At 62.6% G+C, this 54,252-nt stretch carries 61 protein-coding genes and 1 pseudogene (1 of these 62 only partly in view); 35 read left to right on the top strand and 27 right to left on the bottom strand.

From position 1 onward, the window contains the following. Positions 1-53 precede the first annotated feature (53 nt). The 6 genes from ptsN to lptC form a co-directional block, all read right to left on the bottom strand. Positions 54-518, bottom strand: a complete 465-nt coding sequence (gene ptsN / locus X728_RS152205) for a PTS IIA-like nitrogen regulatory protein PtsN (RefSeq protein ID WP_023669743.1) — start codon at positions 516-518, stop codon at positions 54-56. Positions 519-626: 108 nt separating this feature from the next. Continuing rightward, positions 627-1,211 (bottom strand): ribosome-associated translation inhibitor RaiA, encoded by a 585-nt coding sequence (gene raiA / locus X728_RS152210; RefSeq protein ID WP_023751408.1) that lies wholly within the window; start codon positions 1,209-1,211, stop codon positions 627-629. A gap of 397 nt (positions 1,212-1,608) precedes the next feature. Then, a complete protein-coding gene (rpoN, locus tag X728_RS152215) occupies positions 1,609-3,135 on the bottom strand; it encodes an RNA polymerase factor sigma-54 (protein ID WP_023683070.1) in 1,527 nt (508 codons plus the stop codon). 213 nt (positions 3,136-3,348) lie between these two features. Beyond that, positions 3,349-4,167, bottom strand: a complete 819-nt coding sequence (gene lptB, locus X728_RS152220) for an LPS export ABC transporter ATP-binding protein (RefSeq protein WP_023831686.1) — start codon at positions 4,165-4,167, stop codon at positions 3,349-3,351. Next, the gene (locus X728_RS152225) at positions 4,164-4,748 is read right to left on the bottom strand and encodes an LptA/OstA family protein (protein ID WP_023683069.1); all 585 of its coding nucleotides are present in this window, start codon (positions 4,746-4,748) and stop codon (positions 4,164-4,166) included. Before X728_RS152225 ends, lptB begins: the two co-directional genes overlap by 4 nt. Further along, entirely contained in the window at positions 4,735-5,448 is a 714-nt protein-coding gene (gene lptC, locus X728_RS152230) for an LPS export ABC transporter periplasmic protein LptC (protein WP_023669748.1), read from the bottom strand. Before lptC ends, X728_RS152225 begins: the two co-directional genes overlap by 14 nt. A 295-nt stretch (positions 5,449-5,743) precedes the next feature. Here lptC and sppA point away from each other — a divergent pair, with 295 nt between their 5' ends. The 4 genes from sppA to X728_RS152250 all read left to right on the top strand — a co-directional run bounded on the left by sppA (position 5,744) and on the right by X728_RS152250 (position 8,459). Next, on the top strand, positions 5,744-6,700 hold the full coding sequence (sppA, locus tag X728_RS152235) for a signal peptide peptidase SppA (RefSeq protein WP_023820573.1): 957 nt from the start codon (positions 5,744-5,746) through the stop codon (positions 6,698-6,700). 80 nt (positions 6,701-6,780) lie between these two features. Then, entirely contained in the window at positions 6,781-7,065 is a 285-nt protein-coding gene (locus X728_RS152240) for an integration host factor subunit beta (RefSeq protein ID WP_006200394.1), read from the top strand. Between the two features lie 52 nt (positions 7,066-7,117). Beyond that, the gene (locus X728_RS152245) at positions 7,118-7,462 is read left to right on the top strand and encodes a lipopolysaccharide assembly protein LapA domain-containing protein (protein WP_023698203.1); all 345 of its coding nucleotides are present in this window, start codon (positions 7,118-7,120) and stop codon (positions 7,460-7,462) included. A 31-nt stretch (positions 7,463-7,493) separates the two neighbouring features. Further along, positions 7,494-8,459 carry an ornithine cyclodeaminase family protein gene (locus X728_RS152250; RefSeq protein WP_023831685.1) on the top strand — a complete coding sequence of 322 codons (966 nt, stop codon included), beginning with the start codon at positions 7,494-7,496 and terminating at the stop codon, positions 8,457-8,459. A 188-nt stretch (positions 8,460-8,647) separates the two neighbouring features. Here the strand turns inward: X728_RS152250 and X728_RS152255 are convergent, their stop codons facing one another. From X728_RS152255 to X728_RS152270, 4 genes are all read right to left on the bottom strand, one after another. Next, positions 8,648-9,223 carry an MFS transporter gene (locus tag X728_RS152255; RefSeq protein WP_023824626.1) on the bottom strand — a complete coding sequence of 192 codons (576 nt, stop codon included), beginning with the start codon at positions 9,221-9,223 and terminating at the stop codon, positions 8,648-8,650. Positions 9,224-9,319: 96 nt separating this feature from the next. After that, positions 9,320-9,751 carry an EVE domain-containing protein gene (locus tag X728_RS152260; protein WP_023831684.1) on the bottom strand — a complete coding sequence of 144 codons (432 nt, stop codon included), beginning with the start codon at positions 9,749-9,751 and terminating at the stop codon, positions 9,320-9,322. Continuing rightward, positions 9,748-10,158 (bottom strand): VOC family protein, encoded by a 411-nt coding sequence (locus X728_RS152265; protein WP_023698200.1) that lies wholly within the window; start codon positions 10,156-10,158, stop codon positions 9,748-9,750. Before X728_RS152265 ends, X728_RS152260 begins: the two co-directional genes overlap by 4 nt. A 91-nt stretch (positions 10,159-10,249) precedes the next feature. Beyond that, positions 10,250-10,948 carry a YafY family protein gene (locus X728_RS152270; protein WP_023698199.1) on the bottom strand — a complete coding sequence of 233 codons (699 nt, stop codon included), beginning with the start codon at positions 10,946-10,948 and terminating at the stop codon, positions 10,250-10,252. Between the two features lie 127 nt (positions 10,949-11,075). Between X728_RS152270 and X728_RS152275 the strand changes: the two genes are divergently transcribed. From X728_RS152275 to X728_RS152300, 6 genes are all read left to right on the top strand, one after another. Further along, positions 11,076-12,158, top strand: coding sequence for a class I SAM-dependent rRNA methyltransferase (locus X728_RS152275; protein ID WP_023831683.1), 1,083 nt, complete (start codon positions 11,076-11,078; stop codon positions 12,156-12,158). Between the two features lie 34 nt (positions 12,159-12,192). Continuing rightward, positions 12,193-13,050: an RNA methyltransferase gene (locus tag X728_RS152280; RefSeq protein ID WP_023831682.1), complete on the top strand. Its 858-nt coding sequence runs from the start codon at positions 12,193-12,195 to the stop codon at positions 13,048-13,050. Further along, positions 13,047-13,535, top strand: coding sequence for a signal peptidase II (lspA, locus tag X728_RS152285; RefSeq protein ID WP_023669760.1), 489 nt, complete (start codon positions 13,047-13,049; stop codon positions 13,533-13,535). Before X728_RS152280 ends, lspA begins: the two co-directional genes overlap by 4 nt. A gap of 105 nt (positions 13,536-13,640) precedes the next feature. Then, entirely contained in the window at positions 13,641-14,630 is a 990-nt protein-coding gene (locus tag X728_RS152290) for an MDR family oxidoreductase (protein ID WP_023831681.1), read from the top strand. Between the two features lie 142 nt (positions 14,631-14,772). Further along, the gene (locus X728_RS152295; protein WP_023698195.1) at positions 14,773-17,061 is read left to right on the top strand and encodes a response regulator; all 2,289 of its coding nucleotides are present in this window, start codon (positions 14,773-14,775) and stop codon (positions 17,059-17,061) included. A gap of 264 nt (positions 17,062-17,325) precedes the next feature. Further along, entirely contained in the window at positions 17,326-18,213 is an 888-nt protein-coding gene (locus X728_RS152300) for a GNAT family N-acetyltransferase (protein ID WP_027049733.1), read from the top strand. Between the two features lie 93 nt (positions 18,214-18,306). Here the strand turns inward: X728_RS152300 and X728_RS01000000166770 are convergent. Both X728_RS01000000166770 and grpE read right to left on the bottom strand, forming a co-directional pair. Beyond that, positions 18,307-18,937 (bottom strand): annotated as a pseudogene (locus X728_RS01000000166770) (trimeric intracellular cation channel family protein). A gap of 124 nt (positions 18,938-19,061) precedes the next feature. Further along, positions 19,062-19,691 (bottom strand): nucleotide exchange factor GrpE, encoded by a 630-nt coding sequence (gene grpE / locus X728_RS152305; RefSeq protein WP_023691975.1) that lies wholly within the window; start codon positions 19,689-19,691, stop codon positions 19,062-19,064. 259 nt (positions 19,692-19,950) lie between these two features. Between grpE and X728_RS152310 the strand changes: the two genes are divergently transcribed. Beyond that, positions 19,951-20,151: a hypothetical protein gene (locus X728_RS152310; protein WP_023726458.1), complete on the top strand. Its 201-nt coding sequence runs from the start codon at positions 19,951-19,953 to the stop codon at positions 20,149-20,151. Between the two features lie 84 nt (positions 20,152-20,235). Continuing rightward, positions 20,236-21,258, top strand: a complete 1,023-nt coding sequence (locus tag X728_RS152315; RefSeq protein WP_023691976.1) for a fatty acid desaturase — start codon at positions 20,236-20,238, stop codon at positions 21,256-21,258. 152 nt (positions 21,259-21,410) lie between these two features. Here X728_RS152315 and X728_RS1000000172080 read toward each other — a convergent pair whose 3' ends face one another. From X728_RS1000000172080 to cysG, 6 genes are all read right to left on the bottom strand, one after another. After that, on the bottom strand, positions 21,411-21,533 hold the full coding sequence (locus X728_RS1000000172080) for a hypothetical protein (protein WP_023726457.1): 123 nt from the start codon (positions 21,531-21,533) through the stop codon (positions 21,411-21,413). A 42-nt stretch (positions 21,534-21,575) separates the two neighbouring features. After that, the gene (locus tag X728_RS152320; RefSeq protein ID WP_023726456.1) at positions 21,576-22,109 is read right to left on the bottom strand and encodes a DUF934 domain-containing protein; all 534 of its coding nucleotides are present in this window, start codon (positions 22,107-22,109) and stop codon (positions 21,576-21,578) included. 121 nt (positions 22,110-22,230) lie between these two features. Next, the gene (locus X728_RS152325; RefSeq protein WP_023831680.1) at positions 22,231-22,995 is read right to left on the bottom strand and encodes a phosphoadenylyl-sulfate reductase; all 765 of its coding nucleotides are present in this window, start codon (positions 22,993-22,995) and stop codon (positions 22,231-22,233) included. Next, positions 22,970-24,640: a nitrite/sulfite reductase gene (locus tag X728_RS152330; protein ID WP_023683051.1), complete on the bottom strand. Its 1,671-nt coding sequence runs from the start codon at positions 24,638-24,640 to the stop codon at positions 22,970-22,972. The genes X728_RS152325 and X728_RS152330 overlap by 26 nt, the downstream gene beginning before the upstream one ends. Positions 24,641-24,675: 35 nt before the next feature. Beyond that, a complete protein-coding gene (locus tag X728_RS152335; RefSeq protein WP_023669771.1) occupies positions 24,676-24,969 on the bottom strand; it encodes a DUF2849 domain-containing protein in 294 nt (97 codons plus the stop codon). Beyond that, on the bottom strand, positions 24,966-26,417 hold the full coding sequence (cysG, locus tag X728_RS152340) for a siroheme synthase CysG (protein WP_023704213.1): 1,452 nt from the start codon (positions 26,415-26,417) through the stop codon (positions 24,966-24,968). Before cysG ends, X728_RS152335 begins: the two co-directional genes overlap by 4 nt. On the opposite strand from cysG, the gene X728_RS1000000170350 reads away from it, so the two are divergent. The 3 genes from X728_RS1000000170350 (at position 26,416) to ybaL (ending at position 29,262) form a co-directional block, all read left to right on the top strand. After that, on the top strand, positions 26,416-26,670 hold the full coding sequence (locus X728_RS1000000170350; protein WP_155923978.1) for a hypothetical protein: 255 nt from the start codon (positions 26,416-26,418) through the stop codon (positions 26,668-26,670). The two genes, cysG and X728_RS1000000170350, sit on opposite strands and share 2 nt — an antisense overlap. 166 nt (positions 26,671-26,836) lie before the next feature. Beyond that, positions 26,837-27,286, top strand: a complete 450-nt coding sequence (locus tag X728_RS152345; RefSeq protein ID WP_023831679.1) for a host attachment family protein — start codon at positions 26,837-26,839, stop codon at positions 27,284-27,286. A gap of 185 nt (positions 27,287-27,471) precedes the next feature. Then, entirely contained in the window at positions 27,472-29,262 is a 1,791-nt protein-coding gene (gene ybaL / locus X728_RS152350; protein ID WP_023686587.1) for a YbaL family putative K(+) efflux transporter, read from the top strand. Between the two features lie 21 nt (positions 29,263-29,283). Here the strand turns inward: ybaL and X728_RS152355 are convergent, their stop codons facing one another. Continuing rightward, entirely contained in the window at positions 29,284-30,093 is an 810-nt protein-coding gene (locus tag X728_RS152355; RefSeq protein WP_023686588.1) for a helix-turn-helix transcriptional regulator, read from the bottom strand. Positions 30,094-30,204: 111 nt separating this feature from the next. On the opposite strand from X728_RS152355, the gene X728_RS152360 reads away from it, so the two are divergent. Next, positions 30,205-31,125, top strand: coding sequence for a zinc-binding dehydrogenase (locus tag X728_RS152360; protein WP_023831678.1), 921 nt, complete (start codon positions 30,205-30,207; stop codon positions 31,123-31,125). 15 nt (positions 31,126-31,140) lie between these two features. On the opposite strand, the gene X728_RS152365 is transcribed toward X728_RS152360, so the two are convergent. The 5 genes from X728_RS152365 to X728_RS152385 all read right to left on the bottom strand — a co-directional run bounded on the left by X728_RS152365 (position 31,141) and on the right by X728_RS152385 (position 36,900). After that, positions 31,141-31,893: an SDR family oxidoreductase gene (locus tag X728_RS152365; protein WP_023826330.1), complete on the bottom strand. Its 753-nt coding sequence runs from the start codon at positions 31,891-31,893 to the stop codon at positions 31,141-31,143. Positions 31,894-32,023: 130 nt separating this feature from the next. Then, positions 32,024-34,300: a transglycosylase domain-containing protein gene (locus X728_RS152370; protein WP_023831677.1), complete on the bottom strand. Its 2,277-nt coding sequence runs from the start codon at positions 34,298-34,300 to the stop codon at positions 32,024-32,026. A gap of 122 nt (positions 34,301-34,422) precedes the next feature. After that, positions 34,423-35,658, bottom strand: a complete 1,236-nt coding sequence (locus X728_RS152375; protein ID WP_023807216.1) for an integrase — start codon at positions 35,656-35,658, stop codon at positions 34,423-34,425. After that, positions 35,622-35,885 carry a hypothetical protein gene (locus X728_RS152380; RefSeq protein ID WP_023807215.1) on the bottom strand — a complete coding sequence of 88 codons (264 nt, stop codon included), beginning with the start codon at positions 35,883-35,885 and terminating at the stop codon, positions 35,622-35,624. The genes X728_RS152375 and X728_RS152380 overlap by 37 nt, the downstream gene beginning before the upstream one ends. A gap of 196 nt (positions 35,886-36,081) precedes the next feature. Then, complete coding sequence (locus tag X728_RS152385; RefSeq protein WP_023831675.1) at positions 36,082-36,900, bottom strand: LexA family transcriptional regulator; 819 nt, start codon at positions 36,898-36,900, stop codon at positions 36,082-36,084. Between the two features lie 127 nt (positions 36,901-37,027). Between X728_RS152385 and X728_RS152390 the strand changes: the two genes are divergently transcribed. From X728_RS152390 to X728_RS152425, 8 genes are all read left to right on the top strand, one after another. Continuing rightward, positions 37,028-37,273 carry a transcriptional regulator gene (locus tag X728_RS152390; RefSeq protein ID WP_023833685.1) on the top strand — a complete coding sequence of 82 codons (246 nt, stop codon included), beginning with the start codon at positions 37,028-37,030 and terminating at the stop codon, positions 37,271-37,273. A 97-nt stretch (positions 37,274-37,370) separates the two neighbouring features. Then, entirely contained in the window at positions 37,371-38,231 is an 861-nt protein-coding gene (locus tag X728_RS152395) for a hypothetical protein (RefSeq protein WP_023831673.1), read from the top strand. Then, positions 38,224-38,577 carry a hypothetical protein gene (locus X728_RS152400; RefSeq protein WP_023831672.1) on the top strand — a complete coding sequence of 118 codons (354 nt, stop codon included), beginning with the start codon at positions 38,224-38,226 and terminating at the stop codon, positions 38,575-38,577. The genes X728_RS152395 and X728_RS152400 overlap by 8 nt, the downstream gene beginning before the upstream one ends. Next, positions 38,574-40,160 carry a DEAD/DEAH box helicase family protein gene (locus tag X728_RS152405; protein WP_081732408.1) on the top strand — a complete coding sequence of 529 codons (1,587 nt, stop codon included), beginning with the start codon at positions 38,574-38,576 and terminating at the stop codon, positions 40,158-40,160. The genes X728_RS152400 and X728_RS152405 overlap by 4 nt, the downstream gene beginning before the upstream one ends. Further along, complete coding sequence (locus X728_RS152410; RefSeq protein ID WP_023807208.1) at positions 40,157-41,086, top strand: hypothetical protein; 930 nt, start codon at positions 40,157-40,159, stop codon at positions 41,084-41,086. Before X728_RS152405 ends, X728_RS152410 begins: the two co-directional genes overlap by 4 nt. Next, complete coding sequence (locus X728_RS152415) at positions 41,083-41,676, top strand: hypothetical protein (RefSeq protein ID WP_023807207.1); 594 nt, start codon at positions 41,083-41,085, stop codon at positions 41,674-41,676. Before X728_RS152410 ends, X728_RS152415 begins: the two co-directional genes overlap by 4 nt. Next, positions 41,673-41,960: a hypothetical protein gene (locus tag X728_RS152420; RefSeq protein ID WP_023831670.1), complete on the top strand. Its 288-nt coding sequence runs from the start codon at positions 41,673-41,675 to the stop codon at positions 41,958-41,960. The genes X728_RS152415 and X728_RS152420 overlap by 4 nt, the downstream gene beginning before the upstream one ends. Continuing rightward, positions 41,927-42,559: a DUF6456 domain-containing protein gene (locus X728_RS152425; RefSeq protein WP_245266145.1), complete on the top strand. Its 633-nt coding sequence runs from the start codon at positions 41,927-41,929 to the stop codon at positions 42,557-42,559. The genes X728_RS152420 and X728_RS152425 overlap by 34 nt, the downstream gene beginning before the upstream one ends. 97 nt (positions 42,560-42,656) lie before the next feature. On the opposite strand, the gene X728_RS152430 is transcribed toward X728_RS152425, so the two are convergent. Continuing rightward, complete coding sequence (locus X728_RS152430) at positions 42,657-42,941, bottom strand: helix-turn-helix transcriptional regulator (protein ID WP_031195517.1); 285 nt, start codon at positions 42,939-42,941, stop codon at positions 42,657-42,659. A 292-nt stretch (positions 42,942-43,233) separates the two neighbouring features. After that, positions 43,234-43,434, bottom strand: a complete 201-nt coding sequence (locus X728_RS152435) for a hypothetical protein (protein ID WP_245266144.1) — start codon at positions 43,432-43,434, stop codon at positions 43,234-43,236. Between the two features lie 145 nt (positions 43,435-43,579). Here X728_RS152435 and X728_RS152440 point away from each other — a divergent pair, with 145 nt between their 5' ends. The 5 genes from X728_RS152440 to X728_RS152460 are packed head-to-tail and all read left to right on the top strand — an operon-like array spanning position 43,580 to position 48,412. Then, positions 43,580-44,086, top strand: coding sequence for a terminase small subunit (locus X728_RS152440; RefSeq protein ID WP_245266143.1), 507 nt, complete (start codon positions 43,580-43,582; stop codon positions 44,084-44,086). Beyond that, the gene (locus X728_RS152445) at positions 44,061-45,593 is read left to right on the top strand and encodes a terminase family protein (protein WP_031195513.1); all 1,533 of its coding nucleotides are present in this window, start codon (positions 44,061-44,063) and stop codon (positions 45,591-45,593) included. Before X728_RS152440 ends, X728_RS152445 begins: the two co-directional genes overlap by 26 nt. Further along, positions 45,590-47,821 carry a hypothetical protein gene (locus X728_RS152450; RefSeq protein WP_023831666.1) on the top strand — a complete coding sequence of 744 codons (2,232 nt, stop codon included), beginning with the start codon at positions 45,590-45,592 and terminating at the stop codon, positions 47,819-47,821. The genes X728_RS152445 and X728_RS152450 overlap by 4 nt, the downstream gene beginning before the upstream one ends. Before the next feature lie 13 nt (positions 47,822-47,834). Then, on the top strand, positions 47,835-48,086 hold the full coding sequence (locus X728_RS152455) for a hypothetical protein (RefSeq protein WP_023833692.1): 252 nt from the start codon (positions 47,835-47,837) through the stop codon (positions 48,084-48,086). Further along, complete coding sequence (locus X728_RS152460) at positions 48,086-48,412, top strand: hypothetical protein (protein WP_023831664.1); 327 nt, start codon at positions 48,086-48,088, stop codon at positions 48,410-48,412. The genes X728_RS152455 and X728_RS152460 overlap by 1 nt, the downstream gene beginning before the upstream one ends. A gap of 32 nt (positions 48,413-48,444) precedes the next feature. Here the strand turns inward: X728_RS152460 and X728_RS1000000170345 are convergent, their stop codons facing one another. Beyond that, the gene (locus X728_RS1000000170345; protein ID WP_155923977.1) at positions 48,445-48,624 is read right to left on the bottom strand and encodes a hypothetical protein; all 180 of its coding nucleotides are present in this window, start codon (positions 48,622-48,624) and stop codon (positions 48,445-48,447) included. Between the two features lie 34 nt (positions 48,625-48,658). Between X728_RS1000000170345 and X728_RS152470 the strand changes: the two genes are divergently transcribed. The 6 genes from X728_RS152470 to X728_RS152490 form a co-directional block, all read left to right on the top strand. Further along, on the top strand, positions 48,659-49,822 hold the full coding sequence (locus X728_RS152470) for a hypothetical protein (RefSeq protein ID WP_023831662.1): 1,164 nt from the start codon (positions 48,659-48,661) through the stop codon (positions 49,820-49,822). Between the two features lie 24 nt (positions 49,823-49,846). Next, positions 49,847-50,863 (top strand): phage major capsid protein, encoded by a 1,017-nt coding sequence (locus X728_RS152475; RefSeq protein WP_023831661.1) that lies wholly within the window; start codon positions 49,847-49,849, stop codon positions 50,861-50,863. Between the two features lie 16 nt (positions 50,864-50,879). Further along, on the top strand, positions 50,880-51,395 hold the full coding sequence (locus tag X728_RS152480) for a hypothetical protein (RefSeq protein ID WP_023831660.1): 516 nt from the start codon (positions 50,880-50,882) through the stop codon (positions 51,393-51,395). Between the two features lie 81 nt (positions 51,396-51,476). Beyond that, positions 51,477-52,298, top strand: coding sequence for a hypothetical protein (locus tag X728_RS1000000167840; RefSeq protein ID WP_023831659.1), 822 nt, complete (start codon positions 51,477-51,479; stop codon positions 52,296-52,298). Between the two features lie 5 nt (positions 52,299-52,303). Then, a complete protein-coding gene (locus X728_RS152485) occupies positions 52,304-53,005 on the top strand; it encodes a hypothetical protein (RefSeq protein WP_023807195.1) in 702 nt (233 codons plus the stop codon). Then, positions 53,002-54,252 carry the 5' portion of a hypothetical protein gene (locus tag X728_RS152490; protein WP_023831658.1) on the top strand. The gene runs 333 nt beyond the window's last position, so 1,251 of the gene's 1,584 nt are visible here — the first part of the coding sequence; it begins with the start codon at positions 53,002-53,004; its stop codon lies off the right edge, out of view. Before X728_RS152485 ends, X728_RS152490 begins: the two co-directional genes overlap by 4 nt.

The following is a 54,252-nucleotide window of genomic DNA, read 5'->3' as shown; positions in this document are numbered from 1 at the left end:
AAATGGAGAGGGCCGCCTTCGGCGGCCCCTGGAAGACTTAAATCCGAAGAACTTCAGGCGGCGTGCGAGGCCTGCGTGTCCGAAAGCAGTGCGTGGATGGCGACCGCGTCGCGCGTGCCTCTGATCTTGGCCACCGTGTCGGCGTCGCGCAAAACCCTGGCGATGCGCGACAGTGCCTTGAGGTGATCGGCGCCGGCGCCTTCCGGGGCCAGCAGCAAAAACACCAGATCGACCGGCTGGTCATCCAAGGCCTCGAAATCGACCGGCGTCTCCAGCCGGGCAAAGACGCCGGCGATGCGCTTCACCCCGGCGAGCTTGCCGTGCGGAATGGCGATGCCGTTGCCGACGCCGGTGGAGCCCAGCCGTTCGCGCTGCAGGATGGTGTCGAACACTTCGCGCTCCGGAATGCCGGAAATCGCCGCCGCTCTCTCGGACAGCAACTGCAGAAGCTGCTTTTTGGAGTTCGCCTTCAACGCCGGCAAGATCGCCGGAACGTTGAGAAGATCGCTCAGATCCATATTTGAAATCCCTTATTCGCCTGCCGTCGCCAGTCCTCGCCCCTCGCGCGGCTGGCTATTATCCCTGTGCGACCATTGCCGTCACCTGTGCGACCATTGTCGTTGTCGTCACGCCTGTGCGACTTTGGTCGTCGACGGGTCGATCCAGCCGATATTTCCGTCCGGCCGCCGATAGACGATGTTGAGGTGGTCGTTTCCGGCGTTGCGGAATACGAAAACCGGGCTGTCCTTGGTGTCGAGTTCGATAACCGCCGACGCCACCGACATGGTCTGCAGCGTCATGGTTGATTCGGCGACGATGGCCGGGGCGTAGTCCTCCGGAATGTCCTCATCGTCATCGGTCAGCGGCGCCATTACCGTATAGGCGATGTCGGTGATTTCGCCATTTCCATTGCCTGAATTGTGCGATTTCAGACGGCGTTTGTAGCGCCGCAGCCTGGTTTCGAGGCGGTCCGCGGCCGCCTCGAAGGCAAGTGTCGGATCCTGGGAATCGCCGGTTGCCTGCAGCGAAGCGCCGGAATCCAGCCTGATCATGCAATCGGCCGAGTAACGCGACCCCGATTTGATGACCGTGACGTGCCCTGAAAAACCGCGATCGAAATATTTTCCAATCGCCTCGCCGACACGATCGGTAATGCGCGTACGCAACGCATCGCCGATATCCATGTGTTTACCCGATATGCGCAATTTCATCTGAAAACTGACCTTCCTTGCTCAGGCTTCAAACTGGCCAGAGTTTATACTCGTGATCCGTGCGCACAAGCTTTGCGGCGTCAACTCGCGCCGATTTTAGATCCGAACTTTCCGGTTGATCACAATCCGCCTTCTTGGCCGTCCCGTGGCCTTCATCGTGACGGACCATCCGCATGCGGGCCGCGAGCCCGTCTCATGCGGGCGGGCTTCTAGACACTTCATTGCAGCTTGTCAATTAATGCATGTCGCCCAGAAGTGCGCTGCGGTTCTGGGACAACGACATGCATCAAAACAAAGACTTAAAGCGCGTCGTATGAATCCGTTTCAGCGCGATGCGCTTTAAGGTCGGAAAGTTGTGGAATCCAGCCATAGCAAAAGCCTTGCCGGGCAAGCAGACCTAGCGCCCCGCGCTCGCCAGAGCGCGCTTTTCACGCCGCCGCTGCACCGACGAGGGAATATTCATACCCTCCCGGTACTTGGCCACCGTGCGCCGGGCAATATCGACGCCGCTTTCCTTCAACATATCGACGATTGCGTCATCGGACAGCACATCGGCGGGCTTTTCCTCGTCGATCAGCTGCTTGATGCGGTCGCGCACCGCTTCCGAGGAATGCGCATCACCGCCGCCCGACGCCGCGATCGAAGCCGTGAAGAAATAACGCAGCTCGAACACGCCACGCGGCGTCAGCATGTATTTGTTAGCCGTCACCCGGCTGACGGTCGATTCATGCATGCCGATGGCATCGGCCACCGTGCGCAGGTTGAGCGGCCTGAGCTGGCGCACGCCATGGACGAGAAAGGCGTCCTGCTGGCGCACGATTTCCGACGCCACTTTCAGGATCGTCTTTGCCCGCTGGTCGAGACTGCGCGTCAGCCAGTTGGCATTCTGCAGGCATTCGGCCAGGAAATCCTTCTCCGCCTGATTCTTCGCATGCGGCGAGACCTGGGCGAAATAGATGTGATCGACAAGCACGCGCGGCAGCGTCTCGGCATTGAGCTCGACCGTCCAGCTACCGTCATTGGCGGCGCGGACTTCGACATCGGCGACGATGGCGTCGCTGGCGCCGCCCGAAAACGCCATGCCCGGGCGCGGGTCGAGCGCGCGGATTTCAGCCAGCATGTCGAGGAGATCCTCCTCGTCGACCCCGCAAAGCCGCTTCAGCGTCTGGAAATCGCGCCGCGCCAGGAGTTCTAGGTTGCCGATCAGCGTCTTCATCGCCGGATCGAGACGATCGCGCATGGCAAGCTGCAGCGACAGGCATTCGGCAAGGTCGCGCGCAAACAGGCCGACCGGCTCGAATGTGTGGCAGGCTGCCAGCACATTGGCCACCATCGCCTGATCGGCGCCGAGCCGTTTGGCGATCTCGGCGGGATCGGCGCGCAGATAGCCGGCCTCGTCCAGGCCGTCGGCCAGTTCGGCTGCGATCAGCCTTGCGGCCGGATCGGCAAAGGCAAGCGCGATCTGCTCGCCAACATGCTGGCGCAGCGTGATCGCCGCGGCTGCCATGTCGCCGACATCGAAGCCTTCGGAAGAACCGGACGAACTATTGCCGGTGGCCGACTTCCACTGCGCCGTCAGGTCCGGGCCGAGCCGCTCGCTGGTGCCGGGATCGTCGGGGAACAGATTTTCCAGCGAGCTGTCGAGCTTGTCGGAGATCGCTTCGGCGCTCCACGCCGTCTCGTTTTCGAACCAGTCGCCATCGGCGGCAGGCTCAGGAGCGGCATCGCCCTTCTGCACCTGGTCGCTTGCGGCGTCATCCTGGGGCTCGGCGCGCTCCAGCAGCGGATTGCGCTCGATCTCGTCGTCGATGAAGTGGTCGAGCTCGACATGGGTGAGCTGCAACAGCCTGATCGACTGCATCAGCTGCGGCGTCATCACCAGCGACTGGGATTGTCGTAGCTGTAGTTTCGCCGCCAACGCCATGGTTCGGTTTCAAACGCCCTTCTGCACCCGGAAGCCTACACATCAGAAGCTGCCGGAAAATGAATTTTTCCGACCTTCCATAGAAACTGGCCCGGCTTTTGCTTGTCAAGGCGAACGATGGCAAAAGGCCCTACCGAAGCATTATCTCACGCAAAATCGGAGAAAAAAGCCCGGCGGGGCGGCAAAAATCACGTCAGGAAACAAATTTCACGCTCAGAGCGTGAAACCTTCGCCGAGGTAGAGCCGGCGCACATCGGAGTTCGCCACCACCTCGTCGGCACGGCCATGAGTCAGCACCTGGCCGGCATGGATGATGTAGGCGCGGTCGATGAGGCCGAGCGTTTCGCGCACATTGTGGTCGGTAATCAGCACGCCGATGCCGCGCGCCGTTAGATGACGAACCAGCTGCTGGATGTCGGCGACGGCAATCGGGTCGATGCCGGCGAACGGCTCGTCGAGCAGCATGTAGGCCGGGCGCGTCGCCAAAGCGCGGGCGATCTCAAGACGCCGCCGCTCGCCACCCGACAGCGACATGGACGGCGACTTGCGCAGATGGCTGATGTGAAATTCCTCGAGCAGTTCGTCGAGATTGCGCTCGCGCACCTTGCGGTCCTTCTCAACCACTTCGAGCACGGCGCGGATGTTCTGCTCGACATTCAGGCCGCGGAAGATCGAGGCTTCCTGCGGCAAATAGCCGATGCCGAGGCGGGCGCGGCGGTACATCGGCATCGAGGTGACGTCGAAACCGTCGATCTCGATCGTGCCCTCATCGACCGGCACCAAGCCGGTGACCATGTAGAAACAGGTGGTCTTGCCGGCGCCGTTCGGCCCGAGCAGCCCGACAGCCTCGCCGGCGCGCACGCCGATGGTGACACCGCTGACCACCTTGCGGCCCTTGTAGCTCTTGGTCAGACCCTTGGCGATCAGGGTCCCCTTGAACTTCGCGGAATCGACGGTGACTGTGGCCGGTGCAGCAAGTTTACTGGCCGCCCGTCCCGGAAGGCGGGTCAGCAGCGAAGATACGCCAGTCATTCGGGCTTCGGGGCCTCGGATTTCGGCGGCGGCGTCATCGACATGATGACGCGCCCGCCGCAGCCATCGACCTGAGCCAGGCCGCTTTTCATCTGCACGGTGAGCTTGCAGCCCTTGAGGACGTTGGGTCCTTGGGACAAGACGACCTCCTTGCCCGACAGAACAAGCACCTGCGTCTTCATGTCGAACGTGGCGTTGTCGCCGGTGGCGATCTGGTCATTCGACTTGATGTAGACTTTGTTCTTGACCACCAGATGGTCGATATTGGCCGAACCGGTCATCGCCGAAGCGCCGGCGGCAGCACCTTTGGCGGCGTTGGGGTCCTTGACGTAGTAGACCTCCATGCTGCCGGCCTTGAGCAGCGTTGGCCCTTGCGTGACGGTGACGTTGCCGCTGAACAGCGCCATGCTGTCGGCTTGGCGGACCTCAAGTTTGTCGCTCTCGATCTGGATCGGCTGGTCGCCCGACAGTTTGAGCCCGGACTGGCTGCTGGCGCTGGACTGAGCCCAGGACGGCGCCATACCCAGCAACAGCAAGGCCGAAGCTGCGGCGACAAGCCGTGCCGAATTACTGGGACGCATTCGTTTCTCCGCTCTTTGCCTCTGCCGCCTTCATAGTGGCCGGATCGATGTGAACGCTTACCTTGTTCTCGAAAACGATGACCTTGCCATTGTCTTCGACCGACATTGAACCCGCGGTGATCCGCGAGCCGTTACGGCTGACATCGACCGCATCACCTGTCTTCATAGAGCCTTTGCCCATATCGAGGAAGACCGATTTGAAGATGGCAGCGACGCCGTCGGTGGTGGTGACGGTAACGTCGCTGGTCATGTCCATCGTGTTGGCGTTTCTGTTGTAGATCCCGCGCTTGGCGTCGACGGTCGCCACATTGTCGGCCGTCAGCGGCAATTTGGCATGGATGCCTTCGAGTTCGATGATGTCCTGCTTGCCGACATCCTGGATGGCGCGCAAGGCCGTCAGCGAATAGGGCAGCTTGTCCTTGGTGAAGCCGTTGAGCTTCGGATTGGCCATCACCAGCTTGCCATCCGCGAAAGCGGTGCCGTCTGCCTGTATCGAAATGTTGATCGGCGCCGCCAGATAGGAATAGACCGGAAACGCAACCGCGATCCCGGCGGCAAGCACCGGCACGGCAAACTTAAGCACGCGCACGCGGCGCGAGTGGCGCTGGGCGCGGTCGAAGGCGTCGCCGCGCGTGCCCGCTGGCGCCGTGGGCGCCAAGGCCGCATCGGCATTGGTCGGTTCGTTCGATCGCGCAAGCATGACTGACTTCTAATAAACCCTTGTCCGCCAAAACACCTGCTATAGGTGGGTTGCCGGCCCCCGCAAGCAAGCACAAGCGGAGGAAAACCGCAAAAATGTGACGGCCGCTGTTTTACAGACGGAACTCAGGCGACACAATTTCGTCACTTCATAGCAGAAACGAACGCGCCGCGTCATTTTTTCCTGAAATGCCTCCGTCGTGAAGGTCGCTTCGTCGCAGGCCCTTGAGGAAGAGGTAGCCGGGCGCGGACGCTTGCTTTAAAAGCATCGCTTCCCACCGACTGTGAGGCAGACCATGGCACTGAGAGCCGACGACCTGATCGACCGCCGCCGCTTGCGGCGCAAGCTGACCTTCTGGCGCGGCGCCGCCATTGCCGTCGTGGCCCTTGGGGTGATTGCGCTTGCAAGCTGGTTCTATGGCGGCGACCTCGGCGGTTCTTCCGTCGACCACATCGCCAAGGTCAGGATCGAAGGCACAATCACCGAGGACGAGGAACTGATCAAGCGGCTGGAAACCATCCGCACGTCCTCGCAGGTCAAGGGCGTCATCCTGGCGATCGATTCGCCCGGCGGCACCACGGTCGGCGGCGAATCGATCTACGAGGAGGTGCGCAAGCTTGCCGCCGACAAGCCGGTGGTGGCCGAGGTCGGCACGCTGGCCGCATCGGCCGGCTACATGATCGCCAGTGCCAGCGACCATATCGTTGCCCGCAAGACGTCGATCGTCGGCTCGATCGGTGTGCTCATCCAGTATCCCGATGTCAGCGGTCTGATGGACAAGGTCGGCATCAAGCTCGAGGAAGTGAAATCTTCGCCGCTGAAGGCATCGCCCTCGCCCTTCAAGCCGACCAATGAAGACGAGCGAGCCATGGTCCGCAAGCTCATCCTCGACAGCTATGACTGGTTCGTCGGCATCGTCGCCGAGCGCCGCAAAATGACCCGCGATCAGGCACTGGCCCTTGCCGACGGCTCGATCTTCACCGGCCGCCAAGGCCTTGCCAACGGTCTGATCGACGCTGTCGGCGGCGAGAGCGTGGCGATCGACTGGCTGGCGACCAAGGGTGTCGACGCCAAGCTCAAGGTGGTGGAATGGAAGGACACCGAGCGGCGTGGCGGCTTCCTGTTCTCGAAAGCAATAGCGCGCAGCGTCGGCAGCGCGCTCGGCCTGTCGGAGGCCGGCAGCGACGTGCTTCACGAAATTGGCGCGGATCGCTTGTTTCTTGACGGTCTCGTTTCCGTCTGGCACCCTTGATCTGCCGGTTGGGGCGAGTAAAAAAGCAAATAAAATCATCCTGATAATTTGACCGCAGCGCTTTCACGGGGACCTTTCTGATGATCAAATCCGAGCTTGTGCAGATCATTGCCACGCGCAACCCGCATCTTTTCCTGCGCGACGTCGAAAACATCGTGGGAGCGATCTTCGACGAGATCACCGATGCCCTGGCGGAAGGCAATCGGGTCGAGTTGCGTGGCTTCGGCGCTTTTTCGGTGAAGAATCGCCCTGCCCGCACCGGCCGCAACCCGCGCACCGGCGAATCCGTCGAGGTCGAGGAGAAGTGGGTGCCGTTCTTCAAGACCGGAAAGGAATTGCGTGAAAGGCTGAATGGCGGCAAGTAGGCGCGGACCACGCGCCGACCTTATCAAGGCCTGCCTTCTCCAGGGAATCTCTATGTTGAACCGCTTCATACTTATCGTGGTCTTCGTGCCGCTCGCCGTCATCCTGATTGCGCTGGCCGTCGCCAACCGCGAGCTGGTCGCCTTCACGCTCGACCCGTTCAACCCCGGCAATCCGAAACTGACGCTGACCTTGCCGCTGTTCATCTTCCTGTTCGTGGCGCTCGCCATCGGCATGGTCGTCGGCAGCCTGGCGACCTGGGTCAAGCAGGGCCGCTACCGCAAGCTGGCGCGCCAGCGCGGGGTCGAGGCCGAGAATTTGCGCCAGGCGGTCAGCCGGGTACCCGCCGCACCGCAAGGCTCGGGCCAGGGTCCGGCGCTGCCGAAGCCAACGGCCTGAAGCCGAAGCTTTTGTCTTCGCGGAGTTTTGCATGCTGACCATTTCGGCCGACGCTGTCGACCAGGCGCTGACCTTTCCCGGGCTGGTCGAGACATTGCGCGCGGCCTTCCGCGAGGGTGCTGTGCAACCCGTCCGCCATCATCACGGAGTCGAACGGCCCGACGGTGCCACTTCCACGCTGCTGTTGATGCCGGCGTGGACCGACTTCCATGCGGCCGGCACGTCGGTCGGCGGTCATATCGGCGTCAAGATCGTCACCGTATCGCCCGACAACAACGCCTTCGGCAAACCGGCGGTGATGGGGCTCTATCTCCTGCTCAACGGCGCCACCGGTGAGCCCGAAGCGCTGATCGACGGCCAACGGCTGACACAGTGGCGCACCGCTTGCGCCTCGGCGCTGGCCGTCTCCTATCTCGCCCGCGAGGACGCATCGCGGCTTCTGGTGGTCGGCGCCGGCGCGCTGTCGCCGTTCCTCGCCAAGGCGCACTCCGCGGTGCGGCCGATCAAGACCATCCGCATCTGGAACCGCACGCCCGCCAATGCCGAAAAGGTCGCGGCTGATTTGCGCGCGGACGGTTTCAACGCCGAGGCCGCAAGCGATCTCGACGCCGAACTCGCCGAGGCCGACATCGTCTCATCGGCGACGATCACGACGACGCCGCTGGTCAAGGGTGCGCTGCTCAAGCGGGGCGCGCATGTCGATCTGGTCGGCGGCTTCACGCCGACCATGCGCGAGAGCGACGACGACGCGATCGCGCGCGCCCGCGTCTATGTCGACACCCGCGCCGGCGCCACCAAGGAAGCCGGCGACATCGTCCAGCCGCTCGCCTCCGGCGTGCTGAAGCCGGAAGCCATCGTCGCCGATCTGCATGAGCTGGCGCGCGGGGAAAAACAGGGCCGGCAGAGCCCCACTGAGGTCACGCTGTTCAAGTCGGTCGGCGCCGCCCTCGAAGACCTTGCCACCGGCATTGCCGTCTACAACGCGCTCAAGCAGTAGCGTCTGCCTGCACCGGCGCCGGCGCCGTTCCTGAGACCAAACTTCCTGACCGCCTCCGCGCTGCCCGCGCCTTGGTCCCATCCAAACATTAGGCGTAGAAGACCAAGCGACTGAGAAGCGTGGGGAAGCGGAACGGCGGCTTTCGGGCCAAATCGCCGCTTCGCGTACGTCAGTGGTGACCGACAAATCTACGGGCGTTTGAAAGAAACTAGAATTGTGAAAGCGAGGAGACCCAAGCCAACGCTTATTGGTACGGCTCTTGGCGAAATCCAGTCCATGAGTGACCCGGTTCCAGTCGATCCCATAACGCTGCCTATGGAGTAGGCCAAAGAAAAGCTGGCAGTTCCGGCTACTAACATCCCGCCCTCGAAGCGCTCGCCCAAGATTGTGAGGGCACAAGTGCTCAAGGCGAATGTTGCAACGCCGATTATAGCGAACACCACCAGGATAGCGGCCTCGGATTGCAAAAACGGGATTGCCAGGAACGCGACCGCTCCTAAAAGGCCGCAGCAGATCGTCACACCGGCACGCGATGTCTTGTCCAGCAACCATCCGACCAGAGGCTGGGCAAACGCGGTGGGAAGTGACAGCACGGTAATGGCGTATGCTGCGAAAGCTTCGGAGTGGCCGACGCGAACGAAGTAGACCGCCATGCCTGAAATCGCAGCAATATCGGCAAAGCCGAAGGCCAATTCGATCAGAACCAGAATGGGTGCGGCGCTGATAAATCGGAGCAGCGCGCCTGCCGGCGCGCGTTCAGGCAACGTCGGCTAAAGTTCCCGGCGATCCGCCGCTTTGGGGCAACGGCAGAGCATCTCGAATGTCTCGGAAGCTGCCGCTACCATGGTAGGAATGGCCGGTCAGTCGGCCTTCATGGCAGCGCCCATCGCCTCGGCGATCAGCGCGAAATCATGCGCCGTAATTTCGAACAGCCCAAAGCGCAGTTGATAACCCCAGTTCGATTTGCCCGCGGTGAAGTCGAGCTGCTCGAGCAGCGGCTTGATCGGCGCCTCCTCGGCCTTGGCCCATTCGACATCCCTGCGGAACGGCGTGAAGCCACCGCCCATGTCGCCCTGGTAAGGCTCGCCTTCTCGCACGGTGCCGATTGCCGTGAAGGCCTGCAGGCCGTCCTTCTCGCGCAGAAGTGTGGTCGGCGAGTAGTAGATGATGCCGTCGCCGGGCTTGATGCGGCGCAAAGGTGCCGCCTTGCCGTGGTTGACCTGCATGAAGCCGGCCTCGCGGCCGCGCCGGACATGTTCGGCGGAAGCGACCGCGATCCAGTGCGCACTCATTTCTGTTCTCCATTGGCCTGTTCCCCATTGGCCTGTTCTCCGTCGTTCAGCCAGTAGACGCGCAGCCGGTGCTTGTCGGGATCGAGCGCAACGAAGGTGCGGCCGAAGTCCATGTCGGTCGGCGTCTGCAGAATGGTCAAGCCGCGTCCTGCCCAGTCCGTGTAGGCGGCGTCCACCGCATCAGGCCGGTCCAACGCGAAGACGAGCTCCGCACCGCCGCCCGCGGCCGCGGCCGACGGCTCCACCGTGTGGCGCGACCACAGGCCGAGCTTGAAGCCATTGTCGAGCACGAACAGCACGAAGGTCGGCGACGTCTCCACCGGCTGGCGTCCCAGCAGCGCACCGTAGAAGGCGCCGCTCCGCTCCGGGCTGTCGACATAAAGGATGACGAAATTGGGGGTGTTCATGTCTGCTCTCCAGGGTTTCGATTGGAGGAGCATAGGTGACCCCACTGTCAGATTCTGGCAGCAGCGTCTTGTGGGCGCGTGGAAAGGAGCATTAAGCGCCAGGCTGGCGCTTCGGTGCGTCCAGCGTCGCGCGCCATTCCTTCAGCAGCGCCTGCCGACGACGCGGATAGCGGATATCCGTGGTGTTGAGCCCCGACATCCGGTCGGAGCGAAAATGTCTGAAATCCTGCCGCGTCTCGCACCAGGCCACCACCACCCGCACCTTGTCGAAAAAGCCGAGCGCGAATGGCCAGATCAAGCGCTCGGAGGCGGCGCCGCCGGCGTCGCGGTAAAGAAAGCCGAGTTTTCTCTCGTTGCGGATCGCCTGGCGCACCAGGCCAAGGTCGATGCTTTCGACAGCATCGCCGTGCGGCCCGACCAAAAGCGCGGTCGCATCGAGGTCCTCGCGCAGATCATCCGGCAGCACAGCGGCGATCTTGGCCAGCGCGTCGGTGGCGGCGGCCGACAGCCGCTTGTCCGGTTGTCTGGCAACCCAACGCGATCCCAGAACGATGGCCTCGATCTCCTCGTCGGTGAACATCAGCGGCGGCAGCATGAAGCCGGGTTTCAGCACATAGCCCAGCCCAGCCTCGCCCTCGATCGGCGCGCCTTGCCCCTGCAGCGTGGCAATGTCGCGGTAGAGCGTTCGGATCGAAACGTCCATCTCGCCGGCAAGCGTGCGACCGCTCACCGGCCGGCGATGCCGGCGCAGGATCTGGATCAAGTCGAGCAGGCGTTCGGAACGGGACATGATTCCAGATTTGCCTGTTTCCTCAGCGAGGTCCACCACCTCAGACATTCGCACGCTGGACCATTTTGTTTGCGCAGCCGGTGACCCTATGTCAAAAGCGGCCTGCCGCCTCCGGAGACGCTCCTGCTTGAAGTCTTTTCGCGACAAACGCCGCGACAACCGTCCGCCCGCAAAGGGCAGGACCGAACACGCGCGGCCGCAGCCGGGCACCGTACCAGTCCGACCCGAAGCCAGACAGCCACGCCACGAAACAAAACCGGACGACCGGTCTGATCCGAAGCCCGCCCCCCGTATCCTGGCGCGTCGCGAAGGCGTCCTGCCCACTGAGCGCCTGCCGGTGATCCTCGAAGTTGCGCCAAATCAGGATTATGCACTGCTCGACAGCGGCGCCGGCGAAAAGCTCGAACAATACGGCCCCTACCGCATCGTGCGGCCCGAGGGACAGGCGATCTGGCAAAAGGCCTTGCCCGCCAGGGACTGGGACCGAGCCGACGCCATCTTCACCGGCGATACCGACGAAGAAGGCATCGGCCGCTGGCGTTTTCCGAAGGTGCCGCTGGGCGAGACCTGGCCGATGAGGCATGACGGCATCGACTATCTCGGCCGCTTCACCTCGTTTCGCCATGTCGGCGTCTTCCCCGAGCAGGCTTCGCACTGGGACCATATGGCCAGCCAGATCGTGGCGGCCAAGCGCCCGGTCAAGGTGCTGAACCTGTTCGGCTATACCGGGCTCGCGTCTCTGGTGGCCGCCCGTGCCGGCGCCGAGGTCACCCATGTCGATGCCTCCAAGAAGGCGGTCGGCTGGGCGCGCGAAAACCAGGAAATGGCCGGTCTCGGCAGCAAGCCGATCCGCTGGATCGTCGACGATGCTGTGAAATTCGCCGAGCGCGAAGAGCGCCGCGGCAGCCGCTACGACATCATCCTGTTCGACCCGCCCGCCTATGGCCGCGGCCCCAAGGGCGAGGTCTGGCAATTGTTCGAGGACCTGCCCGGCCTGACCGATCTTTGCCGCGCGATCCTGACGCCGAAACCGCTCACCGTGGTGCTGACCGCCTATTCCATCCGCGCCTCCTTCTTCGCCATCCATGCCTTGATGCGCGACACCTTTGCCGGCATGGGCGGCACGGTTGAATCAGGCGAACTGATCATCCGCGAGCAGTCCGCCGGGCGGACGCTGTCGACATCGCTGTTTTCGCGCTGGGTGGCCTGAATGCCCCGGAGACCTGAATGCCCGGGAGTCCCGAATGAATGAGCGGCACATCGGCGCGCCCGGGCAGGTCAAGGACGTCACCAGCCTTGCCAATCCGCTGATCAAGGACATCAAGGCGCTCGCCCAGAAGAAATTCCGCGACCAGCAGAACGCCTTCATGGCCGAAGGGCTGAAGCTGGTCATCGACGCCCTCGACCTCGGCTGGTCGATCAGGACGCTGGTTTTCGCCAAGGCCGGACGCGGCAATGCGGCGGTCGAAAAGGTGGCGGCGCGCACGGTTGCCGCCGGCGGCACCGTGCTCGAAGTGTCCGAAAAAGTGCTGGTCGCCATCACCCGCCGTGACAATCCGCAAATGGTGGTCGGCGTCTTCCGGCAAAAACTGCTGCCGCTAAGAGACATCCGCGCTCACGACGGCGACGTCTGGGTGGCGCTCGACCGGGTGCGCGATCCCGGCAATCTCGGCACCGTCATCCGCACCGTCGATGCCGTCGGCGCCAAGGGCGTCATCCTGGTCGGCGAGACTACCGATCCTTTTTCTGTCGAGACCGTGCGCGCCACCATGGGCTCGATCTTCGCCGTGCCGGTGACCAAGGCGACGCCGGAAGCATTTCTGGCTTGGCGAAACAGCTTCTCGGGCCTGGTGGTCGGCACCCATCTGAAGGGTGCGGTCGACTACCGCTCGGTCGATTTCTCCCGAGGACCGGTGCTCTTGATGATGGGCAATGAGCAGCAGGGCCTGCCCGACAATCTGGCGGAAAGCTGCGACCGGCTGCTGCGGATTCCGCAGGCCGGCCGCGCCGATTCACTCAATTTGGCGGTCGCCACCGGAATCATGCTGTTCGAGATCCGGCGCGGCGCGCTGAAACTTGCCCCCGAGGACGCCACATCGTGAAATCATGGTCTCCCTATGCGCTGCTGGTGGTGGTGGCAATCGCGCTCGACCAGTGGATAAAGCATCTGATCGAGACCGGCCTCGTCTTCCAGGAAAAGCTCGACCTGGTGCCATTCCTGGCGCTGTTTCGCACCTACAATACCGGCATCGCCTTCTCGATGTTCTCGTCCTTCGGCGACACCGGCCTGGTCGTCATCGCGGTCGTGGTCGTTGCCTTCGTGCTTTATCTGGCGACGCGCACGCCCTCCGGCCATGTGCTGGCCCGCATCGGCTTTGCCCTGATCATCGGCGGCGCGATCGGCAATCTGATCGACCGCGCCGTCTACGGCCACGTCATCGACTATATATTGTTCCACACGCCGGTATGGTCCTTCGCCGTCTTCAACCTTGCCGATGCCTTCATTTCGGTCGGCGCGGCGCTGGTCGTCTTCGACGAGTTCATCGGCTGGCGGCGCGAGGCCAAGCCGCAAGGCCCAGAAGCCTGACGGCCCGACTCTTTTGACCAATTGACCTCGCCGGACGGTCGCCGCACAGTTCGGCCAGAGCCAGCCAATGCCGACCGCCAGCCTTTGCGAAGCCGAGGAGAAGAGATGCCTGAAACCTTCAAAGCCATCCTCGTTTCGCGCGACGCCGAAAAGAAGCAATCGGTCGAGATCGTCGATTTCGGCGAAGCCGATCTGATGGAAGGCGACGTAACTGTCGCGGTCGAGGCGACGACGGTCAACTACAAGGACGGGCTGGCCATCACTGGGAAAGCGCCAGTGATCCGCCGCTGGCCGCTGGTGCCGGGCATTGATTTCGCCGGAACCGTCCTCTCCTCATCGCATGCCGACTGGCGCAAGGGCGACAAGGTCATCCTCAATGGCTGGGGCGTCGGCGAGACGCATTTCGGCGCCTATGCCGGGCGCGCGCGCGTCAACGGCGACTGGCTGGTGCCGTTGCCCGACGGCATCAGCGCGCACGATGCGATGGCGGTCGGCACCGCCGGCTATACGGCCATGCTCAGCGTCATGGCGCTGGAGCGGCACGGCATCCTGCCGGATCGCGGCCCGGTGGTAGTGACGGGTGCGGCCGGCGGCGTTGGGTCGGTCGCGGTCTCGATCCTGTCCAGCCTTGGCTATCACGTCATCGCCTCGACCGGCCGCAACGCCGAAAGCTCCTATCTGATCGACCTCGGTGCCGCCGAAGTGATTTCGCGCGAGGAACTCTCCCAGCCGGCCAAGCCGCTGGCAAAGGAGCGCTGGGCCGGCGGCATCGATGCCGTCGGCAGCCACACGCTGGCCAATGTGCTGTCGATGACCGCCTATGGCGGCGCGGTCGCCGCCTGCGGCCTGGCGGGTGGCATGGATCTGCCGTCGAGCGTCGCCCCGTTCATCCTGCGCGGCGTCTCGCTGCTCGGCATCGATTCAGTGATGGCGCCAAAGGCTGTGCGGCTGGAAGCCTGGCGCCGCATCGGCAGCGATCTTGATCTCAAGAAGCTCGCCGGCCTGTCGACGACCATCGGCTTCGACGGCATCATCACCGCCGCCCATGACATCGTCGAGGGCAAGATCAGGGGCCGCGTGGTTGTCGATATGTGAGGCTCCCGAAGCATGATCCCGAAAGGGAATCAGGTTTCGGAAAAGATCAGGCGATGCGGAAAACCGCCAAAAATGCATGACCGCTAAAATTCGAACGATCCGCCGCGCTTTTCCATAATCTCTATCTGGCAAGGAGTTCCGCATGATCGCGGAGTCCGCCAGGAAAGAGAAGAGCCGCGCCGAAAGCATCGACGGGCCGAACCCGGCGACGCCCAAGCGGCAGCATGTTGCCGCGCCGCCGCTGGCGCCGGATTTGCCGCGCCCCACGTCCGAGGGCCTGCCGTTCCTGACGGTGGTCGCCAGTGTCGTGCTGGCGGGCCTCTCCCACCTCACCGGTGCGCCGATCTTCATCACCCTCGGCCTGCTGGCGACAGGCGTTGCCGGCGTCGCCATGCACCTGCGCAACCGCCGCACCGTCCACCGCGCGACGGCCTTGCTCGACGAAACCGCCGCGCGCAGCCGCGCCGAGATCGAGACGCTGGCCGACCGCATGTGGGAGATGCAGGAGAGCGAGGAGCGTTTTCGCGGGCTGATCGATGCGCTCGGCGATCTCGTCGTCCACCGCGACCGCGACGGCCACATCGTCTATGCCAACATGGTTTTCGCCGGCCTCGTCGGAACCGATCAGCGCGACCTTGCCGGCAGGACTCTGGCCGACCTCGGCATCGATGTCGGTATCGTTCCCGACGCCGCCTTTTCGGATCACGAATGCCTGAGTTCCACCGACGTCTCCATCCGCACGCCGAACGGTCCGCGCTGGTTCTCGTGGATCGAACTGTCGGTGCGCGACAAGGATAGCGGCGCCGTCTCGCACCGGGCGATTGCCCGTGACATCACCGCCCGCAAGCGCGCCGAATCCTCGTTGATCACCGCGCGCGAGCGCGCCGAATATGCCAGCCAGGCCAAGTCGCGCTTCCTCGCCACCGTCAGCCATGAGATCCGCACGCCGATGAACGGCATCATGGGCATGGCCAAGCTACTGGCCGACACCAATCTGTCGCCCGAGCAGCGCACCTATGTCGGCGCCGTCTCGACCTCGGCCAGCGCGCTTTTGGCGCTCATCGAAGACCTGCTCGACTATTCCAAGATCGAGGCCGGCCGCTTCGACCCGGAACCGCAGCCGACATCGTTGCGTGAAATTGCCGACAACATCATCGAACTGATGGCGGCGAAAGCCTTCGCCAAGAACATCGGCCTCGGCTGTCATGTCGAGCCCGACGTGCCACAGATGATCATGGCCGATCCGGGAAGAGTCAGGCAGGTGCTGCTCAACCTGATCGGCAATGCGATCAAGTTCACCGACACCGGCGGCGTGCTGGTTTCGGTTGCACGGGCCCGCACCGAGACCAGCGACCGCATCTGCTTCACCGTCGCCGACACCGGCCCTGGCCTGCGCGAAGAGGATATGGAGCGCATCTTCGAGGAGTTCGAACAGTCCGACGGCACCTCGACCCGCACCCATGGCGGCGCCGGCCTCGGTCTGGCCATATCGAGGCGCCTGGTCGCCGCCATGGGCGGTGCCATTTCGGTGTCGAGCCGGCTTGGCGAGGGATCGGAATTCGTCTTCGAGATCCCGGCCGCAGGAGCAACCGAAGCACCGCAGAACCGGCAGAACATCCTGGCCGGCCGGCGCGCCGTGATCGTGTCGAAGAACGCCGTCGAGGCGGACGCCATCGCCCGCACCATCCGCGCCCATGGCGGCGCCGTCGACGTCGCCGCAACCGCTTCCCAGGCGACGCCCTTCGCCGAACATTGCGATGTGCTGTTGATCGACGCGGCCCTGGAGGACGGCGACGGCAGACTGCTCAAGCGCCTGCGCCAGAGTGGCTTTGCCGATTGCGAGGCGATCACGCTGATCGCGCCGACCGACCGCGGCATGCTTGGCGAATTCCGCACCAACGGCTACGCCACCTTCCTGGCGAGGCCGGTGCGCGGCGAAACCCTGCTGCGCGTGCTGCTGACCAGTCATGCCCCTGCCTTGCCGCCGCCCAAGCCGGAAAAGACCGGCGCGTCCTCGCTTCGTGCCCATGGCGGGCGCCAGCAAGGTTTGTCGGTGCTGATCGCCGAAGACAACGACATCAACGCCATGCTTGCCCGCGCCACGCTTTTGAAGGCGGGACACCGCGTGAAAGTGGTCGGCAATGGCAAGGCCGCGGTCGAGGCGGTGACCGAAGCCGGGCTGAAAAATCGCTTCGATGTGGTGCTGATGGATTTGCACATGCCGGTTATGGACGGGCTGGACGCGATCGCCGCCATCCGCCGCCACGAGGAGGAAATGGCTGTGCCGCCGGTTCCGATCATGGTGCTTTCGGCCGACAGCCAGGAAAAGACCCGCCACACCGTGCTCGCCCATGGCGCCAGCGGCTTTGTCACCAAGCCGCTCGATCCCGACGCGCTGGTCCATGCCGTCGAGGGCCAGGTGGCCGCCTGAATTCATGTCGCTCAAAAGTGGCCCCGGTTTTGAGAAGACGACATGCACAAAACAAAGACTTGAAGCGCGTCGCGTGAATCGTCCCAGCGCGACGCGCTTCAAGGCGACGCTGGCGCAATCCTCGCGTCACGTAGGTAGCCGAATGAGGGTTTTCGCCAGCCGACGAAGTATTGCCCGTCGCGCCGTATCACGGTACTGTCACAATCCTGTTGCACCTACACCGTATCCCCGTGCCAAGAGGGATGGCTCGAAGGAGAATCACTCGTGCATACAGTTATGCCGGAATGTGACACTCGGCCCAGCGCAGGCGGCGCTTTGCTCGCCGCGCGGAACGCCGATGCCGTCGCAACAGGCGCACCGCTGGGCCGTATCGGCAATCTCGAAGTGCGGCTTGCCCGCAATGAGGCCGAAATCGCCGCCGCCCAGGAAGTGCGCTACCGGGTGTTTTATGACGAGCTTGGCGCCAGGAAGGACCTGTTCCAGGCGCAGGACCGCCGCGACGCCGACCGCTTCGACCCGCTGTGCGACCATCTCCTCGTGCTGGACACTTCGATCTCCGGCCCCGAGCATCGCCGCATCGTCGGCACTTACCGCCTGCTGCGGCAAGAGATTGCCGCGACCGCCGGCGGCTTCTATTCCGAAGGCGAGTTCGAACTGACCAAGCTGATCGCCCGCCATCCTGGCCAGCGCTTCCTTGAGCTCGGCCGCTCCTGCGTGCTGCCGGAATACCGCTCGAAGCGCACCATCGAGGCGCTGTGGCAAGGCATCTGGGCCTACATCAACCACTATGAGATCGGCGTGATGACCGGTTGTGCCTCGTTCCCTGGCACGGTGCCGGCTGCGCATGCCGAGGCGCTCACCTACCTTGCCCATCACTGCCGGACCAACTCCGCCTGGGATGTGCGGGCGGTCTCCGGGCGCTATTGCTCGATGGACCTGATGCCGATCGAGGCGGTCAACGCCAAGGCGGCGATTGCGGCCATGCCGCCGTTGGTCAAGGGCTATCTGCGCGTCGGCGCCCGCATCGGCGACGGCTGCGTCATCGACCGTGAGTTCTCCACCGTCGATGTGTTCGTGGTGATGCCGGTCAAGGAAATCGGCGCCCGCTACGTCAACTATTATGGCGGGGAAGCGCAGCGCTTTGCGGCGTGAGGCAGTAGGCAGTAGGCAGTAGGCAGTAGTGAAGGCTGCCGCGAATTGCTGACTATTCCCTATTCCCTATTCCCTATTCCCTATTCCCTCTCCCTACGGAATATCCTCCGGTCGCCGTCCCGGGCGGCTCTTGTAGGACGGAAAGGTCCAGCCGAATTTCAGCGCGCCGCCGCGCACCAGGAAAGCCGCGACGAAGCCGGCAATATCCGAGGCGAGCGGCGGCAGGCCGGCAAGATCGCCAAGTGTGTAGAGGCCGGCGCCCGCGAGTGCGGCGGTGACGTAGATTTCGGGCCTGAGCAGCACCGATGGCTCGCCGGCCAGCAGATCGCGCAGGATGCCGCCAAATGTGGCGGTCAACACGCCCATAACAACGGAGACGACCGGCGAGCCGGTGATGGCCAGCCCCTTGGCCGCCCATTACGGAAAAGGCCGCCAATCCGATGGCGTCGAGCCAGAGCAGCCATTTCCAGCGGGATTCGACGCGGTGGGCGATGAAGAAGACCAGCACCGCAACCGCCGCGCAAACCAGCACATAGCCGGAGTTGGCGACCCAAAAGACGGGCAGGTTGAGGATGACGTCGCGAAGCGTGCCGCCGCCAATGCCGGTGACGCTGGCCAGAAACAGGAAGCCGATAATGTCGAGCTGCTTGCGCGAAGCCGCCAACGCCCCGGTCGCGGCAAAGACGGCGACGCCGGCATAGTCGAGGAGGTCGATGGGTGTCAGGGACATGAGGTAGTAGGGATTGGGAATTAGGGAAAGTATGAATAACACGAAGCCGCGCGATTGATACGCCTGCCTATTCCCTATTCCCTATTCCCTATTCCCTATTCCCTACTGCCTACCCTACTCACGCATCCTTCTCGGCCTGCTCGTTCACCGGCCCCGGCTCGACCGGCGCTTCGGTGGCCGCGATCTTGGGGCCGCCCTTGGCGACCCCGACCATGGCCGGCCGCAGCACGCGCTCGCCGATCGAATAGCCCGGCTGCACGACCTGGACGACGGTGTTGGCCGGCACATCGGGATTGGGCACTTCGAACATCGCCTGGTGGAAATTCGGGTCGAACTTCTCACCTTCCGGTTCGAGCTTCTTCACCCCATGCCGTTCCAGCGTCGACAGCATGGCGCGCTCGGTGATCTCGACGCCGTCGATCAGCGCCTTGAAGCCGGCATCTCCGGCCGCTTTCGCCTCGGCGGGGATAGCATCGAGCGCGCGGCGCAGATTGTCCGACACCGACAGCATGTCGCGGGCGAAATTGGCCACCGCATAGGCGCGCGCATCATGCACGTCGCGGGCGGTGCGGCGGCGCAGATTCTCCATCTCGGCTGCGACGCGCAGCGCGCGGTCCTTCAGCTCCTCGTTTTCCTTCAGCAACCGCACCAGCGCTTCATAGTCGCCGTCGATGCCGCCTTGCGTGCGCTCGGCCTCGGCCGTTTCGATATCCTCGGGCGCGCGTTCGTCTTTTGTCTGGTCGCTCATCGCCATTTCCCGTCATTCGAATGGTTTGGATTTGCGCCCGATATCGAGGTTTGGCGGCCAAAAATCAAGGGGCAAGCCCAGGAGGACGCCCCACAGCAGGCAATGTTGCGGGCAGCCCGTCGGACTTGGTGCGGGGCGCAAGGACGTTCAAAATTAATTCAAACTTTACCGTAACGGCAGCCTTTGCTTGCCAATACCCCGCTATGGGGAACCATTCAAAGCTTGGAGGAGTTTTGAAACCGACACAGGATTTGAGACAATGGACCGCAATACTGGCAACAGAAGCGAAGAGCTCGCCGCCGACATCAGGCGCCAGTTCGGCACCGAGGCGACGACGCGCTTCTTGCGCACCTTGCCGGCCTTCCGCACCGAGGCCGACATTCCCGCCCGTTTCCGGGACCTGCTCGACCGGCTGGACGGCATAGAAGCCAGCATGGCCGGCGGCAAACGCCGTCAATAGCGATGCTATCGCGCGACAATTACGCGCAGTAATTTTGCGTGAGCTTTTCCTTGCGGCAGCGGGACGCCCCGCCTATGCTTCCTGATGAACATGATTTCCCCCGAGACGGCCGCCAACAGCAAGCGCGCCTGGTTGAAGATCCTGGCGCGCTACAAGAAGCCCGACCGGCGACGCAGCACTCTTGAACTCGCCATCACCCTTATTCCTTTCGTTACGCTGTGGGCGCTGTCTTCGGCAGCCTATTCCTATGGCCACTGGTGGGGCTTGATCCTGATCCTTCCCGCCGCCGGTTTTCTGGTGCGGATCTTCATGATCCAGCACGATTGCGGCCACGGCTCCTTCTTCGCCAACCGCACTGCCGACGACTGGATCGGCCGCGCGCTCGGCGTGCTGACGCTGACCCCTTACGATTGCTGGCGGCGCGCGCACGCCACCCATCACGCCAGCGCCGGCAATCTTGACGAGCGCGGCATGGGCGATATCAGGACGTTGACGGTTGCTGAATACCGGCAGCTGTCTTGGCGGGGACGCCTTGCCTATCGTCTCTACCGCCATCCCCTGGTGATGTTCGGCCTTGGCCCGATCTGGCTGTTCATCTTCGAGCAGAGGCTGCCGGTCGGCATGATGCGCGGCGGCCTGACGCCCTGGGTGTCGTCGATGACCACCAATCTCGGCATCGCGGTCGCGGCAGCGCTGCTTATCTGGCTGGTCGGCCCCGGCGCTTTCCTGATCGTCCATTTGCCGATCGTGATCCTGGCCGGATCGGCCGGAATCTGGCTGTTCTACGTCCAGCACCAGTTCGAGGAGACGGAATGGGCGAAGGACGAAGAGTGGGAATTCCAGCGTGCCGCCCTGCACGGCTCGTCCTATTATGATTTGCCGCCGGTGCTGAACTGGTTCACCGGCAATATCGGCGTCCATCACGTGCACCATCTCTCGGCCAAGGTGCCGGGCTACCGGCTGCAGGAAGTGCTGCGCGACTATCCCGAACTGCGCGGCATCGGCCGCGTCACGCTTCTCGACAGCCTGCGCTGCGTCAAGCTGGCGTTGTGGGACGAGAACCGCCGCAAGCTGATCTCGTTTCGCGAAGCGCGGGCCTTGGCCTGAAAGCATTCCAGCAAAGTGTGATGCGGTTTTCCCGGGAAAAGCGCGCAGCGCTTTCCCTCGGGATCGCATAAAACAAGAAATAAACCGCCGCACCAAAGGCGCGGCTGCATCTCCCAGAAGATCTGCTCAGGTGGCCTTGCGCTCCTCGCGCATCAGGACCTTGCAGCCCTGATCACGTCAGCCGCCTTTTCGGCGATCATGATGGTCGCTGCATTGGTGTTGCCGCCGATCAGCGCGCCTTCCTCCCTGGCGGATACTTCCGTCCGGACAGCCAAGAGATCATAGTCTTTGTAAAGACAGGCGAAATTACCGCTGCGTCAGCTGTTGCGAACGCGCCGCCAGGAGTATTTCGGCCCCTTCGGCTCCGACGCTTCGGTCGGCTGATAGTAAAGGCCCAGCCCGCCTGTGCGGCCTTCTTCGAGGCGCTTCAGCAGAACCGGGTTGGAGATTTCGAACTCGTCGAAGCCGAGGCGCAGCATATGCGGCAGCTGGTCGACGAGCACCTGGCCAGTGGCGCGGACCGCGCCCTCGAAATGGTAGCGGCTGCGCAGCAATTCGCCCTTGGAAAACGAGCGGCCATCGCTGAAGGCCGGGAAGGCCAGCGCCACCAGCGACAGCTGGTCGAGCAGATCCACAATCTTTTCCAGCTGGTCGCCGGGCTGCAGCGCGACGCCAAGCCGCTCCTTGGCCGAGCGCCGCACTTCGGCATCGAGGCCGAGAAATGCCTGCAACGGCAGGATGAAGCGGCCATTGCCCGTCAGCGCGTCTGCGCTTTCGGCATGGCTCCACTCGTCTTCGCGAAAACCCGTCGGGGTCCAGAGGCGGGTCTCCGCTGTGGTCTGTTCAGTCATCGAAAATTCCTAAAGCCCCAAAAAATCGAAAGTCCGCGAAAGCCGGTCCACACGAAACCGGCGGCCTCCGGGTGGAAGCCGCCGTTTGCACAGGCCGTTCTCACCTGAATATCAGTATATCCTATAGCGATGCGTCGGTCAGCGACACTTCCAGTCCCGACAGATGGATGCCGCACTCGGTCTTGGCATGACCGGCCCAGCGGCCGCTGCGCGCATCCTCTCCCGGCTGCACCGGCTGCGTGCACGGGAAACAGCCGATCGACAGATAGCCGTACGCAACCAGCGGATTTTCGCGCAGCGCATGCGCGCGCATGTAGTCGGCCTGGTCGGATGTCGTCCAGTGCGCCAGCGGATTGATGCGTACGCGCGGGCCGACCGCCTCGAACACCGGCAGCGCGGCTCGCGTCGCCGCCTGGAAGCGCTTCCGGCCGGTCAGCCAGGCCCGGAAGGGGGCGACGCCGCGCGCCAGCGGCTCGACCTTGCGCACGTCGCAGCAGGCATCGGTATTGCTCTGGTGCAGATTGCCGGTCGGATCGACCCGCTCGAGCGCCGCGTCTTCGGGCTTGATCACCCTGATGTTGGTCAGCCCGAAATCGGCGACCAGCGCATCGCGATAGCCCAGCGTCTCTTCGAAATGCTTGCCGGTGTCCAGGAAGATGACCGGCAGCGTGCGGTCGACCTTGGCGATGATATGCAGCAGGACGGCGGAATCCGCGCCGAAGGACGACACGGCGGCGATCTCGTCATGAAACAATTCGCTCGCCGCGCGTTCGATGATGTCGAGCGGGCTCAGATGTCCATACAGCGCGTCGAAGCCCGCCGCTTTGGCGGCGATGCTGTCGTCGACGTCGACGATGCGGTCAAGCGGCCTTGGTTTCGCCAGCATAGAGCGCCTCCTTGAACGGCGCGGGACCGACACGGCGGTAGGCGTCGATAAAACGTTCACTGGGACCGAGCCGAAGGCCGAGATAGGTGTCGACGATCTGCTCGATGGCGTCCGTGATCTCTTCCGAAGAGAAGCCGCGGCCGATGATTTCGCCAACCGAGGTGTTCTCGTCGGCCGATCCGCCAAGCGTCACCTGGTACAGTTCGGAGCCTTTCTTCTCGACGCCGAGGATACCGATATGGCCGACATGGTGATGGCCGCAGGCATTGATGCAGCCGGAAATCTTGAGCTTCAATTCGCCGATCTCGCGCTGCCGCTCGAGCGAGGCGAAGCGAAGCGAAATCTCCTGCGCGATCGGGATCGAGCGCGCCGTCGCCAGCGCGCAATAGTCGAGGCCAGGGCACGCGATAATATCGCTGATCAGGTTGGAATTGGCCGTCGCGAGGCCAATGTCGACCAAAGCGTCGTAGACCGCTTTCAAATCGGCGCGCGCCACATGCGGCAGGATCAGGTTCTGCTCATGGCTGACGCGCAGTTCGTCGAACGCGTATTTCTCGGCGATGTCGGCGACCGCTTCCATCTGGCTGTCGGTGGCATCGCCCGGCACTTCGCCGATACCTTTCAGCGAAATCGTCACCGCGGCATAGTCGGGATGGCGATGCGTCACGACATTCTGGTCGAGCCAATCCGAGAAGCTTTTGGAATCGAGCCGCGCCAGCTTGATCGCCGCGTCGCCTTCCGGCCGGGCGGTCAGTGCCGGCGGCGCGAAATAGGCGTCGATGGCACGGATGTCGGCTTCCGGCAGCTTCAGCTCGGCGTCCTTCAGCTCCTGCCATTCGGCCTCGACCTGGCGGGTGATTTCCTCGACGCCGGTCTCGTGGACGAGGATCTTGATGCGCGCCTTGTACTTGTTGTCGCGGCGGCCATAGAGGTTGTACACGCGCAGGATCGCCGTGCAGTAGGACAGCAGGTCGGCTTCCGGCAGGAAGTCGCGGATCTTGCGCGCCACCATCGGCGTGCGGCCCTGGCCGCCACCGACATAGACGGCAAAGCCGAGCTCGCCGGCGGCGTTCTTCTTCAGATGCAGACCGATATCATGCGTCTGGATGGCGGCGCGGTCGCGCTCGGCCCCGGTCACCGCGATCTTGAACTTGCGCGGCAGGAACGAGAATTCCGGATGCACAGACGACCATTGCCGCAGGATCTCGGCATAGGGGCGCGGATCAGCGACCTCGTCGGCGGCGGCGCCGGCAAAGTGATCGGCGGTGACGTTGCGGATGCAATTGCCGCTGGTCTGGATGGCATGCATCTCGACGCTGGCGAGATCGGCCAGGATCGCCGGAATGTCGGACAGCGCCGGCCAGTTGAACTGGATGTTCTGGCGCGTGGTGAAGTGGCCGTAGCCCTTGTCGTATTTGCGCGCGATGTGGCCGAGCATGCGCAGTTGCGCGCTGTTCAGCGTGCCATAGGGCACCGCGATGCGCAGCATGTAGGCGTGCAGCTGCAGGTAGACGCCGTTCATCAGCCGCAGCGGCCGGAACTGATCCTCGGTGATCTCGCCGGACAGCCGGCGTTCGACCTGGTCGCTGAACTCGGCGACGCGGGCCTGGACAAAATCGTGGTCGAACTCATCGTAGCGGTACATGTTTCGTCTTTCAGGGCGCGTCCGCCCGTATTTTGTTACGCTGCCCGCGCAGCCTGCTTGCCCAGATCTTCCCGGATGGTCGGGCCGGCGGCGCGGATCTTTTCGCGCAAGCGTACCGGCACGACGACGCCATTGATGACTTCAACGTCGATCAGATTGACGTCGACAACCTGATTGTTGGCGTTGGCCTTGGCGCCGATTGCTTCCAGCCTGTCCTCTGCCGCTTGGTCATGGGCAAGGTCGGCATGGTCGACCGTCTCGGCCCAGCCGCCATCGGCGTACCAGACGGCGATGCCGTCGGAGAGGCGGTTTGCGGTCAGTATCTTCATGGCTCGACCTCTGCGTCGGCCGCGTTGGCGGCGCCCTCATAGTTATGGGCCGCGAGCGGCTCGGAACGTTCAAAGTTGGCGCCGGCAACCGCGTCGCCGATGATGGTCATCACCGGACCGGCCAGATCGGCGCGCTCTTCCAGCGACGGCAAATCGGCCAGTGTGCCGTGGAAACGGCGGCGGTTCTGCAAGCTGGCATTCTCGACCACGGCAACCGCCGTGTCCGGCGACAGGCCGGCCTCGATCAGTCGTCCGGCGACTTCGGCGGCGACCGAGCGGCCCATATAGACGGCGACGGTGGCGCCGGAAATGGCGAGCTTGGCCCAATCCGGCAGCGAATTGCCCTTCAGATCATGGCCGGTGGTGAACACCATCGACGAGGAGACGCCGCGCAGCGTCAGCGGCAGCTCGAAGTCGGCGGCGGCGGCAAAGGCGGCGGTGACGCCGGGGACGACATCATAGGCGATGCCGGCATCGCGCAGTGCGGCCATCTCCTCGCCGGCGCGGCCGAACACGAGCGGGTCGCCCGACTTCAGCCGCACGACGCGCTTGCCCTGCCTGCCGAGATCGACCAGCAGCGCATTGATCTCGGCCTGGCTCTTGGTGTGGCATCCCTTGCGTTTTCCGACCGGCAGCCGCTCGGCGTCGCGGCGGCCCATGGCGACGATCGCCTCCGGCACCAGCGCGTCATAGACGATGACGTCGGCTTCCATCAAAAGCCGATGCGCGCGCAGCGTCAGAAGATCCTCAGCACCTGGCCCGGCGCCAACCAACGCGATATGGCCCGAAGCCGGAGCCTTCGACAGCAACAGATCGGCGGCGGCGTCATGCGCCTGCGAAAGCTCGCCGGCTTCGACGGCGCGCGCCGGTGCACCCTGGAAAAAACTGCTCCAGAACTGGCGGCGGGCGTTGCCTTTCGGCAGCAGCTTTTCGGCGGCACCCCGGAACGAGGCGGCAAGCGCTGCCAGCGGCCCGAGCGACGGCGACAGCATGCGGTCGATGCGGCTGCGCAGCATCTGCGCCAGCACCGGACCCGCGCCTTCCGTGCCGATGGCGATGGCGACCGGGGCGCGGTTGACCAGCGCCGGGGTGAAGAAATCGCATAGCTCCGGCCGGTCGACGGCATTGACCGGAATGCCAAGGCGGCGCGCATCGTGGGCGACGCGGCGGTCGAGCGTCTCGTCGCCGCTGGCGGCAAACACCAGGACCGCGCCTTCGAGATGCGCGGCGTCGTAGGGGGCGTCGATACGGATGGCGCCGGTCGTGGCGATGAAGCTCAGCAATTCGGCGTCGGCAACATCGGCAATGATGCGAAGCACAGCACTCGACTGATCAAGTAGCCGCGCCTTGGCCAACGCTTCGCCTCCGCCGCCGACGATGGCCACGGCTTCGCCTTCGACCCGCATGAAGACCGGGAACGCGGTGAGCTTGGGATTGGTGTGCGGCATGACGAACAGATTCCGGAACAATTCGGCAGTTTTAGGCGCGGACGCGAAAAAGCTGAAGGAACCCACTCGCGCATCCCCTGACGGGAGGCAATCGGTTTTCCGCAAGCCAAAGGGCCAAGAGAAAAATATTCCACATCCGCATATCAGGCGGATTCAAGCTGCTGCCGCAGGCTTTGTTCTGCGGCTCTTTTATCCGGCAGTCGGCCAAGCTGCAAAATTATTTTTTCTAAATTCTACCAATTTAGTAGATTAAAGCCGTGACCTCCGGACATTGCTCCGATAGACGATAGATCGGGCTTGATATGGCTGCGTGCGATCTCGGCGAACGAAGTGGAACGTTCCCGCTTCGCCACGCGTTCTGCCCCTGCCGTAACAGACAATCGTCGGCTGGATTTGAACCTTCAAACAGGAGCGCGCAAATGAGCAAGATCAACCTGGGACATGGCCTTCTGGTCATGGTGGCCGATGGCGAGAAAGCGCTGTTCCTGAAGAACGAGGGCGACAATCTCTATCCGAACCTGCAGCTCTTCCAGGAGATGAAACAGGACAATCCGGCAACGCGCGAACAAGGCAGCGACAGTCCCGGCCGCTACAATGACGGCCCCTCCGTGCATCGCAGCGCGGTTGAGGAAACCGACTGGCACCGGCAAGGCAAGGAACGCTTTGCCGAAGAGATCGCGGACCGGCTCTACAAGCTCGCCCATCACGGCATCTTCGACGACATCGTGCTGGTCGCGCCACCGCTGGTGCTCGGCACCATGCGCAAGAAACTGCACAAGGAAGTCACCGACAAGGTGCAGGCGGAGATCCCAAAGACCCTGACCAACCGCCCGCTGATCGATATCGAGGCCATGCTGCAGGCGGCGTGACGCATCGATCATTCGGTATTGGCGCGCGCAGCGGTTTTGCTGCGCGCGCCTTTCGTTTTCGGTGCCTCTGGCCACCAATTTACGTCTTGCGGGTTGCGTCGCCCGCACCCCCTCCACCATATTGAAAAAGGCGGCGGCTTCGGGCGGCGCACACCCGACATTTCCCGAAAGGCGCTCCACAGACAATGCCGCATGACACGCCCCTTATCGCCACCATCGTCGCCGGTCTGGGGCTGGCATTCATCTTCGGGGCGCTCGCCAACCGTTTTCGCATCCCGCCGCTGGTCGGCTATCTCGTCGCCGGCGTGCTGGTTGGACCGAACACGCCGGGTTTCGTCGCCGATGCCGGTCTTGCCAATGAGCTGGCCGAAATCGGCGTCATCCTGCTCATGTTCGGCGTCGGCCTGCATTTCTCGCTGAAGGATCTTCTCTCCGTCCGCGCCATCGCCGTACCCGGCGCCATCGTCCAGATCGGCTTTGCCACCGCGCTGGGCGCCGGCCTTGCCTGGATGCTCGGCTGGTCGATGGGCGCAGGCCTCGTCTTCGGCCTAGCGCTTTCCGTCGCGTCCACAGTGGTGCTGTTGCGCGCGTTGCAGGAGCGACGGCTGATCGAGACCGAGCGCGGCCGCATCGCCGTCGGCTGGCTGATCGTCGAGGACCTCGCCATGGTGCTGGCGCTGGTGCTTTTGCCGGCGTTGGCCGGCGTGCTCGGCGGCCAGCCGCAGGTCGATGACCATGCGAGCCTTTTGTCGCTGCCGGCCAGCTTCGGCATCTGGGGCGTCGTCGGCCTCACGCTGGCCAAGGTCGTCGCCTTCGTCATCGTCATGCTGGTGGTTGGCCGCCGCGTCATTCCGTGGATCCTGCATTACGTCGCCCATACCGGCTCGCGCGAACTGTTCCGGCTGGCGGTGCTGGCGATCGCGCTCGGCGTCGCCTTCGGCGCCGCCAAACTGTTCGGCGTCTCGCTGGCGCTCGGTGCCTTCTTCGCCGGCATGATCATGAGCGAATCCGAGCTCAGCCACCGCGCGGCGGAGGAATCACTGCCGCTGCGCGACGCCTTCTCGGTGCTGTTCTTCGTCTCGGTCGGCATGCTGTTCGATCCGTTCAGCCTGATGAGCAATGGCTGGCCGATCCTGGCGACGCTGGCCATCATCGTCATCGGCAAGTCGCTGGCCGCCTTCGTCATCGTCATCGCCTTCCGCTATCCGCTGGGAACCGCCTTGATGATCTCGGCCAGCCTCGCGCAGATCGGCGAATTCTCCTTCATCCTGGCGGAGCTCGGCGTCGGGCTGAAGCTGTTGCCGCAACAGGGACGCGACCTGATCCTGGCAGGCGCCATCCTGTCGATCCTGGCCAATCCGCTGATGTTCCTCGCCCTCGACTGGATGAAGCCATGGCTGGACGCGCGCGCCGCCAAGGCAGCACCACCGGAAGAGGCCAAGCCGGTCGGCCCGGCGACGCAGCCCGGACAAGTGGCCTCGGTGGCCGCCGCGGCAAAAGAGGATGGCCCACCGCCACGCACAACGCTTTCGGGCCACACCATCCTGATCGGCTACGGCCGCGTCGGCAGCCTGGTCGGCGCGGCGCTGAAACAGGCATCGCTGTCCTTCCTGGTCATCGAGGACGCCGACAAGACGCTGGCGAGGCTGAGAGACGACGGCGTCGAAATCGTCTCCGGCAACGCGGCCAATGCAGGTGTATTCGCCGCCGCCAATCCGCAGGGCGCCAGGCGATTGATCCTTGCCATCCCCAACGCGTTCGAGGCCGGGCAGATCGTGCTCAGGGCACGCGCCGCGAATCCCGGCATCAACGTCATAGCGAGGGCCCATTCCGATGCCGAGGTCGAGCATCTCAAAGGCCTCGGCGCCGACACCGTCATCATGGGCGAACGCGAGATCGCCCGCGGCATCGTGCAAGAAGTGCTGGAGCAAAAGCCGATGCCGCGCCCCGAAGCCATTGAGCCCTCCCCGGCCTGAGGCTTGCCACAGGCGCATCGATCATCCAACGAAGGCGGAGCCGCCATTGTGCGCGACGCTGGCGAGATACTTTGCCGGCGGCTTGCCAAGCGCCTTCTTGAACATGGTGATGAAGGCGGTGACGGAGGCGTAGCCGAGATCGCCCGAAACCTGCTGGACACTCGCACCGGAGGCCAGCTCCCTTATGGCGACGATCAGATGCAATTGCTGGCGCCAGCGGCCGAAGCTCAGGCCGGTTTCCTTCACCACCAGACGGGCAAGACTGCTTTCACTCAGCGCGACGCGATTGGCCCACTCGGCAAGCGTGCTGCGGTCGGCCGGGTCTTGCGCCAGCGCCTCGGCGATCCGCCGCAAGCGCGGCTCGGCGGAGATCGGCAGATGCAATAGCTGAACCGGCATGCGCGGCAGTTCGGAGAGCAGGATCGTGGTCAGGAGCACGTCCCTCGCCTCATCCTCCTCCACGCGATCGGCCAGCTCGATGATCAGTTCGCGCAACAATGGCGAGATCGACAGCGTGCAGCAGCGGTCCGGCAGATCGGCGGCTCCCGGCTCGATATAGACGAAGAAAATCCGCGCATTGGCGGTGGCGATATTGCTGTGTCCCATGCCACCGGGAATCCACACCCCGCAATGCGGCGGCACCATCCACAGACCGCTGGGCACGCGGCAGGTGACGCCACCGCCGAGCGCGAAGACGAGCTGGCCCTTCCGATGCCAATGGGTCGCCACTTCCGCTTTGGTTTCGGTGACATCGACGCGAACCGCAATTGCAGGAGCGATCACATCATCGACGTCGAAATTGGCCCAGGGGTAGCGGAGAGGCTGTCTCATGATTGACGGCTTTTAGCGACTATTCGCCATGATAGCTAAATTCTTTGATCCGGGAAGTCGATAGGCTCTGGTTCGTGGCTGGCATTTCACAAACCGGCAGGAAGGCTTCCCATGCGCGCCCTCGTCATCTCTCCCGACAGCCCCACCGGACTGACGTTTGCCGAGGCCAACGAACCTCAACCCCTCGCCAACGAAGCGCTTGTCTGCGTCCACGCAACCTCGTTGAACCGCGGCGAACTGCGCCTGCTCACCATACGCCCAAAAGGCTGGATACCCGGCCAGGACATCGCAGGGATTGTCGAACGGGCGGCAGCCGATGGCTCCGGGCCTGCCGTCGGCGCCCGGGTTGTGGCTTTGGTCGACGAGGCCGGCTGGGCGCAACGGGTCGCCGTTCCGACCGACCGCTTCGCCGTCCTCCCGGATGAGGTCAGCTTCGTTTCCGCCGCCACGCTTCCCGTGGCGGGCACGACGGCGCTCAGGGTCTTGCGCCATGGCGGCGACCTCGCGGGACAGCAGGTCCTGATCACCGGCGCGAGCGGTGCGGTCGGCCGTTTCCAGATCCAGCTCGCCCGCGAGCAAGGCGCCGCGGTGACCGCAATCGCCGCTGCCCGGCATGCCGAGGATCTGCGCAGCCTTGGTGCCAAACAGGTTGTCGAGTCGATCGAACTGGCTGAAGGACCATTCTCGCTGATCACCGAGTCGGTCGGCGGCCAAAGCCTAGCACTCGCTATCGAGCGCGTCGCGCCGGGCGGTACCATTGTCATGTTCGGTTCGAGCAGCGGCGAACTCACACCGGTTGGCTTCAGGCAGTTCGTTCCCGGCCACGAGGGTGCGAGGCTTCAGACCTTCGCCTACTACACATCCGGTCCAGCCATTGGCGCGGACATCGCCTCGCTGCTCGCTCTGGTCGCGGCTGGCCGGCTGGAAACCCGCGTGTCCATGACCGTGCCGTGGACAGACATCGCCCAGGCTCTGGACGCCCTGCGACAGCGCAGCTTCAGCGGCAAGGCTGTTCTCACCATCGCCGAATGAGCAGTCTGTCAGTGCTCAGACGTGCTGGCCGCCATTGATGTGGATTTCCGAGCCCGTCACATAGGACGCCTGCTGCGAGCACAGGAAGAAGATGATGTCGGCGACCTCAGCCGTGGCGCCGAGGCGCCTGAGAGGGATCGTCTCGACGATCTTGTCGGTGCCAGGCGACAGGATCGCGGTGTCGATCTCGCCCGGCGCAATCGCATTGACGCGGATGCCGTGCGGGCCGAAATCATGCGCCATCTCGCGCGTCAGCGAGCCGAGTGCCGCCTTCGAGGTCGCATAGGCGGTGCCGGCGAAAGGATGCACGCGCGTGCCGGCGATCGAGGTGACGTTGACGATCGAGCCTTTTGCTGCAGCAAGCTCCTTGAAGAGGCCCCGCGCGAGCATGATCGGCGCGAAGAAATTCACCTGGAACACATCGCGCCAGACATGCATCGGCGTGTCGATCGAATCCATGCGGCTGTTGCCGTCCTTGAGCTTCGGCGAGATGCCGGCATTGTTGACCAGCGCGTGTAATTGCCCGCCATGCGCTTCCAGCCGGTGACGGATCTCCGAGACGGCGATGCCGACATCCTCCTGGTCGGCGAGATCGACCTTGATGTGGTCCTCCGGGCCGGCCGGCCACGGGCAATCCTCGGCAAAAGCCTGGCGCGAACAGGTGATGACCCGCCAGCCCTCACGCGAAAAGCGCTTGACCGTGGCATGGCCGATGCCGCGGCTGGCTCCGGTCAGCACGATGGTTTTTCTGATGTCGGTCTCAGCCATGTCTGTCACTCCGGCCGGAGATGTAGCCGAATGCCGCGAAGGTGGCGAGAGGCCGAATTGTCACCGCAGCTCTCATATGAGGAACGGATTGCCAGCTCGCATTTGATTCGAAGCTAGAATGACGAGCCGCTCAGCCGCCGCCGAGAATATCCAGGATTGAGGTTTTCCGCTTCTTGGTCGGGCCGCCGACGCTGCCCGGCGGTACCGGATGCTTGATCGAGGCCGTGGTGCCGCCGTCGCCCGGCATGTCGAAACCGTCGGCATCGACGGTTTCGGCCGGACGGCGGACCGGTGCTTGTGCGGGTACAGCAGCAGGTGCCGGCGCGGCAGCAGGCTCAGAACGGCTGACGGCCACGGCAGGCAACGGCGCCGCCTGATTGTTATCGACTGACGGAATATCGTCGGGCACGATGGTGTCGGGCGGCGTCGACTTCCAGGTGCCGGGCAGCGGCCGGACCGGCACACCTTCATGCGCGGCCACCATGAACTCGTGCCAGGCCTGTGCCGGCAGCGCGCCACCGGTGACCTTCTTCATCGGCGTGCCGTCATCATTGCCGAACCACACGCCGGTGGTGAGGTTTGCGGTGTAGCCGACGAACCAGGCGTCGCGCGAATTCTGGCTGGTTCCGGTCTTGCCAGCAGACGGCCAGGCGAAGGCCGCCTTCCTGGCCGTGCCGATCTCGACCGTGCCGGTCATCATCGAGTTCATCATGCCGACAATGTTCTGCTTGACGACGCGCGGCGCGCTGCCGCCATTGTCGTCATAGAGCACCTTGCCTTCGGTCGTGGTGATGCGGCGGATGAAATGGATGTCGGGCTTGTAGCCGCCATTGGCGAACGGCACATAGGCCGATGTCAGCTCCAGCGGCGTCACTTCCGAAGTGCCGAGCGCGATCGAGGTGTTGGCGATCAGATCGGATTGGATGCCCATGCGGTGCGCCGCCTCGACCACCGCGTCGGGGCCGACCTCCATGGTCAGCTGCGCCGCGACGGAATTCAGCGACTTCGCCAAAGCGGTCGCCAACGTCACCTTGCCGAAATACTTGCCGCCGTAATTGTCCGGTGTCCACTTGCCGATCTTGATCGGTGCGTCGTTGCGCACGCTGTCGGGCGTGCGGCCGGCTTCCAGCGCGGCCATATAGACGAACGGCTTGAACGCCGAGCCCGGCTGGCGGCGTGCTTCGGAGGCGCGGTCGAACTGGCTGGTCGAATAGTCGTAGCCGCCGACCATGGCGCGCACGGCGCCGGAATTGTCGATCGAGACCAGCGCGCCTTGGCTGACATTGAGCTTCTTGCCGCTCTCGTCGATCAGCCGGCGGATCGACTGTTCGGCGAGCTTCTGCAGGTTGAGGTCGACGGTGGTGTCGACGACGATGTCGCTGCGCACGTCACCAATCAAATCGGGCAATTCTTCCATGATGGTGTCGGCGACATAGTTTTCCGAGCCGGTCCAATAGGATGGCGCGCGCGTTGCCGGCGCGCTCATCGCCGAGGCCAGTTCCTTGGCGCTGATCTTGCCTTCGTCGCGCATGGCGGCCAGCACCAGTTGCGAGCGCTCCTCCGCCGCCTTCGGATCCCGCGCCGGCGACAGTCGCGACGGCGCCTTCAAGAGGCCGGCGAGAAGGGCCGCCTCCGACAGAGTGACATCGCGCGCGCTCTTGCCGAAATAGCGACGCGAGGCCGCCTCGACGCCATAGGCGCCGGAGCCGAAATAAACCCGGTTGAGGTACATTTCGAGGATCTGGTCCTTGGTATGCTTGTGCTCCAGCCAGAGCGACAGCAGCACTTCCTGCACCTTGCGCTCCAGCGTGCGGTCGGGCTTCAGGAACAGGTTCTTGGCCAGCTGCTGGGTCAGCGTCGAGCCGCCCTGCGAGAAACGCCGGCCCAGAACGTTGGTCACCATGGCGCGCGATAGGCCGATCGGGTCGATGCCGAAATGCGAATAAAAGCGGCGATCCTCGATGGCGATGACGGCTTCCGGAATGTAGGGCGACATTTCGTGCAGGCCGACCGCCTCCGCGCCGCTCATGCCGCGGTTGGCAAGCAGTTGCCCGTCGACCGAGACGATCTTGATGTTGGGCGCGCGGTCGGGGATCGACCAGGTGGTGGCCGCCGGCATCTTGGCGCCGTAATAGACGACAATGCCGGCCACGGCGATGCCGCCCCAGATGCAGAGCACGAAGCACCAGTAGAACATCCGCGCCATCACGCCGAACAGCCCGCGCCGGGGTTTGCCGCGCTTGCCGCGTGACGATGATTTTGCCTTGGAGGTTTTGCGCGCCGAAGATGATTTGCGATTGGCCGGCACGACCCGATCCTCCTCGTTCACCGAAAAACCGGCCGCGGATTTCGCCTTTGGCGATCCCTCGAAGCTGGGTTCGATGCGACTGTCTCTGCGGTTCGCCATGCGTTGCGCTGTCTTCCCGGTGTCAATGGCGCTCGGGTTGGAGGGTAGATGCGGCGGTTTAAGGGCGCGTTAAAGCAGGGCTCGTGCAGGCCGTTGAAATTCCTTACGAACTTCTTAATCCGTTACCGCGCGTTACCGCTGCCGTTACCGCTCTGTTCACGGCGCTTGACGCGCGCGTCAGCAAAGCGGTCGGCGGCCTCCAACACGGCGCGATCATACTGCTTGGTGGTGCTGGTTGCGCTATGGCCGGCGACCTTGCTGGCATCGTCCAGGCTGGCGTCGGATGCCCTGCCCTCGGTAATGCCTGAAGCTCGCAAGTCTCGAGCCCAAAGGGCCACGGGAAGGCCCGCGACCTTGCGATCGACCGACCACCGCTGCGCGAATATCTTGGCGCGCCAGGGCAACCCGTTTTCCTCGGCCACGATGATCGGCCCCTTGCGCTTCTCGATCGGCCAATGCTGCAGTTCTTCCATGACCATCGGCGCCTTCTTCAGCGAATACGAAATGCTGATGCCAGTGCTGTCGGCGGTCTTGGATGGCGTGTAGCGCAGCACCATGTCGGCGTCGATATCTTCCCAGCGCAGACCGAACCATTTCAGATCCCGGTCGGCGTCGAGCACTTCGGAAATTCCGCCCATGTCCATCGGCCACCACTGGCCGATCACGTCCCACAGGCGAAGCACTGTCTCGAAGCACAGGGCATAGGCGAGTGCCGACGAAGGCCGTCCGGCCTGATGCGCAGCTGCGCGCGCCGCAATGATCTGGTTGGCGGTGGCAGACTGCTTGCGGGGTTTTGGGTGGGGGAGTTTTTTCGCTGTCTCGCGCATGACAACAGCCAGTTCCGAGCAACCGGGCAGACGCATCATGATTCCGAAGCTGACGGCAGCGAAGAGCACGGCACGGGCAGTTGACGCTGCGGCGAGGTATCGCCCGTTCTCAGACCACACGTCGTGCCAGTCTATGAGGTCAACCCCGGTTGTCTCATCGAGGCGGACGCTGCCGACGTGGGCTTTGAGGTTTTTGAGGTAGTGATTGTAAGGCCGGAGCGACCCAGGCTTCAGCTTACGATAGGGACTGCGCTTGTGGGTCTCGTAAATGGTCAGCAGTGACTTGATGGCACCATCGAATTTCAGCGGATCGGCGCGATAGCCGGTGCGCCACAGCAGCATCTCGGCCTGCAGCGCATCGCACTTTGCCTTGAGCATCTCCGGCTGATCGGCGAGGTAGTAGAGGTTCACCGTCTTCGGGATATAGCCGTTCTTGACGTCGTTCTCATCGGCAATCCAGTGCGGTACGCGCCCGCCGGCGCGCTTGATCCATTTCAGGCCTGGGGCCTTTGTCTGGTCTTCGACTTCCATTGGCTTGCGTCCGCTTTGCCGGGTGGCGCCGTTGCCGTGGTTGGGCCGGTTCCGAGATAGTTTTCGTAGAACCTGCGCACCAAGGCGACCGGGCGCCCTCCGTGAAATTCATCAATAGCCGGGAAACCGGGCTTGTTGGCAAGGGTTGGCAGGCGCTCGCGTGTCCATTTTTCAGCCTTTTCCCTGCCGACGATGGCTTCTGCGATCTGCAAATCGGTCGCGAACATCGGCAGATCGTCCAGGGTTATAGCCGGCGGCACGAGCCGTCCGAATCGACATTGAGCGGGCGGGCGAGATCGGCGAAGATTGAATGAGCGGCTGTGTGCATGGGATGGCTCCTCTATCGATGAAGCCATTAATGCATTCTGCATTAACCAAGTCAATGCATTGCGCACTGATTTATGCGATCGCGCGTAGAAAAAATTATAGGCGCGAGACCTGTCCGACGACGCGACCGATGATTCGGACATGTTCAAGCAATGCGTTCTGCGGAGGGTGAGCAGGATTGTCGGAAAGGATTGTGACCGCCGGCGGCTGGCTGAACAGTACCTTCGACAGCCGCTTTACTCTGGGCTCGCCGTCTCCGTCATCGAACACATAAATGCCGTCGGCGCCGAAGCTGCTTTGCCTGGTGTCAACGATGATCCGGTTGCCGGGATAGAGCGTCGGAACCATGCTATCCCCGACGACCGCCATGAAGATCGAGCCGGCGGGCGACGCCTGCAGCTCATGCCTGAAGAAGCTGTCCGGAATCAGCCATTCATTCACGACCTTGTGCCCGGTCACCGTCCCTGCGCTCGATATGGCCACCACCTCGGCCCCTGCCTGTCCGTGACCGGCACCGGGCCTTACATCAATCTCCGGCGTAGCTCCTGGCGTCTTTGGCGTGTAGCGCTGCGCACCTGACAGGACGCCGCCGTCATCGCCAATATTCTCGCTGTCGATGTGGCTGACGTGGTCAGGCTCGGCTGGGTCCCATTCATCAATCGAAATCCGCTCTGGCTCTCTCAGGCCGGCGTCCGAACGTGGTCCTTCGCCGAGCATTAGCCAGGCAAGCCGGACATTGAAAAATGACGCATAGAGCTTAGCGGTTTCGGTGTCGAAATCACGCGAGCCGTTTTCATGGCCGGCGTAGGTGCCGACCGGCACCTTGAGGTCCTCCGCTGCTTTAGTGGCTGACCTGTAGCCAGCGTATAGGCGCGCACTGCGTAGGCGGCTGGCGCGATTATCCTCGGACGGCATAGAAAATCCCCATGAAAATTGAATTCCGATGCATTATGCATGAAAAGAGTGATGCGCGCTGCATTGTTTTCTGCCGGTGACGTGCTATGCTTAACGCATGACAGCTGCCGAACGCATAGGAACGTTGATGACCGAAACGCCCGACATCGCAGAAGCAGCACCGATAACGCCGTCCGACATCGTGGCGATCCGCAACGCCCGGAACTGGAAGCGTTCGAACCTGGCGGCCTACCTCGGCTGCAACTACACGACCGTCTGGCGCATGGAAAATGGCAAGATCGCAATCGACGGCGCCCATCGCCGCTTGCTGCACCAGCTGAAACCTGCCGCGAGAAAGCGTTCACTGTTGTTCGCACCTGCGACGGCACGGTGATCGCCTGCGACCCGTCGACCGGGATCACGGCATCCGCCCTTACCGTTGACGAAGCCTTGGCGGAACTTCGCCGATTGCTCGCTATGAAAGATGCCGCATGATGATCCGTAAAACCGCGAAGACAGCGCCGGCGACCCGCTCACTTACCGAACGGGAGGCCGCCGCGCTTACAGTCCGCATCCGCAAAGCCGTTGACAATGTGTGGGCGCTTCTCCTGGAGGCGCAGGAGCGCGAGGCATGGAAGGCGCTGCGCCATGCGACCTGGGAAGCCTATGTAAAGGCCGAATTCGCAATGTCTCGGCGTAATTCCTACCGGCTTCTCGACCTCGGCCGCGTCGTCCGCGAGATCGAAGATTTTGTGCCGCATGCGGCACAAATCACGCAGCGCGACGCCGCTGCGATCAAGGACGATTTGCCGGCTGTGAAGGCCGAGATAGTCGCACGCATCGATAGGGGTGCTGAGCCTGCAAAGGCCGCCACCGATGTCATAGCGGAGAAGCGCGCCGCGAAGGATAAAGCGAAGGTCGAACATGACCGCCAACGGGAACAATCCCGCGCTGCCCTGCCCGATGCAGTCAAGCAGCACGTTACCACTCGCGGAGTCGCTAAGACCAAAGCCGACGGCTCGAATGTCGAGAGTGTAGACCGTGTGTCTGAACTGGAAGAACGGGTGCGCGGCCTGGAAGCGGACAACGCATCGCTCAAGGCGGAAAACGCAAAGTTCGCCGACATGTGGGTGCAGTATCAGCAAGGCGGCTTCGAAGCTGTGATCGCTGGGAAGGACGAAGAAATTCGCACCCTCAACGCCCGGCTGATCCAGGAGAGCGAAGACAAGGCCGGATGGATGAAGCGGGCAAAGGGGTGGCAGAAGCGCGCCACTGATCTCGGCTGGTCCGGCGACGTGGTCATTCCCCTTGATCCGCGATCTTCGGATGATGAGGTCATTTCCCTTGGCTGACGTGGCCGATCTCTTCAGCAGAGTGCGGTCGTTTGGCGCAAACATCGTGCTGGACGGCAACTCCCTGCGGATCGTGAACCCGAAGAAGCTGCCTGCATCCGCGAAAACGTACATCACCAAGAACAGTCAGGCCGTCGCCGAATATCTGCGCTCGGACGAGAACATCGAATTCGAAGAGCGTGCCGCGATCGTCGAGTTTGAAGCTGGCGCGCCTCGCGAATGGGCCGAACAGTTCGCCCGCTATCTGTCCCTGACCAAGCCGGCCGGGGTTTCGGAAATGGACTGGTCCTGGTTCCTGACGACGTGCGGTCGCATGATCGACGAAGCGCCGGGGGTAGCGGTATGAACGCGCTTCCGCCAGCCCATCACCAGATATCGCTCCGTCCTCACCAGATCAGAACGGAAGAGCTTTTGCGGCAGCGTATCCGCGAAGGCGCACGCCGGATCATCTTGGTGGCGCCGACGGCGTTCGGGAAGACAGAGACCGCAATCGATCTCGTGACCAAAAACCAAGCCAAGAATTCTCGAGCCTGGTTCATCGTGGATCGCGTCACGCTGATCGACCAGACCAGCGAGCGCTTCGCAAAATACGGCATCGACCACGGCATTATCCAGGCCGATCACTGGCTGACCGATCCGACGAAGCCTGTGCAGGTGGCATCGGCGCAAACGGTAGGACGGCGCAAATATCTGGACAGCGAGCTGCCGAAGCTCATCATCATTGATGAGGCTCATTGCGAATACCAATCCAATCTTGAGCTGGTCGAACGCGCCAAAGACGCCATCGTCGTCGGTTTGACCGCGACGCCTTTCACGGACGGTATGGCCGACCACTGGGACGCCCTCGTCAACGGCGCGACGACAAATCAGCTTCTCGCGGATGGTTGGCTGACCCCGCTCAAGATCAAAGCGTGCGTCGCGCCTGACATGAAGGGCGCGAAGAAGGCGTTCACCGGCGAGTACGACGAAACCGACGCCGGCCAACGCGGGATAACAATCATTGGCGACGTGATCCATACATGGGTTCAACAGACACAAAAGCATTTCGGGGGTCCGGTGAAGACCCTCGTTTTCTCACCGTCCGTTGCCCACGGTGAAGAGCTTTGCCGGCAGTTCGCCGCGGCTGGCTTCAACTTTCAACAAATCAGCTACCTGGACGCCTCGGACAAAGAGCGGCGCGACAAAATCGAAGAATTCCGCAAGCCGGACAGCGCGATCCACGGGCTCGTTTCCTGCGCGGTACTGACCAAGGGCTTCGACGTGCCGGACGTGATGTGCGGCATCTCCTGCAGGCCCTACAGAAAATCCTTCTCGTCCCATATCCAAGAGCTTGGGCGCGTGATGCGCATTTCCGAAGGCAAAGATTTCGGGCTGTGGCTGGATCACTCCGGCAACTGCGTCACGTTCGCTGAAGACACTGCCTGGCTGTTCGAACATGGCGTCCACAGCCTGTCGAGCGCTCAAAAGAAAGACGGCGAGGCTCGGGAGCCCAACCAGAAAGTCAAACAGAAATACTTTTGCGGCGAGTGCGGGCTTCAAATGGAGCCCCACCACGCTGCTTGCGTTTCCTGCGGCTGGCAGCGGCCGAAGTATGGCGAAATTCAAGTCGTTGAAGGCGAGCTGATCGATGTCGATTTCAGCATCAAGAACGCCTTCACGCCGCGCAAAGGTCTGCGCGCGAAATGCCTGGAAGATCCGAAGTCGATCTGGAACACGGCGCTGGCCTATTGCCTGTCCAATGGGCGCAAGGGGGAGGAATCGTCTCGCAAGTGGGCCTATGGCGTTTGGCGCGGCATCTACCCCGGCAGCAAGCTGCCCTATGGCCTGTTCGATGCGGCCTGCGAACACAGCCAGGTGAAGGTTGACGAGTGGCAGCTTGTCGAACGCGAAATCAAACGGTTCCGCAACAAGCCGAGGCGCGCCGCATGAGCATCGAAGACGCGATCGACGACGCATGCTCTTCGGTCGGCATCATTCCGCCAAAGGAACGCAGCTACGGCAAGTGGCTTCACACCGACACGCTGTCCGGGAAGAACGGCAAGGGCGACGGGCGCGTCATCATCAACGAAACACACGTCACGGCCTTCAACTGGCAAACCGGTGAGACTGTAACCGTCGGGATGGGTGGGGAGGTCGAGAAACGCGATCGGCAGAAAATCGCAAAGCAAATCGAGTTTTCAAAGCGCAAGAAGCAGGCCGACGCGGCACGCGCTGCCCGACTAGCGTCGGACATGATCGCCACGGCCAAGATCGCCGCGCACCCCTACCTGGCCGCGAAAGGGTTTCGTGACGAAAAGGCCATGGTGATCCGGGTGGAAGATGTGCGTCGGATCGGCGGCGATTACCTCGTGCCCGATGCCGGCTGTTCTTCCGCGATGGTCATACCGGCCCGCATCGGCGGCCAAGTGGCGTCTGCACAATTGATCTGGGAAGACGGCACCAAGAAGTTTCTTTTCGGCGGGGCCACATGGGGCGCTGCCCACCGGATCAGCACCGGCGTCGATACCTGGCTCTGTGAAGGCTATGCAACGGGCCTCTCCGTCCGCGCCGCTCTGCAGGGGATGAAGATCAAACCGACCGTCCTCTGCTGCTTCTCGGCCGCCAATATCGTCACTGTAGCTGGCCACAGCGGCGGGCGGGTTTTCATCGCGGCTGAGAATGACAAGCCGCTGAAGCAGTTCGATGGCCTCGGCGCCAGCGAATACTACGCCCGCAAAACGTCGCTGCCCTTTGGCATGCCGCCCGATATCGGGACGGACTTCAACGACCTTCACCAACGATCAAGCATCTTTGCCGTGCAGCGAGCCCTGACAGCCGTCATGGCGAACGCAGCGCGCAAGAAAGGCACTTCATGAAAAAGGAACTCGACACCTCGAAAGCTTCTTTCAAACTTGACCTCATCGAGACAGCCAACGCGGACCCGGTGATGACTGCTGCCGACTTGAAACTGTTGGCGGCATATATGTCGGTCATGGAATGGCCTTCGGGTAAAGCATGGCTTTCCATCACGCTGGGTTGCGCAAAAACCGGACTGAGCGAACGGCAATATTGGACAAGCCGAACGCGTCTCGCCGGCAAGAATGAAGCCAAAAGGCCGTACATGATCGCTGCCGGCGGCTCCGGCACCGTTGACGCGTTCAAGCTGATCAATCCCTGGCGGGATGAAGCAATCGAGCACGTCGCGGCCATGACGGCTTTCCATCGAGAGCGCTTGAGGCAACAAAAGGCCAAATCTCGGCTGAAGAAGATAACGTCGCAAACAAGCGATGTGTCACTGCAACCATTGCAGGGACATAACCCCGGTTGTCACTGCAAAATTTGCAGTCCTGTCACTGCAACCATTGCAGACAAGTACCCCTCAGATAGTACCCCAAGGAAAGAAGGGGCCGGTAAGAATAATCCTGGCTCGAACGTTCTGCCCTTCGGCAAGCGGAAGGCGTCATGATGCAAACGCTCTCCCAGGCTGAACTTGATGACGCGTACCATCACGCGATCTTCGACTGTGACCAGGCGCTGTCCGATTACATCCGTCGCGCCTTCAAGCTGCGGCAAGAGCAAATGGCATGGAAGGGTGTAAGCCCGATCCTCTGGGACACGATCCGCAACGATCTGCACGAGATGCTGGCGCAAGCTTTCCACGAATGTGAGTTCAAGCACCTCGGGCCGGAGCGGTACGATCAACTGATGGACAGACTATGGAAGCGCAACCCGGAGCAACAACCAGTATGACGAAAAGCAGGAACAGCAAGCTGACCGTTCCGAAGATGCGGAAAGGCGAAGCGGAACAGGCGAAGATTCGGCGAGACCTTGGCCATGACTTCGCTGTCCAGAAGGACGATCACGGTCGCGACCGGCTCATTGCCGGCACCGCCGACGCAAGGCGCGTCTACGATGTCAGCAATGGCGGCTATATCAGCACGGGTGGCATAGCCCGGGTTCGCAATGTCGATCCCCTCAAGGGCATTTCGAGCCTGACATACAAGCAGCGGGACGCGGGTACTCGCTATCGCGCTGACTTCGAATTGGCGACGCGCGAGGGCCTGAAGACCATGGGCATGGGCGAGCGCGTCGACGGCGGCCGATCCGGTGCGAGTGTCCCGGCCAAGCTGATCGACAACCACGCGGTGATGGCGCGGGCGCGGCAAGCTCTGGTCTATCCCGAGATCCTGGCTGTAATCGATGCGGTATGCGGTCTCGGGATGTCGATCAAGGAAGTGGCGCAGCGGGAGAACGTGGTCCGAGACATTCCGGCCCAGCTCTTGCGCATGGGTCTGGAACGTCTCGTTTTTCACTACGGGTCGCAGTCCGCAACCCGTCACAACAGTTGAAACGTGCCGTCACGTATGGTAGAGATTTGGGCACGGTGACGATTTGCGCCGGAACCCGCCCGAATGAGGCGGGTTTTTTGTTGCGCATCGGTTTTTATCACACAAGCGGATCGGTAAAGGCCTTCGCGTCTGCCATCAGCTGTTCATACCAGTCGAATGACACAATATCCGACATCGATCCTTCCCCGATCTTTCCTTTCGCGCCGTGCGCCAATGCAACCCGTTCTGCAGCAAGGATATGCATCCTACGAAGGGTCGCCTTGCCCCCCTCGATTTCTTGGTAGGCACGCAGTTTCAAACCCAACTCTTCGGCCATCTGTGTTTGCGTCAAGCCAAGATCATTGCGGAGCCATTCCAATTGTTGTGCGTTCATCGCTTCCATTGAATTGAGCCCTGCGTTGCGCTATATCGGGACCGGGTGAGGTTTGGACCCCCACCCGGCTCCGGTGTTACCGGCCTATGGAGAGAGCCAATCTCCATCTGCCGAACCGGACGTGGAAGGTGAGCTTGAAGCTCATGGTGTCCTCCAGTCCGTTGCCGAAACGGGATTGCTTCGGCGAAATGAATATACGCAGAAACTGCGCATCGCGCAACCGAAAAGCGCAGAAACTGCATATTATTTAGAGCCGCTTCGGGTCCAACCGGGCGGCTTTCGCTTTAGAGGTGCGGCGCACCTACGAATCGCTGGGTAGCTCCTGCCTGCGCTTTGGCTGGATAGGCGGGGAGTTAAGCCTTATCAGCTGACCGGCCGCAAAATTCCTGGCAAATTCTTCGTTCTCGAAAAGATGCTGGGTGGTTTCGCCGTTCTCAAAGATCTGCACCGCCCATTGGCCGTCGATCCTTTCGACACGAACACCATTTGTACTCTCGTCCACGGTCGCCACTCCCAAACACGAGCCCCAACGAACCATTTCAGTCGCAAGGTTCAAACGTATAATTCCGCATGCGCTCAGACCGCAAGGTGCCTCAATGCCCGCAACAGAGCTGACCCCGAAGCAAGCGCGCTTCATCGAAGAATTCATGATCGACCTGAACGCCACACAGGCGGCAAAGCGGGCCGGCTACAGCGAATTGACAGCCCAGGTGCAAGGATCGCGCCTATTATCGAATGTTATGGTTGGCGAGGCCATCGCAGCGCGGCAAGCAGCCATCGCTGAAAAGCTCAGCGTCACTCAGGAACGCATCGTGGCCGAGCTGGCGAAGATTGCCTTTTCCGATATTCGCAAGGCGGTGCAGTGGGGCCGCAGCCCGATCGACACGGAATCGGAGAACGCCAAGCCGAATGGTCTCGGCATCTATCCGGTCGAGTTGGTCGGCAGCGACAAGATTGACGACGACACGGCCGCCGCGGTCTCTGAAGTCTCGCTTACCCAGACGGGCATCAAGATCAAGATGCACGACAAGAAATCGGCGCTGGTCGACCTGGGCAAGCATTTTGGCATGTTCAAGGAACGCGTCGAGCTCACTGGCAAGGACGGCGCCGCGCTCGTCCCGGTGGTCAATGTCCGCCTCCGCAGCCGCAGCTGAAATCAATCTCGACCTGCACGACAAGCAGGCGCTGGCATTCGAGACGGAAGCAACCGAAGCGCTCTATGGCGGTGCTGCCGGCGGTGGCAAGTCGCACCTGATGCGCGCGGCCGCCATAACCTGGTGCGCGGAAATCCCAGGCCTTCAGGTCTATCTCTTCCGCCGCATCCGCGACGACCTGATCAAGAACCACATGGAAGGCCCCCAAGGCTTTCGCCAGATGCTCGCCGGCTGGGTGGAATGCGGGTTCGTCACCATCGTAGAGGATGAAATTCGGTTCTGGAACGGATCGAGGATCTATCTCTGCCACTGCAAAGACGAGAAGGACCGTTTCAAATATCAGGGCGCTGAAATCCATGTGCTGCTGATCGACGAGCTGACCCACTTCACCGAAGTGATTTACCGGTTCCTCCGCAACCGCGTGCGCATGGTCGGGATCAAGGTTCCGCCGCAATACGCCGGCCGCTTCCCGCGCATCCTCTGTGGAGCCAATCCGGGCGGGATCGGTCACCAGTTCGTCAAGGCAACGTTCATTGACGGCGTCCTGCCGCTGAAGGTGTACAAGGCCGAAGTCAGCGAAGGCGGCATGCAGCGGCAGTTCATCCCTGCGCAGCTCGAAGACAACCCATCAATGAACGACAACGATCCCGGCTATGAAAGCCGGCTGATGGGTCTCGGTTCGGAGAGCCTGGTGCGCGCAATGCGCTATGGCGACTGGGACGTTGTTGAGGGCGCCTATTTCGACAACTTCGAACGACGCCGGCACGTCGTCAAACCATTCGCCATTCCAGACCACTGGACACGCTTCAGGGCGGGCGACTGGGGCAGCGCCAAGCCGTTCTCTTTTGGTTGGTATGCGGTGGCGTCCGACGATACGATTGTGCCGTCTGGCGTGGCTGGCGCGCCCGGCATCGTCATTCCACGCGGCGCGCTCATCAAGTACCGCGAATGGTATGGCGTGAAGATCGACAAATCGGGTCGCTATCTGCCCAACACTGGTCTGAAGCTGCATGCAGAAGCGGTCGGGGCCGGTGTCCGCCAGCGCGATTATGACGACACGATCAGTTACGGCGTCCTTGACCCTGCTGCGTTCAGCCAGGACGGCGGGCCATCGCTGGCCGAGAGGATGGCGAACGGGACGAACGCTAACGGATCGACCTTCCGGCGCGCGGACAACAAGCGAACGGCTGGACGCGGCGCAATGGGCGGCTGGGATCAGTTGCGCGGCCGACTGACTGGCGACGAGGACGGCCGGGCGATGCTGTTCTTCTTCGAAACCTGCATACACACGATTCGGACCCTGCCGGCGCTGCAGCACGACGAGGCGAACCCGGAAGACCTCAACAGCGACCAGGAAGACCATGCGGCCGACGAGACGCGCTACGCGTGCATGTCGCGGCCATGGGCGGCCAAGACCAAGACGCCGGCTCCCAAGGTGCCCCAGGGCCATGTCCAGCTTCCCGGCGTGCCTGACGACGGCAACGGGCGTCGAAGGATTCGCATATGATCAACGACACTGAAGACGAGATCGACAACACCGCAGATGATGCGGTCGACCCGTCGCTGAAGCCGAAGGCCTCCAAGGGCTGGCTGAAGCTGATCACGGATCAGGAGAAGGCCGGCTTTGCCGACTATCAGACACGGTGCACCAACATCCAGAAGCGGTATGCCGATCTGGAGCGCCTGGCGAACGTCACCCGCGACCGCGAGTTTCAAATCTTCTGGGCCAATATCGAAGTCCTGAAGCCTTCCATGTATTCCCGCCCACCGGTTCCGGTGGTCGCGCCGCGCTTTCAGGACAGTCGGCCGCTCCCGCGCACGGCATCGGAGCTTGTCGAGCGCTCGACGGCGGTGACGTTCGATCGGCAGAACATTGACGGCGTGATGCGGCTGGTGCGAGACGACCTGGCCACGATTGCGCGCGGCTGCATGTGGATCCGGTACGAGACCAAGAGCCGAGAGAACGGCTACACCGAAACCGTCTGCATCGAGCACAAGAACCGTCGCGACTTCGTGCATGATCCCGCCCGAAACTGGAAGGAAGTGGACTGGGTCGCGGGCGGCGCATGGATGACGCGCAAAGAGATGCGCAAGCGCTTCAAGGCGACGTCAGGCAACGCCTATCAGGATGCCGAGTTCGCCAAGCGCAAGGACGACAAGAACAACACCGACGGCAAGCTGAAGGCGCGGGTCTGGGAACTGTGGTCGAAGTCCGAAAACAAGGTGGTGTGGCTGTCACCGGGCGTTGATGTCGTGCTGGACGAGGGCGCGCCGCACCTCACGTTGGAAAACTTCTTCCCGTGTCCGCAGCCGGCCTATGGCACGTTGCAGCCGGAGAGCCTTATCCCGGTTCCCGATTACGTCTTCTACAAAGACCAGATCGAGGAAATCAACGACATCACCAACCGCATTTCGGCATTGACCGAAGCGCTTCAGGTGCGTGGTTTCTATCCGGCCGGCGCCGGCGAAATCGGCGATGCGATCGAGGCCGCGGTTAAGACGCGCGATCCGCGCCAGATCATGGTCCCGGTCAGCAATTGGGCCGCGTTCGGCAATGGATCGGCCAAGGACACGGTTGTCTGGCTGCCGACCGACATGGTGGCGTCGACCATCACGCAGCTGATCGCGCTTCGCAAGCAGCTCATCGAGGACATTTACCAGATCAGCGGCCTGTCGGACATCATGCGGGGCGAGAGCAACCCGAACGAAACGCTCGGCGCGCAGCAGATCAAGACGCAATACGGCTCTGTCCGCATTCGCGACCGGCAGAACGAGCTGGTGCGCATCGCTCGCGACGCGGCGCGCATCATCGCCGAGGTCATGGCAGAGAATTTCCAGTCGAAGACGCTGCTGGAAATGAGCCAGATGGAACTGCCGAGCGAGGCCGATATCGCCAAGCAGGTAAAGCCGCTGGAGGCCCAAGCCAAAAGCATTGAGAAGGAATTGCAGGGCGCGTCGCGTGATCCCGAAATCGCCGCGATGGCGAAGCAGAACCCGGAAGCCGCGCAGCAGATAATGCAGCAGGCTCAGGGCCAGATTGCCGAGATCACGAAGCAGATCGAGGAGCTGAAAAAGACCGTCACCATCGACCAGGTGATGGACTTCCTGCACGATCAGAAAATCCGGCCGTTCAGTCTCGACATCGAGACCGACAGCACCATCCAGCCCGACGAAAATGCCGAGAAGCAGCGCCGCAGCGAGTTCCTGACTGCGCTTGCTGGCACGCTCGCCCAGCTTGGCCCGATGGTGCAGGCACAACCTGAGACGGCTCCCTTCGCTGCCGAGGTGCTGAAATTCGCCATGGCGCCGTTCCGTCCCGGTCGCAGCATGGATGCGACGATTGACGAGTTTGCGGAGCAGATGAAGGCGATGGGTTCCCAGCCTAGGCCAGATCCCAGTGCCGGCAGAGCGGAAGCTGACGCCAAGGCCAACGAAGGCAAGATGGCGGTGGAAAAGGCCAAGTCTGACGCCGCAATGGCCAAGTCACAAAGCGACGCGGAAATCGCCAGAACCAAGGCCGAGGCCGATATCGCCCGGATCAACGCTGATGCCGCGCAAAAGCAGCGCGAGGCCGATATCCGCATCCGCGAGATCGAGGCCAACGCGGCCGCCGCAGCTCAGAAGCACGAGCAGGACATGCAGAAGGGTCAGCTCGAAATCGAAAAGCTGCGCCTTCAGGTGCTCGGCCAAGCACAGAAGAACGCCGCGCCTCAGCCAGCTGCTGCTCAACTTTGAAAAGGACAATGCCATGCCAGTCAGTGCTGATGAACTCTGCCGGGGCGGCATGAGCTATCCGGTGGCAATCGAGGTTGCCCGCCAGATGAACGCGGGCCTCACCAATGGCAACGTCGACCGGCTTATGTCCGTTGGGGTGCCTGGCGAGCAGGCAAAGGAACTGGCCAAGCAGATCAACGCCGGTGTCTTCGATGCGCACAAGCTTGCTTTAAGCAATGTGAACCCGGGCGTTGCAACTCTGCTGAAGCGGACCAGCGGCCTGTGATGGCTTACACGTGGATCAATCTCGGCGACGGCCGGCAGGTTTTCCACAAGGTGGATACCGCCAAGCCGAAGCGCTCGCATCTATCGGCGCCAATGATCAATTCGGACACCATGTCCGAAGTCCAGTCGATGCACGACGGCAAGGTCTACACCTCGAAATCGGCTCTTCGCGCGACTTACCGCGCCGCCGGGCTCGAGGAAGTTGGCAACGATCCGGCACGGCTGCGGCCCCGCAAGCGTCCGAAGATCGACCGTAAGGCGATCAAGGAAACAGTGCTGAAAGCAAAAGCCCGATTTGACCGCGGCGAACGGGTCCGGGCGCCGTGATTAGCGCCGGCCTCGCCAACGCGATCGAGGCATCATTCAAAGCCAGTCGCCTCGATATTGGCCAGCAGGCTGTCTTGTGTGTCGCCATGCTTGAGGGCGCGCTGTCCCTCATCATCCCGAACGACATTCGGGCGAAGATGGAAGAGAAATTGCTGCGCGGAATCACGCGCGAGCACATCGACCAGGCGCTGGAATTGATGCGCCAGGACCACCAGTAACCAGCAATCCCTCAGACGGAGCAATCCCATGGAAGACTTGAACGGAGGCGCTTCGGCGCCCGCCGAAATCTCGACTGTTGCCGACGACGCGCAGACGCCGAATCCGATCAGCACCGAACCCAACACCGCCGAGCCCAAGCCCGAACCGGAAGCAAAGAAGGCGCCGACCGCTCGCGAAGCGTTGAAGGCTGCGGCCGAAAAGGTCAATGAGAAGGCCAAGGCCGAAGAGACCGACACCGGCAAGAAACCAGTGGAGGCCCAGCCCAAGCCGGGCGAGAAGGCTGCTGACAAGACCGACAAGACGCTTCCCGATCCGAAGCCGACCAAGGACCCGAACACCACCCAGCAGCCTGCCAAGACGGCAGAGACGGCCAAGACTGAGCCCGGCAAGCCTGCCACTCAAACCAGCCATGCCGAGGCTCCCGCGCGCTTCAAGAGCGACGCCGCTGCGATGGCCGAATGGGAGAAGGCTCCCGACCCGGTCAAGGCGGCCGTTCACCGCTCGATCCGCGAGCTTGAAGCCGGCATCGAAAAGCACCGCGTGCCAGCGGAGGAATTCGAGAAGGTCCGGGACTTCCACGAACTGGCCACCAAGAACAACACGACCATGCGCGATGCGATGACGCGCTACACCAATCTGGAGCGGACGCTACTCTCGGACCCGCTGAAGGGCATTGAGGCCGTCTGCGACTATGCAGGCATCTCGCTTCGCCAGCTCGCTGCGCATGTCATGGGCCAGAAGCCCGACGAGGTGCAGGGCCAGAATGACGCGACGATCCAGCAGCTCAAGCGCGAGATCGAGACGCTGAAGCATAGCGTCGGCGGCGTCACCAACACGATGCAACAGCAGCACGTCGCAACGATCGATGCGCAGGTGCAGAAGTTCGCGGCTGACAATCCCCGTTTCGAGGACCTGGCCGAAGACATCGCCTTTTTCCTGAAATCAGGCAAAACCGCCGATCTGGCCGAAGCTTACAAGCTTGCGGAAATGCTCAATCCCGACCCGGCCGCATCGACCACCACAGTTTCAGCAGCGCCTCAGACGCGCACCGCTCAAGACCCCCAGGCTCAGACCCTGAAGGGCCAGAAATCAATCACAGGCGCGCCCTCGGCTGGCTCAGACCCGGCAACGAAGCGGGCTTCAACCTCAATCAAGGATTCGCTCCGCCGAGCTGTCGCTCAGGCCGGGTGATCCCCGTCATAAAGGAGGGCCGACATGGCTCTTACTTCCGTAGAAAAGAACCAGGAGATTTTGTCTCTGGCGCTTGAGGATCGAGCCTCGGGCTACCAGGACCTGGTCTCCAATTCCAACGCCTTGCTCAACGTGCTGAAGCGCAAGGGCAAGTTCAAGGAATACTCCGGCCCGAAGATCCGCCAGCGCCTGCTCTATACCAAGACGGGTTCGGCGGTCTGGTATAACGGCTTCGACTTCCTCAACCCGGTTCCGGCCGAGTTGTTCAACGACGCCGAATACTCGCCGAAAATGTGCGCCGTCGCCGTCACTCTCGCAAACGAGGACATCCTCAACAACGAGGGCGAAAACCAGCTCATGGACATTCTGGAGTCTCATATCGAGGCTGCGGAAGGTGAGCTGCAGGACGAGGTCGACATCTCGCTCCACGGCAACGGCACCCGCTTCGGCGGCAAGGAACTGGGCGGCCTCCAGCTGGCGGTTCCGACTGTGGTCAATTCCGGCGTCTATGCCGGTATCGATCGCGGCGCCAATGCGATCTGGCGCACTTCGGTGTTCGACGCGAATTCTGCCTTCCCGGCTATCGGAACGCAGGTCACGGCGACCACCATCCGCCCGATGCTCAACTCGATCATGACGCAGCGCTCGCGTGGCACCAGGGCCGCCGATCTCCTGCTGATGTCGCCGGAGCATTACGCGGCCTATGACGCGGCCACCGTGGCAATCCAGCGCGTCAACGATGTCTCTGGGCTCGGCAAGCTCGGCTTTACGTCGCTGAAATACTTCGGCGCCGGTCGCTCCGCTGAAATCGTCCAGGAAGGCGGCATCGGCTCCAACATGCCGGCGAACACGACCTATGGTCTGGACACCGACACGCTCTGGCTCCGCTACCACCCGGAACGCAACTTCAACAAGATCGGCAAATCCATGATGCCGATCAATCAGGACGCGAATGTCCAGTACATCGGCTTCATGGGCGAACTGACGATGAACAATCCGCTGTTCCAGTGGAAGCTCATCGACAGCAACCCGGCCGCGTAAAGGAGGATCCAGAAAAATGGCTTACGTTCCTCACACTCCGCATCTCGGCCTTCCGCCGATCGCCGCAACGCTGCCGGCCTCTACGGCGGCCGGGCGCTCCACTCCTGGCCCTTGGCTTGGTCAGATCATCCAGGCGCAAGATCCGGTCTACGGCGTCGGCGAGTTCATCTATCTCGCTGGCGTCGCCACCACCGGTCTCGGCTCGTGGGTGCTCTACAATCCTGACGATTGGTCGACGGTGCTCCTCGGCCCCGACATGATCGGTTCCGTTGCTGTCGCCATGTCCGCGAATGTCGCCAGCCAGTTCGGGTGGTATCAGATCAAGGGCAAGGCGATCGGCAAGGCTCTGGTCGGCTTCCTCGACAATGCCAACGTCTACGCCACGGCAACCGCCGGCAGCGTTGACGATGCTGTTGTCGCGGGGGACCGCGTCAAGAACGCCAAGGGCGCTTCTGCGGTCGGCGTACCGTCTGCCGGTCTCGCCGAGTTCGAGATCGATCGACCGTACGTGGACGACGCTCTGGCCGCGTAACCCGGCCAATTCCAACAGGACACTGAAACGGGGGCTTCGGCTCCCGTTTTTCTTTGCACCCTCTCAGACAGGAGTTTCGCCATGAGCGCGAACCAGAACATCGTCAACGTCGTTTTCCGAAATCACGTCATTCCCAACGAACAGGCCAGCAGGTCCGCCGGCCGGCCGATCTTCACCGATATGGAGGTCTGCGACCTTTCATTCCCGGCAAACCGCCAGACCAAGGCGACCTATCCGGCACATGATGCCGAACCGAACGCCACGCGCGAGAGCATCGCGGCCGGCGGCGGTCTCATCACCTATGCGCAGCTCTACAACAAGCAGTATCTCGCCTTCAAAGACGGCACCTCTCAGCCGCTTTCCGGCACGCCGCTTTCCGAAGCGCCGTTCCTGAAGGAAGGCAAGCGCCGCGAACTGAAGGCTCTCGGCGTCCACACAGTCGAGCAGCTGGCTTCGCTGGACGGCACCCCGCTCAAGCAGCTCGGCATGGGCGGCCGCGAACTGAAGAACCAGGCGCAGGCCTATCTCGACAATGCGGCCGGCAGCGCCGACATCGTCAACCTTGCGGCCCAGGTCGCGGCCCTGACCCAGCAGTTGGCGGATGAACGCCGGCTGCGCGAGGAGTTCATGCAGGCAGGAAAGCCACTGGAGGGCGCCACTGCGACGGCCAAAGATACCGCCGCCGACGATGAACCCGGCGAGGAGGATGAGGAAACCAGCGAGGACGAGGACGGCGACGAAGAGACCGAGCAGACCACGCCGCCAACCGCTGCCGAGATCGAGGCGATGGATGATGAAGCCCTGAAGGTCTACATCGCCAACGAAACCGGCTCCCGGCCACGCGGCAATCCGAACCACGACACCTTGGTCGCTGCGGCCAAGGAACTGGCGATGGTGGACTGATCGCAATGACGATCCTCAGCGTCATCAAGGATGTCTGCACGGTCATCGGCTTGACCGTGCCGACCGCCGTCTTTTCGTCGACCGACCGCGAGCATATCGAATTGCAGTCGCTCGCGAACGAGATGGCGCAGAGGATCGCATTCGACACACGGGACTGGACGAAACTCAAGACGCTTGCCACGCTCACTGGCGACGGCGTTTCGACCGGCCTCAATCTCCCGGCCGATTACCAGCGCATGCTGAAGAAAGCGCGTGTCTGGCCGTCGGCAAGCCCTTACACGTCGCTCACGCACTATCCCGACAGCGACGAGTGGCTGGGCCTGGCGGTGCAGAATTTTCAAATCCTTGTTGGCGCATGGACGATGATCGGGGATCAGATCCAGATCAAGCCCGCCACCCCCAACCTGGCCACGGCGCAATTCTATTACCTGACCAACAAAATCGTGAAGGACAAGGACGGCGCCACAAAGGCAGCTTTCACGGCTGACGATGACGTGTTCCGCCTCGATGAGCGCGTTTTGAAGCTCGGCATCATTTGGCAATGGAAGGCCAACAAAGGGCAAGCCTATTCCGAGGACATGGCGACCTACGAGGATGCCATCGCGGTCTCAGCTGGCGCCGACAAGGGCTCCAACATCCTGGCCGTCGGTCGGCGCCGCTCGACGATTGACGCCGACTTTGCCTTTCCGGGAGTAATCACGCCATGAGGGCCGGCTTCAGGCGCGTTCCTGTTGCTGCCCAATCGCAGCAGCGTCACAGCACGCTTACATTTCCGGCACCGATCCGGGGCAAGATTTCGAACGAAAACCTCGCTGCGTCGAAGCCGCAGGGTGCCCGCGTCCTCGAGAACTGGTTTCCTACGACAACCGGCATCCGATTGCGTGGCGGCGAGAAGAAGAAGGCGACGATCGGCACTACCGCAGTGGTCAGCATGATGTCCTATGACGCGTCGCCGGGCCGCTTCATGTTCGCGGCGGATGGCACGAAGATTTTCGATGTCACGAACCCTGCCAACCCCAATGTAGCGCCGGCTCCCGTCGTTTCCGGGCTGACCAGCGGCTATTTCTCCTATGTGCAGTTCGAGACCGCTGGCGGCGACTATCTGTCGGCGGTGAACGGCACGGACAGCATGCGCCAATTCGACGGCACGGCATGGACCACGGTGGCCGCGCTGGGCACCATTGCCACGAACAAGCTCTCGCACGTCTGGACCTATCGCAACCGCGAATTTTTCATCCAAAAAAACAGCCTCACGGCGTGGTTCCTACCAGTCGATACCATTGCCGGCGCCGCCGTCGATCTCTCACTTGCCGGTGTCTTCCAGAAGGGCGGATCGCTGCTTTTTGGCGGCACCTGGTCGCTTGATGCCGGCGACGGCGTCGACGACAAATGCGTATTCGTTTCAACCAAGGGCGAGGTAGCGGTCTACGAGGGTGCAAACCCCGCCGATCCGAATGGCTGGTCGCTCGTCGGCCGCTATGACATGTCGCCGCCTCGCGGCAAGCGCGCAGTGATGCAAGCCGGTGGCGAACTGCTGATCGGCATGGATGATGGTATCATTCCGATTTCCCAAGCTATCCAGAAAGACCGTGCGGCGCTTTCGATGATCAGCGTTTCGCGCAACATCGAGCCGGACTGGCGCAGGGAAGCTGCAGCTCGCGCCAACCTGCCTTGGGAAATCCTGAAGTGGCCGCTGTTCAACATGGCAATCGTCTCGCTGCCGGCGGATGTCGGACAGGATGCGAGGTGCTTCGTCGTCAACCTGCAAACCGGTGCATGGGCGGACTACACAGGCTGGGATACGCGATGCCTAGTCCTGCATGACGGCTGGGCGTATTTCGGGACGTCGGACGGCAAGATCATGCAGTGCGAGGTCAGCGGCAGTGATGATGGCTCGCCTTATACCTGCACCTATGTTGGCCTGTTCGATCACATGAAGTCGCCGGCGCGGAGC

The sequence above is a fragment of the Mesorhizobium sp. L103C119B0 genome (genome assembly GCF_000502235.1).
Classification (GTDB): domain Bacteria; phylum Pseudomonadota; class Alphaproteobacteria; order Rhizobiales; family Rhizobiaceae; genus Mesorhizobium.
The sequence above is the reverse complement of the archived record's forward strand: the minus strand, read 5'-3'. Positions and strand labels throughout refer to the sequence as shown.

Bases quoted from the DNA above. Each gene is read 5' to 3' on its own strand.
- X728_RS152395 (WP_023831673.1), top strand. From the start codon at position 37,371: ATGATGATCCGTAAAACCGCGAAGACAGCGCCGGCGACCCGCTCACTT.
- X728_RS152270 (WP_023698199.1), bottom strand. From the start codon at position 10,948: ATGTCCCGTTCCGAACGCCTGCTCGACTTGATCCAGATCCTGCGCCGG.
- X728_RS152360 (WP_023831678.1), top strand. From the start codon at position 30,205: ATGCGCGCCCTCGTCATCTCTCCCGACAGCCCCACCGGACTGACGTTT.
- X728_RS152355 (WP_023686588.1), bottom strand. From the start codon at position 30,093: ATGAGACAGCCTCTCCGCTACCCCTGGGCCAATTTCGACGTCGATGAT.
- ptsN (WP_023669743.1), bottom strand. From the start codon at position 518: ATGGATCTGAGCGATCTTCTCAACGTTCCGGCGATCTTGCCGGCGTTG.
- X728_RS152345 (WP_023831679.1), top strand. From the start codon at position 26,837: ATGAGCAAGATCAACCTGGGACATGGCCTTCTGGTCATGGTGGCCGAT.
- X728_RS152280 (WP_023831682.1), top strand. From the start codon at position 12,193: ATGAATGAGCGGCACATCGGCGCGCCCGGGCAGGTCAAGGACGTCACC.
- X728_RS152455 (WP_023833692.1), top strand. From the start codon at position 47,835: ATGCCAGTCAGTGCTGATGAACTCTGCCGGGGCGGCATGAGCTATCCG.
- X728_RS1000000167840 (WP_023831659.1), top strand. From the start codon at position 51,477: ATGAGCGCGAACCAGAACATCGTCAACGTCGTTTTCCGAAATCACGTC.
- X728_RS152410 (WP_023807208.1), top strand. From the start codon at position 40,157: ATGAGCATCGAAGACGCGATCGACGACGCATGCTCTTCGGTCGGCATC.
- X728_RS152475 (WP_023831661.1), top strand. From the start codon at position 49,847: ATGGCTCTTACTTCCGTAGAAAAGAACCAGGAGATTTTGTCTCTGGCG.
- X728_RS152405 (WP_081732408.1), top strand. From the start codon at position 38,574: ATGAACGCGCTTCCGCCAGCCCATCACCAGATATCGCTCCGTCCTCAC.
- X728_RS152440 (WP_245266143.1), top strand. From the start codon at position 43,580: ATGATCGACCTGAACGCCACACAGGCGGCAAAGCGGGCCGGCTACAGC.
- X728_RS152370 (WP_023831677.1), bottom strand. From the start codon at position 34,300: ATGGCGAACCGCAGAGACAGTCGCATCGAACCCAGCTTCGAGGGATCG.
- X728_RS152260 (WP_023831684.1), bottom strand. From the start codon at position 9,751: ATGAGTGCGCACTGGATCGCGGTCGCTTCCGCCGAACATGTCCGGCGC.
- X728_RS152445 (WP_031195513.1), top strand. From the start codon at position 44,061: ATGTCCGCCTCCGCAGCCGCAGCTGAAATCAATCTCGACCTGCACGAC.
- X728_RS152450 (WP_023831666.1), top strand. From the start codon at position 45,590: ATGATCAACGACACTGAAGACGAGATCGACAACACCGCAGATGATGCG.
- X728_RS152460 (WP_023831664.1), top strand. From the start codon at position 48,086: ATGGCTTACACGTGGATCAATCTCGGCGACGGCCGGCAGGTTTTCCAC.
- raiA (WP_023751408.1), bottom strand. From the start codon at position 1,211: ATGAAATTGCGCATATCGGGTAAACACATGGATATCGGCGATGCGTTG.
- X728_RS152265 (WP_023698200.1), bottom strand. From the start codon at position 10,158: ATGAACACCCCCAATTTCGTCATCCTTTATGTCGACAGCCCGGAGCGG.
- lptB (WP_023831686.1), bottom strand. From the start codon at position 4,167: ATGACTGGCGTATCTTCGCTGCTGACCCGCCTTCCGGGACGGGCGGCC.
- X728_RS152470 (WP_023831662.1), top strand. From the start codon at position 48,659: ATGGAAGACTTGAACGGAGGCGCTTCGGCGCCCGCCGAAATCTCGACT.
- X728_RS152225 (WP_023683069.1), bottom strand. From the start codon at position 4,748: ATGCGTCCCAGTAATTCGGCACGGCTTGTCGCCGCAGCTTCGGCCTTG.
- X728_RS152315 (WP_023691976.1), top strand. From the start codon at position 20,236: ATGAACATGATTTCCCCCGAGACGGCCGCCAACAGCAAGCGCGCCTGG.
- X728_RS152485 (WP_023807195.1), top strand. From the start codon at position 52,304: ATGACGATCCTCAGCGTCATCAAGGATGTCTGCACGGTCATCGGCTTG.
- X728_RS152320 (WP_023726456.1), bottom strand. From the start codon at position 22,109: ATGACTGAACAGACCACAGCGGAGACCCGCCTCTGGACCCCGACGGGT.
- X728_RS152330 (WP_023683051.1), bottom strand. From the start codon at position 24,640: ATGTACCGCTACGATGAGTTCGACCACGATTTTGTCCAGGCCCGCGTC.
- X728_RS152250 (WP_023831685.1), top strand. From the start codon at position 7,494: ATGCTGACCATTTCGGCCGACGCTGTCGACCAGGCGCTGACCTTTCCC.
- X728_RS152380 (WP_023807215.1), bottom strand. From the start codon at position 35,885: ATGTTCGCGACCGATTTGCAGATCGCAGAAGCCATCGTCGGCAGGGAA.
- X728_RS152425 (WP_245266145.1), top strand. From the start codon at position 41,927: ATGGAAGCGCAACCCGGAGCAACAACCAGTATGACGAAAAGCAGGAAC.
- X728_RS152290 (WP_023831681.1), top strand. From the start codon at position 13,641: ATGCCTGAAACCTTCAAAGCCATCCTCGTTTCGCGCGACGCCGAAAAG.
- X728_RS152365 (WP_023826330.1), bottom strand. From the start codon at position 31,893: ATGGCTGAGACCGACATCAGAAAAACCATCGTGCTGACCGGAGCCAGC.
- X728_RS152240 (WP_006200394.1), top strand. From the start codon at position 6,781: ATGATCAAATCCGAGCTTGTGCAGATCATTGCCACGCGCAACCCGCAT.
- X728_RS152245 (WP_023698203.1), top strand. From the start codon at position 7,118: ATGTTGAACCGCTTCATACTTATCGTGGTCTTCGTGCCGCTCGCCGTC.
- X728_RS152430 (WP_031195517.1), bottom strand. From the start codon at position 42,941: ATGGAAGCGATGAACGCACAACAATTGGAATGGCTCCGCAATGATCTT.
- X728_RS152335 (WP_023669771.1), bottom strand. From the start codon at position 24,969: ATGAAGATACTGACCGCAAACCGCCTCTCCGACGGCATCGCCGTCTGG.
- rpoN (WP_023683070.1), bottom strand. From the start codon at position 3,135: ATGGCGTTGGCGGCGAAACTACAGCTACGACAATCCCAGTCGCTGGTG.
- X728_RS152310 (WP_023726458.1), top strand. From the start codon at position 19,951: ATGGACCGCAATACTGGCAACAGAAGCGAAGAGCTCGCCGCCGACATC.
- X728_RS152390 (WP_023833685.1), top strand. From the start codon at position 37,028: ATGACCGAAACGCCCGACATCGCAGAAGCAGCACCGATAACGCCGTCC.
- X728_RS152420 (WP_023831670.1), top strand. From the start codon at position 41,673: ATGATGCAAACGCTCTCCCAGGCTGAACTTGATGACGCGTACCATCAC.
- X728_RS1000000170350 (WP_155923978.1), top strand. From the start codon at position 26,416: ATGACGAACAGATTCCGGAACAATTCGGCAGTTTTAGGCGCGGACGCG.
- X728_RS152295 (WP_023698195.1), top strand. From the start codon at position 14,773: ATGATCGCGGAGTCCGCCAGGAAAGAGAAGAGCCGCGCCGAAAGCATC.
- sppA (WP_023820573.1), top strand. From the start codon at position 5,744: ATGGCACTGAGAGCCGACGACCTGATCGACCGCCGCCGCTTGCGGCGC.
- grpE (WP_023691975.1), bottom strand. From the start codon at position 19,691: ATGAGCGACCAGACAAAAGACGAACGCGCGCCCGAGGATATCGAAACG.
- cysG (WP_023704213.1), bottom strand. From the start codon at position 26,417: ATGCCGCACACCAATCCCAAGCTCACCGCGTTCCCGGTCTTCATGCGG.
- X728_RS152375 (WP_023807216.1), bottom strand. From the start codon at position 35,658: ATGGAAGTCGAAGACCAGACAAAGGCCCCAGGCCTGAAATGGATCAAG.
- X728_RS152415 (WP_023807207.1), top strand. From the start codon at position 41,083: ATGAAAAAGGAACTCGACACCTCGAAAGCTTCTTTCAAACTTGACCTC.
- X728_RS152385 (WP_023831675.1), bottom strand. From the start codon at position 36,900: ATGCCGTCCGAGGATAATCGCGCCAGCCGCCTACGCAGTGCGCGCCTA.
- lptC (WP_023669748.1), bottom strand. From the start codon at position 5,448: ATGCTTGCGCGATCGAACGAACCGACCAATGCCGATGCGGCCTTGGCG.
- X728_RS152325 (WP_023831680.1), bottom strand. From the start codon at position 22,995: ATGCTGGCGAAACCAAGGCCGCTTGACCGCATCGTCGACGTCGACGAC.
- ybaL (WP_023686587.1), top strand. From the start codon at position 27,472: ATGCCGCATGACACGCCCCTTATCGCCACCATCGTCGCCGGTCTGGGG.
- X728_RS152480 (WP_023831660.1), top strand. From the start codon at position 50,880: ATGGCTTACGTTCCTCACACTCCGCATCTCGGCCTTCCGCCGATCGCC.